This is a genomic window from Chromobacterium sp. Panama, assembly GCF_003052555.1.
Taxonomy (GTDB): Bacteria; Pseudomonadota; Gammaproteobacteria; order Burkholderiales; family Chromobacteriaceae; genus Chromobacterium.
This window is the reverse complement of record NZ_QARX01000001.1, coordinates 4,801-61,138: the sequence shown is the minus strand read 5'-3', so window position 1 is coordinate 61,138 and position 56,338 is coordinate 4,801. Positions and strand designations below refer to the sequence as shown.

Sequence of the window (56,338 nt, the reverse complement as noted above, 5' to 3'; positions counted from 1 at the left end):
CGAAGTTGAGCAGATTGGCGGTCAGCCCGGAACCGATTTGCTGGAAGATCATCACGAAGGGGCTGCCGCCGGACGCCACCTTGCTCCACGGGTACAGCGACAGCAGCACCACCAGCGAACCGATGTAGAAGATCAGGATGCGGTAAATCACCTGGTTCACAGCCTTGGGAATGGTGGTGCGCGGGTTATCCGCCTCGGCCGCGGTCAGGCCAATCAGTTCCAGGCCGCCGAAGGAGAACATGATCACCGCCATCATCATGAACAGGCCGCTGAAACCATGCGGGAAGAAGCCGCCATCGCTCCACAGATTGCTGAACGAGGCTTGCGGACCGCCGGTGCCGGTCAGCAGCAGGTAGCCGCCGAACAGAATCATGGCAATCACCGCCACCACCTTGATCAGCGCGAACCAGAACTCCGCCTCGCCGTAAACCTTGACGTTGGCCAGATTGATGCCGTTGATACAGACGAAGAACACCAGCGCCGACACCCAGGCGGGGACATGCGGCCACCAGTACTGGACATAGGCGCCGACGGCGGTGAGTTCCGCCATGCTGACCAGGATGTACAGCACCCAGTAGTTCCAGCCGGACAGGAAGCCGGCGAAATCGCCCCAGTAACGGTAGGCGAAGTGGCTGAACGAGCCGGCCACCGGCTCCTGGGCCACCATTTCGCCCAACTGGCGCATGATCATGAAGGCGATCAGGCCGGCGACGGCATAACCCAGAATCATGGACGGACCGGCGGCCTTCAGCACGCTGGCCGAGCCCAAGAACAGGCCGGTGCCGACCGCGCCGCCCAAGGCGATCAATTGGATGTGGCGGTTTTTCAAACCGCGCTTCAAACCGGCTTCGGTGGAGATATCAGTCAAGGCTGCCCCCTAAAATCATCATTTTCCAGCAACATTAATACCAACAGCATGACAATTCAGGCAAGCCGCTTCGTTTCTGTTGCAAACATCAACAAGCTGGACATTAAGCACTCATGCTCGCCTCGCGTCAAATGAATACATTGGATTTTTATGCCTTAATAGCGTCATATATTGGATACAATGAAATTAAATTCGATTATTTAAACAAAAACTTTGCTCTAATTGCTCAATTACCTGCAGACTACTGCAAATTTCTGCCACGCCCTCCATCGCGGGGTCTAACATGCCATTTTGCATATAAGCAAGCGTTCACTCGCTGATATATTGATTTAAATCAAATTGCTAGCGCCGCTGCAACACCGGAGCCGCCGCCGCAAACGCTAACGATTCGCCACTTTTAGTAACAAATGGAAAACATTTGATTTGCAACTGTCTGCCACCATGAAGTGTCTGAATTTCATCTCACTCATCATGATTACGGCCGCATAGACGGCCCGCTTTTGGAGACGAACCATGAAACAATCCTTGTTGATCGCCAGCGTGCTAGGCGGCGGCATCGCGCTCGGCGGCCTGGGCGTGGCCGGCTATCAAGCCGTGAAATCCAATCCTCAGACCGCGGCCGCGCCGCAACAAACCGCCAGCGCGCCGCCGGCCGCATCCGCCGCGATGGCGGTGCTGCCGCCCGCCGTGGCCTCCGCCCCGGCGGTCGTTGCCGCGGCCGCGCCCGTCGCAGCCGCCCAAGCGGCCAAGCCGGCGGAGAAAACCGCCGAACCCAGCGCGCCGGCCAAGCCGGCCGCTCCGGTCCACGCCACCCATGCCCGCATCCTGGCGGTGACGCCGATCAAGGAAACCGTCAACGCGCCCAAGCAGGTCTGCCATCAGGAGCAGGTCACCCATCAGGCGCCGGTCCAGGATCAAAACCGCATCGCCGGCTCGGTGATAGGCGGCGTGATCGGCGGCGTGCTGGGCAATCAGGTGGGCGGCGGCAACGGCAAGAAGGCCGCCACCGTGATCGGCGCCCTGGCGGGAGGCCTGGCCGGCAACAAGGTGCAGGAAGGCATGCAGCAACGCGATCAGGTCAACAGCACCCAGACCATTTGCAATGAAGTGAACGAAAGCAGCGAGAAGGTCGTCGGCTACGACGTCAAGTACTCGCTGGACGGCAAGACCGGCACCGTGCGCATGGATCGCAAGCCCAAGGGCAAGACCTTGCCGGCCAAGAACGGCAAGGTGCTGGTTTAGCATCCTGCTGTAGCGTTGCGCCGACTGGCTCAGCGCTGACGCTGATGCTTGCTAGCCACGCAGGCTGGCAAGACCATGCCACGCAAAAGCGGACCTCCCGGTCCGCTTTTTTCATGCCCTCAGCGCCAGCGCGCCGCGGCCGCCTCCGCCTCTTCCGGCGGGCCGAACAAGACCGTCCAGCGATCTTTCCAGTTGGGCGCGCGCCAGGCTTCCCGCAACATATCGCGCCATTCCACCACGCTGACCCATAGCGGATTGAAGCTGTTCACCGGCTTGACCGTACCGTAGTCGCAGGGATCGTCGGCGCTTTCCTCCACATAGGTGCCGAACAGGCGGTCCCAGACCACCAGCACGCCGGCGTAGTTGTGATCGATGTAGCGCGGATTCTTGGCATGGTGGCCGCGATGGATGGACGGGGTGTTGAGAACGTATTCCAGCCAACCCAGCTTGGGGCAGGCCTGGGTATGCACGAAGAACTGGAAGGCCAGGTTCAGCAACACCACGCCGACCACCTGCTCCGGCGGAAAGCCCAGCCAGGCCAGCGGCAGCCAGAACGCCCACATGCCGGCCAGCGGATACATCAGGCTCTGGCGGAAGGCGGTGGTGAAATTCATCCGGGTGGAGCTGTGGTGCACGCTGTGGGCGGCCCACAGCCAACGCACGCGGTGGCTGACGCGATGGAACCAGTAATAGAGAAAATCCTGGCCGATGAACAACAGCAGGAAGCTGAGCCAGGATTCGGAAAATTGAAACAGCCGGTGTTCTTGGAAAATCCACGCGTACAAGGGCAGCGCCAGCACCCAGGCCAGCTTGTCCGCCCCCTGGTGCAGCAAGCCCAGACAGGCGCTGCACACTGAATCGCGCCAATCGTACAGACTGAGCCGGCCCTGCCGGCGCAAATGCCACAACTCGCCGGCGACGAAGGCCAGGAACACCGGCGCCATCGCCAACAACAGCAGCTGAATATCGAACTTCATCACGGCCTCCCGCTTGGGCAAGGCGTTTGCGTCAGGGGCAAACACTTGATTGGAGTTTGAGCTCTATAATTACTCAAACGCCGAATGCCGGCAAGCGGGTCGGTCCTGTCCTGCGGTTTACCCTATTGCTGCTGACGCGCGCGGAACGCGGTCAAGGACGCCTCACGCTCGCTCCAGGTCCGGCTCACGCTCTTGCGGGCGGACAGGCGCTGCAGATAGGCGTCGCGATCGGGGAAGCCGGCGGTCAGGTCTTCGCCCAGCAAGGCCTTGCTCATCTGCTCCAGCGCCGGCAGGACGCAGGCGGCGCCGATGTCGGCGCTGCTGAAATCCTCGCCACAGGCCCAAGGGCCGTAATCCAGCAACTGGGCGCAGGCGGCCACGCCGCGGGCGATCTGCTGACGCGCGGCGTCGATCGCGCCCGCTTCCAGCGGGCTGCCGAACAGCCAATGGCGGTATAAGGGCAGCGCCGGCATCAACACGTACAAATCCAGCATCGCGCTCAGCTGGCGCGCGTGGGCGCGGCCGTTCGGCGTCGGCGGCAGCAAGGAGGCGGTGGGATAGGCGTCCTCCAGCCATTCCAGGATCACCGATGACTCCGCCATGGCGTGGCCGCCCACTTCGACAAAAGGAATCTTGCCCATCGGGCTCTTCGCCAGCAGTTCTTCCTGCTGCGAAGGGGCGGTGAGGATTTCTTGGAAGTTGACGCCCTTTTCCAGCAAGGCGATTTTGACCTTGTTGTAATAAGGGGACAGCGCAGCGCCGTAAAGCTTGATCATTCAGGTCTCCAGGCAGGCCGGGCCTGCGGTTGCTGATGGAAGGCGGCCGGCCATGCTGCAATGCAGGGCCAGCCCGGCAGCATTATGCCATTACTTATTCATGGCAACGGCTTTTTGCTGCAGCAATTGCCTGATCTGCGGCAGCGCCGCCTGCGCGGCGCGCTCTCCTTCCAGAATAGCCTGATGACGCGCGTCGAATTGAGCGGATCCGATATTCTGCACTTGCGGGCGGATCACCACGTCGGCCTGCTTCAGTTCTTGCGCCAGCGCCGGCCCGTTCATGATGTTCAGGCTCTGATCCAGCATGGACAAAAAGCCGGTGGCGGCGCCCTTGCGCGGCCGCGCCGAGATATCGACGGCGATGACGAAGTCCGCGCCCATCTCGCGCGCGGCGCTGACCGGCACCGGGCTGACCAGGCCGCCGTCCACATAGCTCTTGTTTCCTATCTTCACCGGCAGGAAGACGTTGGGAATGCTGGCCGAGGCGCGCACGGCCTGGCCGGTGTTGCCCAGGCGGAACACCACCTTGCGGCCGCTGTCCAGTTCGGTGGCCACCGCGCCGAACGGCCGCGGCAATTGCTCCATGGTCTTGTTGGCCACCTGAGCGTTGATCCAGTTCTGCAGCTTCTCGCCCTTGATCACGCCCTTGCTCGACAAGGTCCAATCGGTCAGATTGGATTCGTCCAGTTGAATCGCCCGGCTTTGCAGCTGCATGCCGCTGAGGCCGGAGGCGTACAGACTGCCGACCACGCTGCCGGCGCTGGTGCCGGTCACCAGATCAGGCGTGAGGCCGGCGGCTTCCAGCACCTTGATCACGCCGACGTGGGCAAAGCCCTTGGCCGCGCCGCCGCCCAGCGCCAAGCCGATCTTGGGCTTAAGCGCCGGCTTGGGCGGCTGCGCCGCGGGAGGGGAGGACAAGGTGGAACAAGCCGACAACAGCGCGGCCATGCCCGCCAACAGCCAGGGGCGGAGAGTGTGTTTGCTCATCATGATTTCATCGGGCTTTCAGGCATCGGCGGTGGTTGGAACCGCCCCAACGGGCGCGCAGTCCAGCATCACGTAATTCAGATGCCGCGCGCCCTCCAATTCGAAATGGCATTCGCCGTGGACGGTCATGCCCAGCCGGCGGTAGAAGGCGATCGCGCGCTCGTTGCGGTGCCACACCGTCAGCCACAAACGCGCGGGTTCGGGAAGGGCGAGCGCCCATTGCCGCGCCGCTTCCAGCAAACGCCGGCCCAGGCCCTCTCCGGTGCGGCTTTCCACCAGGTAGATCCTGCACACTTCCACGGTGAGGAAGTCGCAGCCTTGGCAGGGACTGTCCAGCTTCATCAGCGCGTAGCCGAGCAGAAAGCCGTCTTGCTCCATCGCCAGCAGATGATGCGAGGGGCTGGCGATCAGCGCCTCGAAATTGGCCGGCGTGAATTCGCTCAGCACATAGTCGGCCATGTCCCGGCGGACGCCGTCGGTGACGTAGGTGCTCAGCCACACTTGAATCGACAAGGCGGCCAGGCAGCCGGCATCCTTGGGCGCGGCCAGGCGGATGGTCGGCATCGCCTTAGTCCGGCCGCTTCTTGACGAACTCGATCACCTGGCGGCCGTCCTCGCTGAATTTGGCCAGCTTCTTGTCGCCACCCTTCCAGGCGTGGCCGTACACCACCTCGTAGGTGGCCGGCAGCTTGCCGTCGCGGCGCAGGCTCTCGTAGGCCGCCTCCACCCGCTGCCAGGCGTGCTTGCCCATCAGGCCGCGGCCGCGGCCGCTGGTGGCGTTGTGCGCGCCGATGGCTTTCAGGTCCGCCATCACCTCGCGGGCGCGGCCGTAGGTCAGCACGATTTTCTCCATGTCCATCACCGGCTCGGCGAAACCGGCCCGCATCAGCGCGTCGCCCAGATCATGCATGTCGATGAACTGGTTGACGTGGGTGGCGCGGTCCACGCCGGCGAAAGCGCCGCGCAGCTCATGCAGGGTGTCCGGGCCCAGGGTGGAAAACATCAGCATGCCCTCGGGCTTCAACACGCGGCGGAATTCGGCGAACACGCTGTCCGGCACATTGACCCACTGGATGGTGAGGCTGGACCAGATCATGTCCACGCTGGCGTCGGCCAGCGGCAGGCGCTCGACGTCGGCCACCACCTGCCACGGCAGGCTGGGGCGGAACAGTTTCTTCAACAGGCCGTCGCCGCTTTGCTGCTTGGCGCGCGAGGCCTGCAGCATCGCCTGCGCCAGATCCAGCTCCACCACGCGCGCGTCCGGGTAGCGGGCGCGCAGCTGGGCCGAGCCGTAGCCGGTGCCGGCGCCGGCGTCCAGCACCACTTGCGGCTGAAACTTGATGTAGTCCAGCCGCTCGGACATCCGGTCGGAGACTTCGCGCTGCAAGACCGCGGCGGAGTCGTAACTGGCGGCGGCCTTTTCGAACGAGGCGCGCACTCGCGCCTTGTCGGTGTAAAACGCTTCAGTCATGCATGGGCTTCCAAATGCTGGGCAAGCGCGGCGACGAATTCGGCTTCGTGCGACAGAAACGGCGCGTGCGACGCTTGCGGAAATTCATAAAGCCGGGCGTCGCCCAGCGCGTCGGCCAGCCAACGGCCGGCGCCTATCGGGGTGATGGCGTCGCGAGCGCCGTAGAACAGGCCCGCCGGGCAGTGAATGCGTCCGGCCAGCGCGCGCGCGTCCGCCGTCAGCAGCAGTTCCAGCGCCGGCAACAGGCCTTGCGGCCTGCCGTGGGCGAACAAGTCCGCGCGTAAGGCCTTCAGCGTGTCGCGCGCCGACGGCGCGCCCATCATCTGCAAGGCGAGAAAGCGCTCCAGCGTCTGTTCGAAGGCGCCGTCCAGGCTGGCGGCCACCGCTTCTATGGACTTGCGCTCCTGCGCGTGCGGCCAGCTGTCGTCGCGCACGAAGCGCGGGCTGGTCGCCACCAAGGCCAGGCTCTTGATCTTGTCCGGATGGCGAGCGGCCCAGTGCTGGGCGATCAAACCGCCCAGCGACCAGCCCACCAATTGCAGCGGCAATGGAAAGGCCTGGTCCAGCAGATCGGCCACCGCGTCGGCGTCGAAGGAGGCCAGCGGAGCGGAAGCGCCGTGACCGGGAAGGTCGACCAGATGCACGCAATGACTGGCGGCCAAGCGCGCCGCCACGCGGCTGAACACGCCGCCATGCAGGCCCCAGCCGTGCAACAGGACCACGTCCGGGCCTTGGCCCAGCGTTTCAACAAACAGACTCATGGACGACCAGATGGGGTGAAACCTTCATTTTCGCAAGATCGCGATGCGAAAGAAACCACCTAGTCCGGCATCTTCGTCATGAACCTTGCTCAAACGACAAGCCGCCAGGATATCTTCCAGCCGGCGGTTGATATCGGTGGCGATCGCCCGCGACAGCAGATTGCCGGCGCTGCGCAATAAGGACGGCCGCCGGCCGTCGGGCAGAAATTTGTCGAACACCGCCGCCCGGCCGCCGGGCTTGAGCACGCGCTCCACTTCGCGGATGCAGGCTTGCGGGTCCGGCACCACCGCCAGCGCCAGATGCAAGACCACCGCGTCGAAGCTGGCGTCGGGAAAATCCAGCGCCTGCGCGTCCATCACCCTGGCGTCCACCGCCATGCCCAGCGCCGCGGCATGAGCGCTCAGCCGCTCCAGCATGCCGTCCGAGATGTCGATGGCGGCCACATGTCGGCAACGCACCATGAAATCCAGATCCAGGCCGGTGCCGGCCGCCACCAGCAGGATGCGCTCCTCCGGCTGCGGGTTGAGCAGGGCGATGGAGCGGCGCCGGCGCGCGGCGAAGGCCTGCGCCACCCGGTCGTAGACCGGCGCGTACAGATTGTAGCGCCAGCGGTTGAACGCCAGCGGCCAACGCCGCCATCCGCTAGCGCTCACTCTGGAACTCCTGCCGGAAGCGGGCCAGCCGCTCCCAGTCCACGCCCTCCGCCGGCGCCGGGGCGGCGAAGTAGAAACCCTGCAGCTTGCCGCAGCCCATTTTTTTGAGCATGGCCAGCTGGGCGGCGGTTTCCACGCCCTCGGCCACCACCTCCAGATCCAGCGCCTTGGCCAACGCCAGGATGGCGCGCACAATGGCCGCCGACTCCTGGGTGCGGTCGAGATCGAAGACGAAGGACTGGTCTATCTTCAGCACGTCGAAACGATAGCGGTGCAGATAGGACAGCGCCGAATAGCCGGTGCCGAAGTCGTCCAGCGCCAGCCTCACGCCCAGTTCATGCAGCGCGTGCATCACGGTGGCGGCGATTTCCGGCTGATCGATCAGCGCGCTCTCGGTGATTTCCAGGTGCAGCGTCGCCGGCGGCAGCCGGTAATGCCGGATGCGCTCTCCTATCCAGGCCGCCAGTTCCGGATCGTGGAAATGGGCCGAGGACAGATTGATGTGCAAGGCCACCTCCGGCCCCACCCGGCCCTGAACGCGCCACGCGCTCAATTGGGCGCAGGCCGCGTTCAGCATATAGCGGTCCAGCCGGGTGATCAGCCCGCTTTCCTCGGCGATGGGTAAAAACAGGCCGGGCGAAATCAGGCCGCGCTGCGGGTGCTGCCAGCGGGCCAAGGCCTCGAAGCCCACCAGCTCGCCGCTGTCGCCGTCGATGAAGGGCTGGAAATACGGCTGCAGCTGCCCCTCCTCCTCCAGCGCGCGCCGCAGTTCGCTCTCCATCGCCAGCTGGTCCGCCTGATTGATGCGCAACTCGTGGTTGAACAGGGTATAGCCCTGCCGCCCTTGCTGTTTGGTGCAATACATCGCGTGGTCGGCGTCGCGCAGCAGATCGTCGGCCTTGTGGTAATGCTCATGGTCCGCCAGCACCACGCCGACGCTGGCGGTGGAGAACACCTCCCGCCCCGCCAGGATCACCGGCCGTTCGAACTCGCTGACGATGCGCTGGGCGATGCGCTCGCAGTCGCCGCCGCCGTCCATGCCGAACATCAGCACCGCGAATTCGTCGCCGCCCAGCCGCGCCAGGAAATCGTAATGACGCAGGCAGGAGCGGATGCGCGCGCCGGCCTCGAACAAGAGGTGGTCGCCGGCCAGATGGCCCAGGGTGTCGTTGACCAGCTTGAAGCGGTCCAGATCGATGAACAACACCGCGAAGCGTTCGCCGCCGCCATTCGCGTACGCCTCCCAGGCCCGGCGCAAAGCCTTGGAAAAATAGCTGCGGTTGGGCAGCTTGGTCAGCGGATCGTGCAGGCTGTCGAACTCCAGCTGGGCGTTGACCGCGTCCAGCTCGCTGGTGCGCTCGCGCACCCGCTGCTCCAGTTCCACGTAAGCGGTTTGCAGGCTCTCCAGCGCCTTGACCCGGGTCAGCGCCGCGCCGATGTGGTTGGCGACGAACTCCAGCACTTCTTGGTCGCGGAAGTTGTAGACCACGTCGTCTTCATAGCTTTGCACCGCCAGCACGCCCAGAAGATCGGTGCCGCAATACAGGGGCACGCCCAGCCAGCTCTTGGGCCGGGGCAGTTCTTCGTCGGCGTCCGGCTGGCGGTTCTGTTGCGAATAGGGGTCGATCAACAAGGGCCGGCCGCTGTGCAGCACCTGTTCGACGAAACCCTTGCCCGGCCGGTGCGGCTTGAGCGGCGGCGCGTATTCGTCTGCGCAATAGGGGAAGCTGATGCAATCCTCGGTCTGGTCGTACAAGGCCACCAGGCAATTGCGCGCCGGCACCATCTCGGCCAGCAAGCGGTGCAGGCCGCCGAGAAAGGCCTCCAGCGACAAGCTGGTATTGGACAGTTCCGCGATCCGGAACAAGGCGCCCTGGAAACGCTCGGCGCGCTTGCGCTCGGCCACCTCGGCGCGCAGCCTCGCGTTGGCGCCCTCCAGCTCGCTGGTGCGCAGCCAGACCTGACGCTCCAGCTGGCTGCGGTGCAAGACTCGCTCCAGCACGAAGCCGACATGGCGGGCGGCGAACAGGAACAACTGCTGCTCGGCCGAGGTCAGCGGCGTTTGATCCTCGTACAGCTGCAGCACCACCGCGCCGATGACATGGCCGCCGGCATTGGCCAGCGGCGCGCCCATCCAGCTGGCCGGCAACAGCCCTTGCCGGCTCAGGCCCTCCTGCTGACACACTTCCAACAGGCGCTCCCGGCTCAACACCACCGGCTTGCCGCCGCGAATCAACCAGGCGGTCAGGGACTGGGCGTGGCCGCTCAGAGGGAAAATGGCGTCGCTGGCGGGCGGCGCGGGATCGCGCTGGTCGATGTAGAAGGGAAAGTGAATGACCTGGGCTTCATCGTCGTACAGGGCGATGTAGAAGTTGCTGGCGTCCATCAGCCGCATCATCTGCCGGTGCAGGCCGGGCAATACCTGATCGATGGTGCCGCACTCTTCGGCCAGCTGAGAAATATCGAACAAGGCCTCGTTGGCCTCGCGCGAAGCCACCTGCTCCGCGCCCAGCCGCGCGCACAGCAGATGGGCGCACAGCAAGGCGGCGGACGGATTCAACGCCGGACCGGCGTCGCCGCGCCACACCAGCCAACCCAGCACTTGCTCGCCGGCGCGCAAGGGCATCGCCTCGCAGCCGGCGTCCAGCCTGTCCCCGCTCGCCAGCGCCTCCGCGCCGGGCAAGGCGTCGGCGTCGCCCAGCGCGGCCAAAAGCTGCCAAGCCGCCCCCAGCTGCCGCCAGACCGCGGCAACGCGCACCCCTCCCTGCTCTTGCAGCAGAGACAGCGCCATAGCGGCGGCCTGCTCTGGCGTCGCCAGATATTCAGCCATGCTCTTCATGTGATTATCGTAGTATGAGTTAGCTGGAAAATCCGGCCATGCCGGCGCGCCCCTCCCCATGGGCGCGTCGGCTCAGGACGCCGCGGCTTGCTGAATACAGGACAGCAGGCGCTGCAAGTGTTCCGGCTGGTGCATGGCCGACAAGGACAGACGCAAGCGCGCCGTCCCTGCGGCCACCGTGGGCGGGCGGATCGCCGGCACCCACAAACCCTGGTCGCGCAGACGGGCGGCCAAGGCCAACGCCTGTTCATCGCCGCCTATGATAAGTGGCTGAATCGGCGTTCGGGAAGCCCCTCCGGAGTATTTGGACTCGGATAGTCCGGATTTGATGATTGCTATCGATTCGCGCAAGCGCGCGCGCCGCTCGTCGGCCTCGGCGATCAGGCGCAGGCTGGCCAAGATCGCACAGGCCAGCGCCGGCGGCTGGGAAGTGGTGTAGATATAGCTGCGGGCCGCATTGATCAGCCATTCCACCAGATCAGCGCCGCCGGCGATGAAGGCGCCGGCCACACCGGCGGCTTTGCCCAAGGTCGCCATGTAAATCAGGCGCGGGCTGGACAGGCCGTGCTCGGCCAGCGCGCCGCGGCCCTCGCCCAGCACGCCGAAACCATGGGCGTCGTCCACGTACAGCCAGGCCTCGTAACGCTCGGCCAGCGCCAAGAGCGCGGGCAGCGGCGCTTCGTCGCCGTCCATGCTGTACACCGACTCCACCGCAATCAGCTTGGTTTTTGCGTCGGACTCGGCCAGCAAGCGCTCCAGCTGCGTCAAATCGTTGTGATGGAAGCGTTTGAACTCGGCGCGGCTCAGCCTACAGGCGTCGTTCAGCGAGGCGTGGTTCAGCCGGTCGGCGAACACCGCGTCGCCGCGATCCAGCAAGCTGCTGACAATCGCCAGATTGGCCGCGTAGCCGGAGCCGAACAATAATGCCGCCGGCTGGCCGACGAATTCCGCCAGCGCCTCCTCGGCTTCTTGCTGCACGCTGAAGTGGCCGGCCAGCAGATGCGATGAACCGCCGCCCACTCCCCAACGCTCGAGACCCTGCTGCGTGGCGCGCACCAGGGCCGGGTGATCGGCCAGCCCGAGGTAATCGTTGCTGGCGAAAGAAACATAGGAACGTCCGTCCACCACCACTTCAACCCCCTGCGGGCTGTCGACGACCGCGCGTTGGCGGCGGCGGTGGGTGGCGGAAAGATCCATCAGGGCGGCAGGCAAGTCTTGAAGGCGCATATCGGCTCGAAATATCCCGTGTAAAGGGCTTGGCGGAAACCGGCCTCGCCGTCCGCCCAAGCTATTCCTTATATATACATTTTTTACATCGCCCGCGAATCCGCCGCCCAAACCGCTCAAAGCGGCGTCAGATCAAGCTTTTCCAGCAAGAGCCGGTCGGCGTCCACCTCGGGGTTGCCGGTGGTCAACAGCTTGTCCCCGTAGAAGATGGAATTGGCCCCGGCCAGGAAGCACAAAGCCTGCGTGGACTCATCCATTTCACGGCGTCCGGCGGACAATCGCACATAGGTTTTGGGCATCACGATGCGGGCCACCGCGATGGTGCGCACAAACTCGGTCCAGTCCAGCGGCGCGGCGCCTTCCAGCGGCGTGCCCTCCACCTTGACCAGCTTGTTGATAGGCACCGATTCCGGTTGCGGCTCAAGATTCGCTAGCTGTGCAATCAGACCTGCGCGATCGTTGCGGGTTTCATTCATGCCAACAATACCACCGCAGCACACCGACAGACCGGCGCTGCGTACTTTTCCCAAAGTGTCGAGGCGGTCTTCGTAGTCGCGCGTGGCAATGATATCGGAATATTTGTCCGGCGAGGTGTCCAGATTGTGATTGTAATAATCCAGGCCCGCCGCCTTCAGTTTTTCCGCCTGGCCTCCCTTCAGCAAACCGAAAGTGGCGCAGGTTTCCAGGCCCAAGGCTTTGACTTCCTTGACCATTTCCAAAGTTTTCTCCAAGTCCGCGTCCTTGGGGCCGCGCCAGGCCGCGCCCATGCAAAAGCGGCTGGCGCCGTTGGCCTTGGCCGCGCGCGCGGCGCTCAAAACTTCATCAACCGTCAACATCGGCTGATTGGGCACCGGGGTGTCGTGATGCGCCGATTGCGGACAGTAGCCGCAGTCCTCCGGACAGCCGCCGGTCTTGATGGAAATCAGCGTGGACAGCTGCACTTTGGCGGGGTCGAAAAACTGACGATGAATCTCGGCCGCGCGAAACACCAGCTCCATGAAGGGCAGCGCCAGCAGGGTTTCGATTTCCGCCACAGTCCAGCTGGGAGACTCCGGGTGCGGGGTGGCGGAAGGCTTGAATTCGATAGCGGAAGAATGCATGGTCTATCCTGGCTGTGGTCGCTGTCCGGCGATGGAAGACCTTGATCAGGCAAGGATAATTCCGGCTTGCGCCGTCAGGACCGTCAGAGTGCCACGCCCGGCCGGGCGTGGGGCGAATCAGCGCATCTTGCTGGGGAGGGCGCCATGCTGTCAAACCTGACAAGCCTCATAATTGACAAGTGCACAATATTTAATCAACCCTGCTGGCTCTGCGGGGATTGGCGGGCAAGCCGGGGTTTCTGCGCCGACTGCCGCCGCCGGCTGCCGGCGCTGCCGTCCACGCAATGCGCGCGCTGCGCCGAACCCCTGCCGGTTTCCGGCCTGTGCGGCCAATGCCAACGCCGCCCGCCCGCCTTCGACGCGCTGTACGCGCCCTACTGCTTCGACTACCCGCTCGCCGCGCTGATCCACGCCTTCAAATACGGAAAACAGCTGCAGATGGGCGCGGCGCTTAGCGACCTGCTCGCCGATTTCGCCCGTCCGCGCCGCCAAGACTATCACCTTGTCATTCCCGTTCCACTGGCAAAAGAACGACTTGCCGAGCGCGGTTTCAATCAAAGTCATGAGTTGGCAAAAGCATTCGCTGCTACAATGGCGAGCCGTTTGAGCGCCGAGGTTTGTTGGCGAAAATACAACACTCCGTCCCAGGCCTCGCTCGGGCGCGCCGAACGCCGGAAAAACCTCCGCCATGCTTTCGGCGTAAATTGCCGCTGTGACGGGCTTTCCATCGCCATTGTCGATGACGTCGCCACCAGCGGCGCCACCCTGTCGGCGCTGGCCGAAATTTTGAAAAAACAGGGGGCAAAACGGGTCGATGGCTGGGTGCTCGCCAGGGCCTTTTCTCCTAAAACTTGACCAAGATTTTGATTCTTTGGAACAATCCAGGCTGCCAACGATGTTCACTGTAATTCTTTTTCAGCCGGAAATACCGCCCAACACGGGCAATGTGATTCGTTTATGTGCCAACACCGGCTGTGAACTGCATCTGGTCAAACCCATGGGCTTCCCTTTGGAGGACGCCAAGCTGCGACGCGCGGGACTCGATTACCACGAGTACGCTCGCGTAGTGGTTCATGAGGATTGGGCGGCTTGTCAAGAGACTTTGCGCGGACGGCGTATTTTCGCCGCCACCACCAAGGGCTCCGAGCGCCATGACCGGATATCCTATCAACCTGGGGACGTTTTTTTGTTCGGTCCCGAATCCCGCGGTCTGCCGCCTGAAGTGCTGGAGTCTTTGCCTCCGCAGCAGAGGATTCGTTTGCCGATGCGTCCAGAATCAAGAAGTCTCAATCTTTCGAACGCGGTCGCGGTGACGGTGTTCGAGGCTTGGCGACAGCTCGATTTCGCAGGGGGAAGCTGAAGCGGTTCGCAGATCGGCCCAACAAGGGACTCTGGAAAGCCTGGACTTGGCGCTTGCAAGCAAGCGCGAAGCGCCGACGTTGAAACGGCGCGCCAAGGTTTTGCAGTGGTTCCGACAGCATAAGGGAGATCTATGCAATCAGTACTCCGATGGCTGTGGCTTGTGTTCGTCAGTCTCGTACTCGTGGCCTGTTCCACCGTGAAGACGGCCAGCGCCACCAACCAGTCGGCGTCCTCGTCGACCGGCAACAAGAAAACCGTTGCCAAGAATGGAGCTTATTTCCAGAACGATGGTCCCGCGGACCATATCCCGGTCAACCTGAACCTGGTGCCGGACGCCGTGCCGCAGGAAGAGCCGCTGATCAAGTCGGCCAATCTGCCCTACACGGCGCTGGGGATGAGCTTCCGTCCCGACACGCGCGAAAAGCCCTATCAAGCCACGGGCCGCGCCTCCTGGTACGGCAAGCAGTTCCACGGCCGCAAGACGTCCTCCGGCGAGAAATACGATATGTTCGCCATGACCGCCGCCCATCCTACGCTGCCGATCCCGAGCTACGCCCGGGTCACCAATCTGAACAACGGCAAATCCGTGGTGGTGCGCGTCAATGACCGCGGCCCCTTCCACAAGAGCCGCCTGATGGACCTGTCCTACGCGGCGGCCTACCGCCTGGGCTTCATCAAGCAAGGCAGCGCCAAGATCGCCATCGAACGCGTATGGCCGGACGCCGGCGGCGAGAACATCGCCAGCACCCGTCCCGTCAACACCGCGCGACGCGTAGAAGACACGCCCAAGTATCTGCAACTGGGCAGCTTCTCCAAACTGTCCAACGCCGAGGCGATGGTGCAGAAAATGCTGGGCGAGATGGACGACAAGTACGAGTCCAAGCTTGGCATCGTGAATCAGGAAGGCGTCTACAAAGTGCGCCTGGGGCCTTTCCGCTCCAGCGACGCGGTGCGCAACGCCGCCGAGAACCTGCACGTAGAGACCGTAGTCACCAGCTTGTAAGAACCAACGATCTGCTGCGCGTCGGCGATACGGCGTTGAAACCGACTGCGAAATGCTCATGTACCCAATGTACATTCCGCTTTCTCAGCCGTTTTCGCCTTGTCTCGCTCTAGCTCGCGAGATCGTAAACAGGCTCTACAAGCGCTCGGTCAAAAACAAAGGCGAAGGAGAGATCTCCTTCGCCTTTTTCGTTTCCGCCGCCGATAAAAAACCCCGGCAAACTGCTGCCGGGGTAAGCCTGATCAATCCAGGCCCCGCTCAGGGAGGCAAGCGGGAGGTGTTGGCCACCTGCTTGTTTAGGTGCGGGCCTGTTCCTAAAGTTCCGGCGGCGCGGCCTCGTCCGCGGCCGGCTGTCCCATGTACTGCTCGAACCAGCCGTTCACCACCCGCTCCACGTCCTCTACCCCGCTTTTCTTCAGGCTGGAGAACATCTGCACGCTGACGTCCGGATAGTCTTTCAGCTCGCTCTTGACCAGGGCCAGCACCTTGGATTGCTCCTGGCGCGACAGTTTGTCGGCTTTGGACAACAGGATATGCACCGGTCGCCGGTTCACCCGGAAGAACTCCAGCATCTTGCGGTCCAGCTCTTTCAAAGGATGGCGCGCGTCCATGATCAACAGCAGACCGATCAGGCTCTGGCGCGACTGCAGATAGCGTCCCAGCAGTTCCACCCAGTGCGCGCGAACCGCTTCAGGCACCTCGGCATAGCCATAACCGGGCAAATCGACTAGAAAACATTCGTTACCCAGCTCAAAAAAATTGATGTGCTGGGTGCGGCCCGGCGTCTTGGACACCCGCGCCAGGCGGCCGTGATTGGCCAATGTGTTGATGGCGCTGGACTTGCCGGCATTGGAGCGCCCCACGAAAGCGACCTCCGCTCGGGTAGGCGGCAAGTCCTTCATGTGGTTGACGGTGGTATAAAATCGGGCGTTTTGAAAAGTCGACATAGTAGTAAGGGTGAAATCAGTTGGTATAGAATAGCAGGTTTGAAATTGCCACTTTTACAGATATTTAGGGATAGCCCCTAAAGGAGCGACCATGAAACGTATGATGCTGTTGGCGATGGCGGCTGCAACCCTGGCCGGAAACGCGTTGGCGGCTGCGCCGGTAGCCGTCAAGGCGGACCCGGTGAAGGCCAAACAGATCGTAGAAACGGTTTGCGCGGCTTGCCACGGCACTGACGGCAACAGCGTAGCCGCGGCCAACCCCACGCTGGCGGGTCAGAACGCGCACTATCTGTACACCCAGTTGAAGGCGTTCAAGGCCGGCGTGCGCAAGGACCCGACCATGCTGGGCATGGCCTCCATGTTGTCCGAGGACGATATGCGCAATGTCGCCGCCTACTACAGCGAGCAGAAGCCGAAGGACCGCGAAGCCTCCGACAAGGCGCAAATGCCGCTGGGCGCCAAGATTTACCGCGTCGGGAACGCCGGCACTCAGGTTCCCGCCTGTATGTCCTGCCACGGTCCCGCCGGCAAGGGCCTGCCCGACCAGTATCCGCGTCTGGGCAGCCAGCACGCCGGCTACATCGTCAAGCAGCTGAACGAATTCAAGGGCGGCGCGAACCGCAAGAACGGCCCGATGCAGGACATCGCCAATCGCATGAGCGACGCCGAAATGAAAGCGGTGGCCGAATACATTTCCGGCTTGCGCTAAGCGTTGAGCAGCCCGGCCGCACCGGCCGAGCCTGACGGCCCCTCAGGGGCCGCCCCTGCGGGGGCTCCGCCGCCCGCGCTCCGGGGCGCGCCGGCAACTTTGCCCGGCACGCCGGCTCAAAAGGGAAGACCCGTCCACGGGCTTTCCTTTTTGCACTTTACGCCACTATGAAAAAAACTAGCCGCAACAGCCTGGCTCACGCCTGGTATGAGTTGCTCAGTTCGATGCGATTCGCCATCGGCCTGCTGACCATCTTGGCCATCGCCTCGGTGATCGGGACGGTTCTGAAACAGAACGAACCCTATCCCAACTACGCTTTCGAGTTCGGGCAATTCTGGTTTCAAGCGTTTGAATGGCTAGGCTTGTACGACGTCTACCATTCGGCGTGGTTCCTCACCATCCTCACCTTCCTGGTGCTGTCCACCAGCTTGTGCATTCTGCGCAACGGTCCCGGCTTCATCAAGGACATGCGCGCCTACCGCGAAAAAGCCTCCGACAACTCCCTGGCGGCGATGAAGCACAGCGTCAGCTTCCAGGCCGAAGGCTTCGACGCCGACGCCGCGCGCGCCTATTTGCAGGCGCAAGGCTTCCGCCTCAAGGAGCAGCCTCGCGCCGACGGCGGCCTGGTGCTGGCGGCCAAGAAGGGCGCGGCCGGCAAGCTCGGTTATTTCTTCGCCCACATCGCGCTGGTGGTGATCTGCATCGGCGGCCTGCTGGACGGCAACCTGCCGCTGAAAATCGGCGAGCTCACCGGCCGCGTGGTGCCGGAGACCCGCGACGTGCCGCAAAACCAGATTCCGGCGGCCAGCCGGCTGGGCTCGAACAATCTGTCCTTCCGCGGCAACGTCACCATCGCGGAGAACAAGAGCGCCGACGTCACCTTCCTCAACGCCGGCAACGGCTATCTGGTGCAGGAACTGCCCTTCATCATCACCCTGAAGAAGTTCCACGTTGATTACTACAGCAACGGCATGCCCAAGCTGTTCGCCAGCGACATCGTGGTCACCGACAAGGCCAGCGGCAAAACCACCGAGGCCACGGTCAAGGTCAACCACCCGCTGATCGTCGACGGCATCGCCATCTACCAGTCCAGCTTCGGCGACGGCGCGTCCCCGCTCAAGTTCAAGGCCTGGAATCTGGCCGCGCCGCAAGCGCGTCCGACCGAGATTCCGGCGGTATCGATGTCCAGCCAGCCGCTGAAAGCCAACGGCAAGGACTACACGCTGGAAGTGGGCGAGCTGCGCGTCTTCAATATCGAAAACATCGGCAAGCCGCAGGAAGGCCAGCGCACGCTGTCTCAGCGCATGCACGACGCGCGCGAGGTCAAACAGGACAAGCAGCTGAAAAACCAGGGCCCGTCGATCAGCTTCAAGCTGCGCGACGCCCAGGGCCAGGCGGTGGAGTTCATGCATTATATGGCGCCCATCCAGCAGGACGGCGCCAGCTATATGATGGCCGGCGTGCGCAAGACCGTGGCCGAACCGTTCCAGTACGTGCGCATCCCCTTGGACGAGGAGATGAGCGTGGAGCGCTTCATGCGCCTGCGCGCCGCCTTGCTGGACCCGGCGCGTTACGATGAGATCGCCCGCCGCGCCGCGCACAAGGCGCTGAAAGGCGACGCCATCAGCCCGGCGATGCAGCAGCAGTTCACCGACAGCGTCAAATGGGTGCTGGCGCGCTTTGGCGACAGCGGCTTCGTCGGCCTGGAGAAATTCCTGGACGACCGCGTGCCGCAGGACAAGCGCCAGGCGGTGGCGCAAACCTATATCAAGATCCTGCAAGGCGCGGTGGTGGACGTGATGTCGGTGGCCGACGAAAAAGCCGGCCTGCCGCCGATGAAGCTGGACAGCGAGCATTACCGCTTCTTGCTGGACAGCCTGGTGGCGGCCAGCTCGCTGCACGACTACGGCGCGCCGGTCTTCCTGCAGCTGGAAGGCTTCGAGCAGGTGCAGGCCTCCGGACTGCAACTGACCCGCTCGCCCGGCAAGACCTTGGTCTATCTGGGCTCGGTGCTGCTGGTTTTCGGCATCATCCTGATGTTCTATGTGCGCGAGCTGCGCCTGTGGGTGCGCGTCAACGGTTCCAAAGTACGGGTCGCGATGACGTCAAACCGGCATAATCGCGATCTGGACGGCGACTTTGCGCGCCATACTCAACTTATCAAACAGCTGGTACGAGGTGCATGATGGAACTGGCCCACGCTTCTTTCTCGCGGCAGCCGCTACTGAAACGGCTGACCCCGGCCGACTGGCTCTACGCGCTGCTGGTGCTGGCCGCCGCCGGCTACAGCTACGCGCTGTACAACCATTACATGGACGGCTACGAACAGGCCATCCTGGCCGGCTCCGCGCTGGGACTGATCGGCCTGGGCTGGTTCTGGAAAGCCTGGCGCTGGTTCTTCCCGCTGGCCGGCTGTATCTCGCTGCTGGCGATCCAGGTGTATCAGCACGAGCTGGCGCGCGGCCAGACCGCCTTCCTGCTCAAATACATGCTGTCCAGCCAATCCTCCATCATGTGGATGTGCACGCTGTTCTTCCTGGCCGCCTTCTCGTATTGGGCCGGCTTGCTGACCCGCTCCGACACGCTGAACCGCATGGGCAGCGGCCTGACCTGGGCCGCGTCGGTCATGGGTCTCGCCGGCCTGTTCACCCGCTGGTACGAAAGCTATCTGATCAGCCCGGACATCGGCCACATCCCGGTCTCCAACCTCTACGAAGTCTTCGTGCTGTTCACGCTGATCACCGCGCTGATGTATCTGTACTACGAGGCCAAGTACGCGGCGCGCCAGATGGGCGCCTTCGTGCTGCTGGTGATCTGCGCCTCGGTCGGCTTCATCCTGTGGTACACCTTCGACCGCCAGGCCCATGAGATCCAGCCGCTGATCCCGGCGCTGCAATCCTGGTGGATGAAGATACACGTGCCGGCCAACTTCGTCGGCTACGGCGCCTTCGCCATCGCCGCCATGCTCGGCATCGCCGAACTGCTGGCGTTGAAGGGCTGGCTCAAGGACAAGCTGCCGCCGGCCGAAGTGCTGGACGAGGTGATGTACAAGGCCATCGCCGTCGGCTTCCTGTTCTTCACCATCGCCACCATTCTGGGCGCGATGTGGGCCGCCGACGCCTGGGGCGGTTACTGGAGCTGGGACCCGAAGGAAACCTGGGCCTTGATCGTGTGGCTGAACTACGCCGCCTGGCTGCACATCCGCCTGGTCAAGGGCTGGCGCGGCGCGCCGCTGGCATGGTGGGCGGTGGTGGGCTTGTTCGTCACCAGCTTCGCCTTCCTCGGCGTCAATATGTTCCTGGCCGGCCTGCATTCCTACGGCGGCTTGTAAACCGCCTCCCGAGCCACCCCGCCTCGGCGGGGTTTTTTCTTGCCGCCGCGGCCGGGCGCAATGGATTTTTGTTAATCGCGCCCCGACTGTGCTATTTTTACCCCGTTTTTATCTATAAGGAATCTTCGTTTTCATCATGGACGTTTCGTGGCTGTCTGACCCTTCCGCCTGGCTTGGCCTCCTCACGCTGATCATCCTGGAGGTGGTGCTGGGCGTTGACAACCTGATCTTCGTCGCCATCCTGGCGGAAAAGCTCCCCCCGCACCAACGCGACCGCGCCCGCATCACCGGCCTGTCGCTCGCCCTGATTATGCGTCTCGTGCTACTGGCCAGCATCTCCTGGCTGGTGACGCTGACCTCGCCGCTGTTCCACGTGCTCAGCCAGCCCTTCTCCGGGCGCGACCTCATCATGCTGGGCGGCGGTGTATTCCTGTTGTTCAAAGCCACCACGGAACTGCACGAACGCCTGGAAGGCGTGGATGAAGTGAAGAGCAACGGCCAGAAGGCTTACGCCGCCTTCGGCACCGTCGTCGCCCAGATTCTGGTGCTGGACGCGGTATTCTCCATCGACTCGGTGGTCACCGCCATCGGCATGGCCGAACACCTGCCGGTGATGATGCTGGCCGTCATCGTCGCCATGCTGATGATGATCGCCGCCAGCAAACCGCTGACCGCCTTCGTCAACGCCCACCCCACCGTGGTGATGCTGTGTCTGGGCTTCCTGCTGATGATCGGCTTCAGCCTGGTGGCGGAAGGCTTCGGCTTCCATATTCCCAAGGGCTATCTGTACGCGGCCATCGGCTTCTCGGTGCTGATTGAAGCCTTCAACCAGGTGTCGCAGGCCAATCGCATCCGCTACCTGAACCGCAACCAGTCCTTGCGTGAACGCACCGCCAACGCGGTGCTCAGCCTGATGGGCAGCAAGCTGACCAGCCCCAGCGCCGACGAAGGCAAGGTGGAGGACAGCAAGGACGCCGAGCCGCAGGAAGCTTTCGCCCAGAACGAACGCGCGATGATACACAGCGTGCTGACCCTGGCCGAGCGGCCGATCCGCGTGATCGCCACGCCGCGCGCCGACGTGCACCGCCTGGACCTGAGCCAGAGCCAGGACGCGCAGCGCAAAGTGCTGCGCGACAGTCCTTACTCTCGACTGGTGGTGATCAAGGACGGCAGCATCGACGAGCCTCAAGGCATCGTCGCGCGCAAGGACTTGCTGACCCAGTTGCTGGACGGCGGCGACATGAATATCGACGCCGCGCTGCGCCAGCCGCTGGTGCTGCCGGAAACCGTCACCGTGCTCAAGGCGCTGGAGAGCTTCCGCCAGCACTCGGCGGACATGGCCTTCGTGGTCAACGAGTTCGGCAGCCTGGAAGGCATCGTCACCCAGAAGGACTTGATGGAGGCGATCGCCGGCGAGTTTCCGGAGGAACACGAGCGTCACGAACTGCCGGCCATCGTGCCGCAGGCCGACGGCAGCTTCGACGTGGAAGGCAGCCTGGAACTGGTGACGCTGGAGCAGCACATCGTGCTGGGCGACTTCGAAGACGAAGACTTCCACACCGTGGCCGGCCTGCTGATGGACTGCCTGGAGCGCATTCCGCGCGAAGGCGATGAAATCACCGTCGGCGAATGGAAGCTGCGCGTCACCGTGCAAAAGGGCAACCGCACCGAACGGGTGCTGATCAGCCCGCTGGCCAATCTGGATGCCAGCATCTAAATCCGCCGACGCGCGGGACACGCAGGGCCGGGCTTCCCCCCGGCCCTGGTTTTTATATGTGCTGCGCTGCCGCGACGGCGCGCTCTACACCGGCGTCACCACCGATGTGGCGCGCCGCTACGCCCAGCACGCCGCCGGCAAGGGCGCGCGCTACACCCGGCTCAACCCGCCGCAGGCGCTGGCCCTGGTGCTGGTCTGCGCAGGCCACTCCGAGGCGCTGAAGGCCGAATACGCGTTCAAGCGGCTGGACCGCGCCGCCAAACTGGATTTTCTGAACCGCCATGCGCCCGCGGACGGAGATTTCTTAGTTTTCATGTCTAAGCCCGCCGCGGGCAACACAGATTAAACAGCCTTAACAAACACTTGCCCTGCCCCCTTCTAGGATGACATCTGGCAATCATTGCCATCCCAGGAGATCAAGATGAAAACGAACGCTCGCCCCCTGCTGCTGACCGGCCTGCTCGCCGCCAGCCTATTGCTCGCCGCCCAGGCCCGGGCCGAATCCGAATGGCAGAAGGAGCATCCTCGCCGCGAGGAAGTCAATCAGCGCCTGCATCATCAGGACCGCCGCATTCACCGCGAACTGAAGGAAGGCAAGATCAGCCGCGACGAAGCGCGCAAGCTGCACGGCGAAGACCGCGACATCCGCCAGCAGGAGCAGGACATGGCCAAGCTCGATCACGGCCACATCACCAAGCAGGAGCAAAAAACGCTGAATCAGGAAGAGAACCAGGTCAGCCAACAGATCAAGAACGGCAACTGATCGCGCCGTCCAAACGAAAAGCCCGCCAAACGGCGGGCTTTTACTTTGACCAGAACCTGGCTTAGAACCTGTTTACGATCTGCTGCGCGTCGGCGATACGGCGTTGAAACCAAGCTCAAAATGCTCATGTACCCGTGTACATTCCGCTTTTTCTCTCGTTTTCGCCTTGTCTCGCCTTAGCTCGCGGGATCGTGAATAGGTTCTTAGTGCTGCAAGATCTTGGACAGGAAGTGACGGGCGCGCTCGGAACGGCCGTCCAGATTGCCGAAGAACTCGTCCTTGTCGCAATCCTCCACGATATGGCCCTGGTCCATGAAGATCACGCGATTGGCCACGCGGCGGGCAAAGCCCATCTCGTGAGTCACGCACATCATGGTCATGCCCTCGTGCGCCAGTTCGGTCATCACGTCCAGCACCTCGTTGATCATCTCCGGGTCCAGCGCGCTGGTGGGCTCGTCGAACAGCATCGCGATCGGATCCATCGCCAGCGCGCGCGCAATCGCCACCCGCTGCTGCTGGCCGCCGGACAGCTGGCTGGGAAACTTGTCGGCATGCGCCTTCAGTCCCACCCGGTCCAGCAATTTCAAGCCCTTGTCGCGCGCCTCGTCCTGGCTGCGGCCCAGCACCTTGACCTGGGCGATGGCCAGATTCTCGGTAATGGACAAATGCGGGAACAGTTCGAAGTGCTGGAACACCATGCCCACGCGGCTGCGCAGCTTGGGCAGATCGGTCTTGGGCGCCCCCACCGAAATGCCGTCGACGATGATCTCGCCCTTCTGGAACGGCTCCAGCGCGTTCACGCACTTGATCAGGGTGGATTTGCCGGAGCCGGACGGCCCGCACACCACCACCACCTCGCCCTTGGCGACCTGGGTGGTGCAATCGGTCAGGACCTGGAACTGGCCATACCATTTGCTGACTTGCTTCAGGGAAATCATTGCGCTCATACAGCCAACCTCTTTTGCATACGCTTCACCAGCCGCGAAGCGCCGAAACTGATCACGAAATAGACTGCGCCGGCAAACAGCAGGAACTCATGCGGCAAGCCGACGACGTCGCCCTTGGAGCGGGCGGTGTTGAGAAAATCCATCAAGCCGACAGCGTACACCAGCGAAGTATCCTGGAACAGGATGATGGACTGTTGCAGCAAGAGCGGCGTCATCTTGCGAAAGGCCTGCGGCAGGATCACCAGACGCATCACCTGGCCGTAATTCATGCCCAGCGCGTAGGCGGCGCCGGCCTGCCCCTTGGGAATGGCCTGGATGCCAGCGCGGACGATCTCGGAGAAATACGCCGCCTCGAACATCACGAAGGCCACCAGGCAGGAAGTGAACGCCCCCACCGGCTCGAAATTGCCGGTGATCCAGTTCAGCAACAGCGGCACCACCAGGTAAAACCAGGAGATCACCAGCAATAGCGGAATCGAACGGAAGTAATTGACGTAGAACTTGGCCAACGGCGCCAGCACCCGGTTGTCGGACAGCCTGGCCAGCGCCAGCAGAGTGCCCAGCACCACACCGCCCACCACCGCCATCACCAGCAGCTTCAGCGTCAGCTGCATGCCCTGCCACAGTCCCGGCAAGGCCGGGCCGATCTGGCTGAAATCGAAATCCATCATTTGCCCCCCATCATGCCGGGAATGCGCACCCGCTGTTCAATCCAAGCCATCAGCGTCATCAGGCTCATATTGAGCACAAAATAGATGATGGTGGCCAAGGTAAAGGCCTCGAAGATGTTGGCGGAGAACTCCGCGGTCTGCTTGGTCTGCGCCAGCAGTTCCATCAGGCCGATCAGCGAGGCCACCGAGGAGTTCTTGAAAATATTCAGAAACTCGCTGGTCAGCGGCGGAATGATGATGCGGAAAGCCTGCGGCAGCAACACGTGGCGATAGGTTTGCGCCAGGGAGAAACCCATGGCCAGCGAAGCGTTGCGCTGCCCCAGCGGCAAAGCTTCGATGCCGGTGCGCACCTGTTCGCACACCCGCGCCGCGGTGAACAGGCCCAGACACACCACCACCGACAAGAAGGCGGATGTGGCCGGCGCCAGGTCCTGCTTGAACCAGGTCTGCGCGCTCTCGGGCAGCAGATCCGGGATCAGGAAGTACCAGACGAATAATTGCACCAGTAAGGGCACATTGCGGAACAACTCGACATAGGCGGCGGCGATGCCGGCCACCCAGCGATTCGGCACCGTGCGCATCACGCCCAGCACCGAGCCCAAGGCCAGGGCGATCGCCCAGCCGGCCAGCGCCACGGCGATGGTCCAGCCCAGGCCGGTGACGAACCAGTTCAGATAGATCTCGCTACCCACCCCGGTGGACTTGAAAAACACCATCCAGTCCCAGTGGTAATTCATGCTTCACTCCCACAACGCCAGCCCGCCGGGCGCGCTCATGCGCAGGCGGGCCGCGGCCGGCGCAAACGCCCGGCCACACACAAAGAAAGCGGGTACGGCCACGCGCCCCGGGCTCCGCGCCAGACAGCGGGGAGGACGGGGCGGCGGCGCGCCAACCGCGACTTACATCTGCTCGGCAGACTTGTCGGTCGGCTTGGCGATCAGCTCCTTGAATTCATCGGACATCGGGAAGTTCAGGTTCAGGCCCTTGGGCGGCACCGGGCTGGTGAACCACTTGGCGTAGATCTTGTTGACCTCGCCGGACTTGAAGGTGTTGCTCAGCGCGGCGTCCACCACCTTCTTGAAGGCGGGGTCTTCCTTGCGCATCATGCAGCCGTAGATCTCGTAGGACTGGGCCTTGCCGGTCACCACCCAGTTGGCCGGGCTCTTGGCCTTGGCCATCTCGCCGTAGAGCAGCGCGTCGTCCATCATGAACGCCGCGACGCGGCCGGACTCCAGCATCAGGAAGGATTCGCCGTGATCCTTGGCCGAGATGATGTTCATGCCCAGCTTCTTGTCGGCGTTCATCGCCTTGATCAGGCGCTCGGAGGTGGTGCCGGCGGTGGTCACCACGTTCTTGCCCTTCAGATCCGGAAAGTCCTTGATGCCCGAGGTCTTGGCGGTCAGCAAACGGGTGCCGATCTCGAAGATGCCCACCGAGAACGCCACTTGCTTCTGACGCTCCACGTTATTGGTGGTGGAGCCGCACTCCAGGTCCACGGTGCCGTTCTGCACCAGCGGGATGCGGGTCTGCGAGGTCACCAGATTGTACTTGACCTGCAGGTTCGGCATTTTCAGCTCTTTTTTCACCTGCTCGACCACTTTGTTGGCCAAGTCCACCGAGTAGCCCACCGGCTTCTGGTTGTTGTCGTAGTAGGAAAACGGAATGGACGCGTCGCGGTTGCCCAGGACGATCACGCCGGAATCCTTGATCTTCTTCAGGGTGCCGGTCAGTTCGGCTGCCATGGCCGGAGCGGCGCAGAAGGCGCCCAGAGTGGCGGCACAGATCAGGGTGGAGCGAATACGCATGAAGTTTCTCCTTTTTCACTTCCTGTGATAGACAGCCCCCGCCGACAAGGACGGGGACGGACGACTCTTTGTAGTGCGGCGGGCGCTGAACGCCCGCTCGTATTTTTTTACGTTGCCAAAGCCCCGTTACTGACGTTTGGCCTTGTGGCCTTTCGCGCTCAGATAATTGGCCAGGCGGACGTAATCCTCCACCGGCAGATTCTCCGGCCGCAATCCGGGGTCCATTTCCAGCGCGGCGAAACCCTCCGCGTCCAGCAGGCCCTTCAGATTGTTCTTCAGCGTCTTGCGCCGCTGCGAAAACGCCGTGGTCACCACCTGCTCCAGCAGAAGCTCGTCGCTGGCCACGCCGCAGCGGCCCGGCGCCGGAATCATCCGCACCACGGCGGAATCCACCTTCGGCGGCGGCCAGAACGCTTCCGGCGGCACGTGCAGGATATTCTCCATTTCAAAACGGTACTGCAACATCACCGTCAGCCGGCCGTAATCGGCGGTGGACGGCTCCGCCACCATGCGTTCAATCACCTCTTTTTGCAACATGAAATGCATGTCGGTGACTTTCTGGCCGTAAGTGGCCAGATGGAACAGCAAGGGCGTGGAAATATTGTAGGGCAGATTGCCGACGATCTTCAGCTTGCCCTCCGCCACGGAGGCGAAGTCGAAGGCCAGCGCGTCGCCGGCGTGGATGCTCAGGCGCTCGGCCGGAAACTCCTTTTGCAGGCGGCTGATGATGTCGCGATCGATCTCCACCACGTGCAAGTGCTTGAGCGCCGCCAGCAGCGGCTTGGTGATCGCGCCCAGGCCGGGACCGATTTCGATGACGACGTCGTCCGGCTGCGGGTTCACCGCATGCACAATGTTGGCGATGACGCTGGCGTCTTGCAGGAAATTCTGGCCGAAACGCTTGCGCGGAATATGTTTGTTCATGAAATCTGCTAATCAGTGCAAAGAACGGAGAAGCGCCGGGTGATTTGCCGCCGCGCCTCATTGTCGAAGTCAACTCTCAAATTTGGGCCAATTGTCTGCCGATTGTAGGCTGCCCGACAAGAGCTAAAGCCGGACCCGCGCCACAAATCTCACAATACATGCCAAACGCTTGAAAATCAGTGAGGATTTTCCCGAATCGCCGCCGCGGGCCGGGTCAGCCAGCGGCACAGGCCGGCCAGCAGCAGGACCGTCGCGCCCAGCGCCCATTCGCCCGGCAAGGGCAGCGCCGCGAGCCCCGCCGACACGCCGGCGGCGAACAGCATCTGACCGCAGCCCAGCAAGGCGGCGGCGCGGCCGGCGCCCTGGGAAAACGGCGCCATGGCCATGCCGCTGGCCGGCCCCAGCGTCCAGGCGAAGCCCACGCTCAGCACGCCGATCGGCAACATATAATGCCAAGCGCCCGGCTGGCCGGACAGCGCCAGCAGCAATACGCCGGCCAGCAACATGATGTTGAGGCCGTAACGCAACATCGCCTTCTGGCCGAAGCGGCCGATCAGCTTCAGCCCCAGGAAGCTGGCCGCCATCACCAAGAGAGCGTTGCCGCCGAACAGCAGGCCGAAGGTGGTGCTGTCCACTCCGCCGCGCGCGATCAGCACCGCCGGCGCCAGCGTCACATAGCTGACGATCAAGGCCAGCGCCGCGCAGCAGCAAGCGCCGTAACGGCGCAGCGCCGGCGTCGCCAGCACCTGGCGCATGCCCATCGCCGGGCCGGCGGCGCTGGAAGCCGCGGGCCGGGTTTCCGGCATTTTCCAGGCCAGCCACGCCGCCGCCAGCACCGCGCTGCCGGCCAGCGCCAGAAAGCAGGACTGCCAGCCCCAGCGCGCGGTCAGCCAGCCGCCCAGCAAGGGCGCCATCGCCGGCACCACGTTCAGCGCGGCGTTGAGCAGGCTGTAGCGCTGGGCCGCCGCATTGCCGGAGAAGCAATCGCGTACCAGGGTGAACGCGCACACCGAGCTGGCACTGGCGCCCAGGCCTTGCAGCGCGCGCAGACCCAGGAAACCGCCCAGGCTGTCGCTGCGGCTGGCCAGATAGGCCGCCGCCGCATACAGCAGCAGGCCGCCCAGCGCCACCGGCTTGCGGCCGATCCGGTCCGCCAGCGGGCCGAACAGCAACTGCCCCAGCCCCAGGCTGAAGATGAACACGCTGAGGCTGATCGCGACGTCGGCCTGGAAATGCCGCTGCATCGCCGGCATCGCCGACAGGTAAAGATCGATGCCCAAGGGATTGAACAGGATCAACAGAATGGCCGCCAAAGTGGCGGCGCGGGCAAACGGGGAAACGCTGGACTTGGGCATCGGGGTATGACGACAGGAGATGGGGAAGCAAGCCGCCATGATACCGGGCAGCGCGCTCCGCCGCAGCAGGCCGCCGGAAAAAAACCCGTCCGCGCGCCGCTTCCACGCCTTTAAAAACAGGAAATTGACGCCATTTGAATGGGAGCTTGCCGGCCTGAAAACGCCCGGCGTCTGATGGATTCGATGGTTGCGGCATCACGCGTCTGGTAACCTAGACGACGACCGAAAGAACAAATGAGCAGACTATCATGACCGCAAATGACACCCGGATTTACCTGTCTTCCGGCAGCCCGCGCCGCCGCGAAATTCTGGAACAGTTGGGCATGCACCTGGAGCGCATCCACGCCGACATCGACGAATCGGTGCGGCCCGGCGAGTCCGCCGTCGCCTATACCGAACGGCTGGCGCTGTCCAAGGCCGAGGCCGGCTGGCAGGTGGTGGAGTCTTGCGGACTGCCGTCCCGGCCCTTGCTGGCCGCCGACACCACGGTGGCGATGGACGGCGAAATCTTCGGCAAGCCGGAAAACGCCGACGACGCCCGCCGCATGCTGCGCGCCTTCTCCGGCCGCGGCCATCAGGCCATCACCAGCGTGGCGGTGCGCGAAGGCGAACAAGTCAGACTCAAGACCTCGGTGACCGAGGTGTTCTTCCGTCCGCTCAGCGAGCAGGACATCGAGCGCTATCTGGACAGCGGCGAGCCTTTCGACAAGGCCGGCGCTTACGGCATCCAGGGCAAGGCCGGCGTCTTCGTCGAGCGCATCCACGGCAGCCACAGCGGCGTGATGGGCCTGCCTATCTTCGAAACCGCGGCGCTGCTGAGCGAATTCGGCTTTCAGTTTCCATGAGCGCGCGGGGAACCACCATGCTGCATCAATCGATACCCCTGCCGCGCGATCTGCCGCGCCCCAAAGAACAAATCCTGGTCAACATCACCCCGCAGGAAACCCGGGTCGCGGTGTTGGAAGACGCCGTCGTCCAGGAACTGCACGTGGAGCGCGCCGCCAGCCGCGGCATCGTCGGCAACATCTACCTGGGCCAGGTCAAGCGCGTGCTGCCCGGCATGCAGAGCGCCTTCATTGAAATCGGCCTGGAGCGCGCGGCCTTCCTGCACATCGCCGACGTGCTGGAACAACGCCAGCACCCGACCGAGCCGCAACGCATCGAAAAAATGCTGTTCGAAGGCCAGACCGTGCTGGTGCAGGTGATCAAGGACCCGATCGGCACCAAGGGCGCGCGCCTGTCCACTCAGATCTCTCTGGCCGGTCGCTTCCTGGTGCACCTGCCTCAGGAAGAGCACATCGGCGTCTCGCAGAAGATAGACAGCGAAAGCGAGCGCCACAATCTGAAGTCCCGGCTGGAAAAGCTGTTGCCGGCCAATAGCCCGCGCGGCTACATCATCCGCACCAGCGCCGAGACCGCGCGCGACGACGAGCTGGCCGCCGACATCGACTACCTGTCCAAGCTGTGGTCCGACATCCGCCACAAGTCCCAGCACCTGCCGGCGCAAAGCCTGCTCTACGAGGACCTGCCGCTGGCGGTGCGCGTGCTGCGCGACATGGTCAGCGACTTCACCGACAAGGTGGTGGTGGATTCCACCGAGAACTACAGCCGCATGGTGGAGTTCGCCGAGCAATACGTGCAGATCGCCGTGGACAAGATCGAGCGCTACAGCGGCGAACGCCCGCTGTTCGAGCTGCACGGCATCGAAGCCGAGATCGACAAGGCGCTGGCGCGCCGCGTCAACCTCAAGTTCGGCGGCTACCTGATCATCGACCAGACCGAAGCGATGACCACGATAGACGTCAACACCGGCGGCTTCGTCGGCAACCGCAATTTCGACGAAACCATCTTCAAGACCAATCTGGAGGCCACCCAGACCATCGCCCGGCAACTGCGGCTGCGCAATCTGGGCGGCATCATCATCGTCGACTTCATCGACATGGACAACGACGAGCACCAGTCCGCGGTGCTGGCGGAGCTGGCCAAGGCGATGGCGCGCGACCGCACCCGCGTCACCCTCAATGGCTTCACCAGCCTGGGCCTGGTGGAAATCACCCGCAAGCGCACCCGCGAAAGCCTGGCCCACGTGCTGTGCGAACCCTGCCCCACCTGCCAGGGCCGCGGCGAGATCAAGACCGCGCAAACCGTGTGCTACGAGATCCAGCGCGAAATCGTGCGCGAGGCGCGCCAGTTCGACGCCAAGGGCTACCGCATCCTGGCCGCGCAATCGGTGATCGACATGTTCATAGACGAGGAATCGCAAAGCCTGGCGATGCTGATCGACTTCATCGGCAAGCCGATCTCGCTGTCGGTGGAAGCCACTTACACCCAGGAACAATTCGACGTCGTCCTGTTGTAAGCCGCGCATGCCATCCCGCCCGCCCCGTCCGGCGGCCCGGCTGCCGCGCCTGTTGTCCCGCGCGGCGCTGGGCCTGCTGGCTCTGATCGCCCTCTATCTGCTCGCCGCGCTGACCCTGGGCCTGTTGCCGGTCAACCGGGACTGGCGGCCGGCCGAGTCCGGCATACCGGTCTACCTGGACAGCAACGGCGTGCACGCCGGCCTGCTGCTGCCCCGCCGCGCCCCGGGCATGGACTGGGACGAGACCTTTTCCCCGCGCCATCCGCGGACCGGGGCCAATCTGGACAAACTGCCCTATGTGGGCATAGGCTGGGGCAGCCGCAGCTTTTACCTGGAAACGCGGAACTGGTCCGACCTCACCCCAGGCAAGGCGCTCTACGCGCTGTCCGGGCTGGACGGCGCCGTGCTGCACGTGGAATACCTGCCGACGCCGCGCGAAGGCGCCGCCACCCGGCGCCTGCTGCTCGCGCCGGAACAATACCGGCGGCTGACCGACTTCATCCAGGCCGCCGTCGCCCGCGACGCGGCCGGCCAGGCCCTGTGGATGCCGGGCTATCATTATCATGATCAGGACGCGTTTTACCTGGCCAACGGCCGTTACAGCCCGTTGACCACCTGCAACCAGTGGGTACGCGACGCGCTGGCCGCCAGCGGCGCGCGCACCGCCTGGTGGTCCCCGTTCGACCGCGCACTATTCTGGCAATTGAAAGACCGCTGAGGCGCGCCGCCCCAGCGCAAGGGAGTTTAGCAAAATGAACGAAGCAAACGGCGACCCGCTCTGGTCCGCCATCCGGCGGGAAGCCGAACAAGCCGCGCAAGACGAGCCCATGCTGGCCAGTTTCCTGCACATGACCGTGCTGCGCCACACCACCCTGGAAGACGTGCTGGCCTTCCACCTGTCCAGCAAGCTCGCCAGCCCGGTGATGGACGCCCGCGCGCTGATGGAATTGTTCCGCGAGGCGCTGGACGCCGATCCGGCCATCAGCGCCGCCGCCCGCGCCGACATCAGCGCCTGTTTCGACCGCGACCCGGCCTGCGACAACTACTCCACCCCGCTGCTTTACTTCAAGGGATTCCACGCCATCCAGTGCCAGCGCATCACCCACTGGCTGTGGCGGGAGGAGCGCAAAACCCTGGCGCTCTTTCTGCAGAACCGCATCTCCGAAGTCACCGGCGCCGACATCCACCCGGCCGCGCGCATCGGCCAGGGCGTGATGCTGGACCACGGCACCGGCGTGGTAGTGGGCGAAACCGCCGTCATCGGCGACAACGTCTCGCTGCTGCAGGGCGTGACCCTGGGCGGCACCGGCAAGGAACACGGCGACCGCCATCCCAAGATCGCCGACGGCGTGCTGATCGGCGCCAACACCTCCATTCTCGGCAACATCCTGGTGGGCGCCTGCGCCAAGATAGGCGCCGGCAGCGTGGTGCTGGAAGACGTGCCGGCCCACACCACCGTGGTCGGCGTGCCCGCCCGCGTGGTGGCCCGCGCCGAAGGCACCCCAGCGCTGGACATGGACCAGCGCGTATGAGCGCGGAGCGGGTTCACCTCGCCGTCGGCGACTCCGCCGCCGGCATGCTGAACGCGCTGCGGCGCGACGGCCTGCTGGACGGCGAGGTCCTGCCCTTCATCGAAGACCTGAGCGCCGGGCCGCTGCTGGACGCCGACGCCATCGATCAAGGCCTGCGCCTGGCCTGGCATCAACAACTGCTGCAGGCCCAGCCCTGGCTGCCGGAATACGAGGACGATTGGCTGCGCCGGCATCAAGCCGGCCGCAAAGCGCTGCTGCGGCTGCTGGAGCGGCCGCGGCCGCTCACCGTCTGGCAAGGCCGCAACGCCGGCGACCGCCTGGCGCTGGCGCTGCTGGCCGAGCAACTGCCGGCGGACTGTCCCTTGACCGTCTGCGCCGCGCCGGAGCCCGTCTGGCAGGCCGGCGACGAGATGGCGGAATGGAGCATGGCCATGCTGCCGCTGGAACGGCTGGCGGATTACCGGCGGCGGGAGCGCCCGCTGGCTGCCGGCGAACGCCAGACGCTGGCCTCGCAATGGCGCCGCTGGCGCGAACACGGCCAAGGCCTGCGCCACCTGCAAGACGATGACGTCGTCGAAGCGCCGCTGGACCGCTACGACGCGCTGTTGCTGGAGCTGAGCGGCGAGCAGCCGCGCGCGGTGTCCCGCCTGGTCGGCGACGCCCTCGTCCACATCCGGGAAGCGCTGCTGTCCTCCGACATCCTGTTCTGGCGCGTCCAGCAGTTGCTGCGCGCGGGCCGGCTCCGCGCCGAAACCATGGCCGGCGGCGGCTCCTCGCCCTTCATCCGCGTCGGCGGCTGAACCGACGTTGCCGCGACGCGACACCCCCGCGGCCCGCGCTTGGTGATGCCGGGAGCCGCGGGTAAAATCCCAGCCCTCGGCGCCTGCCCCGCCATTGAATGGCAGCGTCCTGCAATCCTCAGGAACCCCACCCCATGAATGTCAGAGTTGTCGACTACCACGCGCCGGACGCGGCGGAACAATTCACCCGCTCCCTGCACGAAACCGGCTTCGGCGTGCTGGTCAACCATCCGATCCCGCAAAGCCTGGTGGAAAAGATCTACGCCGACTGGCTGGCCTTCTTCAACAGCCAGACCAAATACGACTACGCCTTTTCCATGGAACGTCAGGACGGCTGGTTCTCCCCGGAGGTATCGGAAACCGCCAAGGGCGCAAGCCTGAAAGACATCAAGGAATACTTCCACATCTACCCCTGGGGCCGCGTGCCGCCGGAACTCAAGGCCGACGCCGACCACTACTACGCCGTCGCCAACCAGCTGGCGCAGGAGCTGCTGTCCTGGGTGCAGCAATACACACCGGCCCATATCGCCGCCAGCTACACCGAGCCGCTGTCCCACATGATCGCCGACAGCCAGAAAACCCTGCTGCGCGTGCTGCGCTATCCGCCGCTCACCGGCCAAGAGCCGGCCGGCTCGCTGCGCGCCGCCGCCCACGGCGACATCAATCTGCTGACCATCCTGCCCGCCGCCAACGAGCCCGGCCTGCAAGTGCAGGACAAGCAAGGCGAATGGCTGGACGTGCCCTGTGATTTCGGCACCCTGGTGGTCAATATCGGCGACATGCTGCAAGAGGCCTCCGGCGGCTACTATCCGTCCACCCAACACCGCGTGGTCAACCCCAGCGGCGAAGGCGCGACCAAGAGCCGCATCTCGCTGCCGCTCTTCCTGCACCCGCGTCCGGAAGTGGTGCTGTCCGAACGCTATACCGCGGACAGCTATCTGAACGAGCGCCTGCGCGAACTGGGCGTCAAGATGTAAGAACCGCCGCGCGTCGCGCGGCGTAACCCGGTGGGTGCGGCTTCGCAGCCTCATCCATCGTCCCCTTGCCGCAACGCCTTGTCTCGCCTGCGCTCGCGCGATCGTGAACAGACGGCAAACCCCTCGCAGCGGCGGCTTCCCACCGCCGCTGGCGGCCCTCCGCAATCAAATCCAAAAATTCATTAGTAAAATGCTATCGCTCTGAGCAAAATATTCAACTGGCCCACTCAAATGATAATGACTATCATTCAATGAGTACTCAACGTGGAGCCCTGCCATGCTCAAGACCATTACTTTCGCCATCTGCCACTTCACCGTCGCCTTCAGCGTGGCTTATCTGCTGACCGGCAATATCGGCGTCTCCAGCCTGCTGGCCCTGGTGGAACCGCTGGTCAACACCGTGGCCTATTACTTCCACGAGAAGGTGTGGGACCGCATCCGCGGCCGCAAGGCCCAAGCCGCCGAAACCGGCGCCGCCGGACACAACGCCCTGTTCCATCAGCACTGACGCCAACGGCGCCGCGCCCCTGTCCGGGCGCGGCCTTGCTTTCGCGGCGCTTCGTCCCGCTCCATGTCAATGAATTTCTGTATTGACAGAAATTTCGGAAACAACTATCGTAAGCACCATGGAACTGACACCCGTATCCCAACGCTTCGTGCTGCACTGGGGCGAAATGGGCACCCGCTGGGGCGTGAACCGCACCGTCGCTCAAATACACGCGCTGCTCTTCATCACCGGCCGCCCGCTGAACGCCGAAGAACTGGCCGACACCCTCAACGTGGCCCGCTCCAACATCAGCAACAGCCTGAAAGAGCTGCAGAACTGGCAGCTGATCCGCATCGTGCACGTGCTGGGCGACCGCCGCGACCACTTTGAAACTTCGGGCGACGTTTGGGAACTGTTCCGCATCATCGTGGCGGAGCGGCAGCGCCGTGAAATCGAGCCCACCCTGCTGGTGCTGAAGGAATGCATGGACAGCCCTGACTTCCAGCAGGAGAGCCCGCTGGCGCAGGAACGCATCCGCAACACCTGGCAGTTCATGGACACTCTCACCTCCTGGACTCGGGAAATGCTGCGCCTGTCCACCGCCACGCTGAGCCGGGTGCTGAAGATGGGCGCCAGCATTCAGAAACTGCTGGGACGGGATAAATAAGTTCGCCGCGCACGCGGGCGGCGCCGGGCGGCCTTGCGCCGCCGGAAACCCCGCGCATTTTTTTTGCCATCACATTTCTGTTTTGACAGAAATTTCAGAAACAAAGGAGAACACCATGAGCGGATTCATCACCAGCATGATCATCGTCCCCCTGCTGTGCTGGTGGCTGCTGGCCGGCCCCTTGCGGCAAGTGACCCAGGCCCTGTGCGAGCACGGCGCGGGCGGCCCGTTCTGGCAGCGCGCCTTCTTGATCCTGATCCTGGCTGGACCGCTGCTGGCCGTGCTGCTGTTCGCGCCGGACGCCCCTTCCGCCTCTCTATGGCTGGACATCCGTGCCATCCTGATGTGGGCGCTGCTGGGCGTGGTGGCCCAGTTGCTGGTGCTGCTGCGCCTGGTCTGGCGGCAGGTGGCGCCCCGCCCCGTCGCGCGGCAGGCCCAGCCCCTGCCCGCCGCGCCTCAGGAGACCGCGCAATGAAGATACTGCTCTTGGGCGGCGGCGGCTTCATCGGACGGCCGCTGCGCCAGCGGCTGGAACGGGACGGGCACCAAGTCAGCGCGCCCTCGCGCCGGCAGCTGGACCTGCGCCAGCCGCGCGCCGACTGGCGTCAATGGCTGGAAGGCGTCGACACGGTGGTCAACGCCGCCGGCCAGTTGCTGGACCGCCCAGCCGGCGCGCTGGAAGCCGTTCATCACTTGGGACCGCTGCAGTTGGCCAGCATGGCCTATCAAGCCGATGTGCGCCGCTGGGTGCAACTGTCGGCCTTGGGCGCGGACCCGCAGGCCGCCACCCCGTTCCTGGCCGGCAAGGGCCGCGGCGACGCCGCCCTGCTGGCCAGCGGCCTGGAAGCCCGCATCGCGCGGCCCTCGCTGATCTACGGCCCGCAAGGCGCCAGCAGCCGGCTATTGCTGCAACTGGCGCGGCTGCCCCTGTGGCTGCTGCCCGACGGCGGCAATCAGCGCATCCAGCCGCTGGCGCTGGACGACGCGGTGGAGGGGCTGGCGCGGCTGGCCTTGGCCGACGACGCGCCGGAAGGCGTCATCGAGTTCGTCGGCGCCGAGGCGCTGACCCTGGCCGACTACCTGCGCCAGTTGCGTCGATTGCAAGGACTGAACGCCCCGGCCTACATCCTCAACCTGCCGCCCCAGGCCAGCCGGACACTGGCGGCTTTGGCCGAACGCTGGCCGTCCAGCCTGATCAGCCGCGACACCCTGGAGATGCTGAACCACGGCAGCTGCGGCGACCCGTCCACCCTCGGCGCGCTGCTGCAACGCGCGCCGCTGGCCAGCGGCCAATTCCGGGAAGCGCCATGACGCCCTCCACGCGCAACATCGAATACGCGTTGGCGGCGCTGTGGCTGTGGAGCGGCCTGCAGCCGCCGCTCAGCGCCTGGGACGCGTCCGTCGCCATGCTGCAGCGGCTGCCCTTGCCCGCCGCCTGGGCCGCGCCGCTCTTCCTCGCCGCCTGCGGCCTGGACCTCGTCTTCGGCCTGCTGACGCTGGGACGCCCCTGCCGCGCCTTATGGCGGACCCAGGCCGCCGTCGTCGCCGGCTACAGCCTGACGTTGGCGCTCTGGCTGCCGGAAAACTGGCTGCATCCGTTCGCCCCCTTAGTGAAAAACCTGCCCATCCTGGCCATGCTGCTGTGGCTGGGCGCCCGCCGGGAGACTTCCGCATGAACGCCTATCTCGTGGTCAAAACCCTGCACATCCTGTCCGCCACCCTGATGGTGGGCACCGGCTTCGGCTCCGCCTTCTACCTGTTCTTCGCCAACCGCGGCCGCCAGACCGCGGCCCAGGCCGAAGTGGCGCGGCTGGTGGTGCGCGCCGACTGGTGGTTCACCACGCCGGCGGTGATCTTCCAACCGCTGTCCGGCCTGTGGCTGGCGCGGCAGGCCGGCTGGCCGCTCTCCAGCGACTGGCTGCTCGCCTCCATCGGCCTGTTCCTGTTCGCCGGCCTGTGCTGGCTGCCGGTGCTGCGGCTGCAAACCCGCATGGCGGCGATGGCGCACGCCGCCGTCGCCGCCGGCCAGCCGCTGCCCGTGCGCTACTGGCGCTACGCCCGCTATTGGGAATGCCTGGGCTATCCGGCCTTCCTGGCCATGCTTACGACATACTTTCTAATGGTGATAAAACCGGGAGCTTGAGTAGGAATAAGGATAGAATGTTTGGTTTTTTATTATTCAAGCCAGAATCATGGCTTGAGCCTTCCGCACTATGTCGCTCACTCCCCACTCCTGTATCGACGCCAAAGCTTATCGGCCGGACATCGACGGCCTGCGCGCGCTGGCCGTGCTCAGCGTGGTCGCTTTCCACATCGGCCTGCCCGGATTCGGCGGCGGCTTTGTCGGCGTAGATATATTCTTCGTCATTTCCGGCTTCCTGATCAGCGGCCTGCTGCGGCAGGAATTGCTTGCGCAAGGCCGCATCGACTTCAAGGCTTTCTACGCTCGCCGCATCCGCAGGCTTGCGCCCGCGCTGGCGCTGGTGCTGGCCGTCAGCCTGGCGCTGGCCTACTTCGTGATGCTGCCGGACGACCAGATCAAGCTGGGACGGGAAGTCCGCGCGGTCGCCACGCTGTCCGCCAACCATCACTTTCTCAAGCACGCTTTTGATTATTTCGACTCCGACGCCGACCTCAAAGTCTTGCTGCACACTTGGTCGCTGGCGGTGGAGGAGCAATATTATCTGGTCTGGCCCTTGCTGCTATGGGGCGTCTTCCGCCTGAGCAAGGGGGATCGCCATGTCACCGACCTGCGCATGCGTCTGGCCCTGGGCACGGTCTTGCTCGGATCGCTGGGCTTGAGCTTATGGCTAAGCTATCGCGATACGCCGCAAGCCTTTTACCTGATGCCCGCCCGCGCCTGGGAATTCGCCGCCGGCGCCCTGCTGGCCTTGCTGCCGCCCCCGCGCGGAGGCCGGCGCCTGGCCTTGCCCATCGCCGCGCTGGGCCTGGCGCTGCTGCTGGCGTCCATCGCGCTGCTGAATGAACGCATGGTCTTTCCCGGCGTCATCGTGTTGCTGCCGGTCATCGGCAGCGTGCTGTTCATTCTGGCCGGCATGCTGGACCCGTCCAATCCGATAAGCCGCTGCATCGGCTCCCGTCCCTGGACCAGCATCGGCCTTCTGTCCTACGGCTTTTATCTGTGGCACTGGCCCTTGCTGGCGCTGGGCCGCTATTGGGGCCTGGGCGAACGCGATCTGACACGCGACCTGTTCTTGGGCGGCGTCCTGGCACTGGCGCTGGCCTGGCTGAGTTACCGCTATGTGGAACAACCGCTGCGCCGGGGACAATGGCGGAAGCTGCGCGATACCCGATCCACGCTGCGAACCGGCCTCGGCATCACCCTCGGCCTATGGCTGCTGGGCACGGTCGCCATGTATTTGCCCAAGCACTTTCCTTGGCCGGGACAGCAAAGCATTCTGCAGGCCAAGCGCGACGCTTTCCATTTTGTCGGCGATTGCGGCATGCCGGCCGCCGGCGTCCCCTTGTCCCCGCGCGCCCAATGCCTGATCGGCGCGCCCAGCGCGCCGCTTAAACTGCTGGCCTGGGGCGACTCCCACACCGACCATCTGATGCCGCTGTACGACGCGCTGGCCAAGGAGCGCGGCATCGCCATCCTGCGCCGGGTCTACCACGGTTGCCCGCCGCTGGCCGACGCCATGCCGGTGGGCGAAGGCAAGAAACGCAGTTGGTGCCCCAGCTTCGCGCGGGCCGTGCGCGCGGAATTGCCGCAGCTGGCGGCCCAAGGCGTCACCGGCGTGCTGCTCAACGCGCGCTGGAACAGCTATACCGCCCAAGATCTGCCGGGCAGACCGGCCATGACCGGTCTGGTGGCCGCCGGTCTCGAAGGCGTCCCCAGCGTATCCGGCGGCATGAAGGCCGGCGTCGCTCCGCTGGACCGCCCCTCCTCGCTGCAGGTCCTGGAGCAATCGCTGGACCGCAGCGCGCAAGACATGGCCGGCCTGGGACTGAAAATCGTCCTGGTGCTGCCGGAGGCGGAGATGAGCAAGTCGCCGCCGGAATGCGTGGCCCGCTTGGGCGCGGCGGCCTGCAACGCGCCGCGCGCGGACGTTGAGCGACATCGCCTGCAGATTGTTCAGCTGCTGCAACGCGTCGCCGCCCGTCACCCCAACATCCGCTTGTGGGACCCCCTGGATCCGTTCTGCGACGCCAAGACCTGCTTCGCCAGCCGCGACGGCAAAGTGCGCTACCAGGACAAGGACCATATCACCGCCAGCATGGCGCTGACCTTGACGGATAGTTTCCGCCCCAGCTTCGACTGGGCGAGAAGCGCCGAACGCTGAACCCGCCCTCCTCGAAATGGCAGCCTCCCGGCTGCCATTTTCGCTTTTACCCACGCAATGCCGACGATGCCGACGCCTGGTGTAAAATGGCGCTTTGCCTGAACCAGATAGACACCTCGCCATGACAGATCTCCTCGCCGGCCTCAATCCAGAACAACTGCGCGCCGTCACCTGGCCCGACAAGAGCGCGCTGGTGCTGGCCGGCGCGGGCAGCGGCAAGACCCGGGTGCTGACCACCCGCATCGCCTGGCTGTTGTCCACCGGACAAACCAGTCCCAGCGGCGTTCTGGCGGTAACCTTCACCAACAAGGCCGCGCGCGAGATGCAGACCCGGCTGGCGACCATGGTGCCGGTCAACGTGCGCACCATGTGGATAGGCACTTTCCACGGCCTGTGCAACCGCTTCCTGCGCTCCCACTACCGCGACGCCGGCCTGCCGCAGACCTTCCAGATTCTGGACTCCGCCGACCAACAGGCGGCGATCAAGCGCCTGCTGAAAAGCCTGGAACTGTCCGACGAGAAATTCCCGCCGCGCGCGGTGCAAAGCTTCATCAACGGCAGCAAGGAAGCCGGCCTGCGCGCCGACAAGCTGCCGCCGGCGCTCAATCCCTACGAAGCCAAGCTGGTGGAGCTGTACGCCACCTACGACGCCCAATGCCGCCGCGAAGGCGTGGTGGACTTCGCCGAACTGCTGTTGCGCAGCTACGAACTGCTGAGCGCCAACCAGGCGCTGCGCCAACATTATTGCAGCCGCTTCCGCCACATCCTGGTGGACGAGTTCCAGGACACCAACCGCCTGCAGTACGCCTGGCTCAAGCTCTTGGCCGGCGACGGCGGCTCCTTGTTCGCCGTCGGCGACGACGACCAGAGCATCTACGCCTTCCGCGGCGCGGAAGTGGGCAATATGCGCTCCCTGCTCAACGACTTCTCGGTCAGCGAACCGGTGCGGTTGGAACAGAACTATCGTTCGATGGGCAATATCCTCAATGCCGCCAACGCGCTGATCGAGCAGAACGACGGCCGGCTGGGCAAGAATCTGTGGACCGACGCCGGCGAGGGCGAAAAGATCCGCCTGTTCGAAGCCTACTCCGACGGCGAGGAAGCCGAGTTCATCAGCGACGAGGTGCGCAGCCTCAAGCGGGACGGCTTCAATCTGTCCGACATGGCCATTCTCTACCGTTCCAACGCCCAGTCGCGCTTGCTGGAACACGTGCTGGTCAACGCCCAGATTCCCTACCGCATTTACGGCGGCCTGCGCTTCTTCGAACGCCAGGAAGTCAAACACGCGCTGGCTTATCTGCGCCTGATCGCCAACCCGGAAGACGACAACGCGCTGCTGCGCGTGATCAATGTGCCGGCGCGCGGCATCGGCGCGCGCACGGTGGAAGGCCTGCAAGCGGTCAGCCGCGAGCAGGGCGTCACCCTGTGGCAGGCCGCCTGCGCCTCCGGCGGCGGCCGCACCGCGGCCAAACTGGGCGAGTTCGTGCTGCTGGTGGAACGCATGCGCGAACGGGGCCGCGAGCTGCCGCTGGCCGAAGCCGTCAGCCTGGCCATAGACGACTCCGGCCTGCGCGCGATGTACGAGCAAGACAAGAAAGAAGGCGAAGAGCGGCTGGCCAACCTGGACGAATTGATCAACGCCGCCGCCGGCTTCATGCCGGACGAGCCGGCGCAAGCGCTGACCGAATTCCTCAGCGCCGCCAGCCTGGAAGCCGGCGAACACCAGGCCGAAGCCGGCAGCGATGCGCTGCAACTGATGACGGTGCACGCCGCCAAGGGCCTGGAATTCGACGCCGTCTTCGTCTCCGGCCTGGAAGAAGGCCTGTTCCCACATGAAAACAGCATGAACGATGGCAAGGGCCTGCAAGAAGAACGCCGGCTGATGTACGTGGCCATCACCCGCGCGCGTCAGCGCCTCTATCTGTCCAACGCGCAAAGCCGCATGCTGCACGGCCAGAGCCGCTACCCCATCCGCTCGCGCTTCGTCGACGAAATCCCGGCGGAGCTCACCCACGACCTATCTGCTAAAGTGAAAGCGACGGCCAAGACAAATGCATCGACAAATGCATCCTGGCGCGCGGTTCCGAAGGTGGGCCGCGTGGCCGCCGACAACAGCCAGGGCTTCCGCATCGGCCAATCGGTGGAACACGCCAAGTTCGGCAGCGGCGTGGTGATCAACGCCGAAGGCGGCGGCGAGGATGTGCGCCTGCAAATCAACTTCGCCGAGCACGGCGTGAAGTGGCTGGATCTGCGCTACGCCAAGCTGAGCGCCGGCTAAGCCTCTCGCCGCGGCGGCGGCCGCTTGAGCGATTTTTGTAAGTCGCACTGATGACAGTTTGCGGAGAATCGTCAAAGATAGCGAGATGAGCACAGCCAACACCAACTCGACCACCTTCCAGAGCGTCGCCGCCGCCAGCAAGACCGGCGCCGCGCCGCGGAAAAGCTACGACGATCCGTACAGCAAGCGTCTGTTCCTGATCATAGACAGCCTGCCGGAAATGCAGCGCGCGCTGGCGATGACCCTTTCCTCCTTCGGCGCCGACAAGGTGGAGTACGCCAGCAAGGCCGGCGACGCGCTGGCCAAGATGGGCAAGTACGAGTTCGACGTGGTGCTGTGCGACTACGATCTGGGCAACGGCTACGACGGCCTCTACCTGTTCGAAGAGGTCAAGGAACGCAATCTGATCAAGCAGTCCTGCGTGTTCATGATCGTCACCGGCGAGCGCCGCTCCCAGCGCGTGATCTCCGCCGCGGAACTGGGGCCGGACGACTACCTGCTCAAACCCTTCACCGGCGAAGTGCTGCGCGAGCGGCTGGAAAAAGCGATGCGCCGCCGCGAAGCCTTCCGTCTGGTGGACGAGGCCATCATGCGCCACGAATACCTGAGCGCCATCGAAGTCTGCACGCGCCTGATCGGCGAGCGAGGCGAATTCACGCTGGACTTCATGAAGCTCAAGGGCTCGCTGGCGCTGAAGATAGGCGACTTCGACAGCGCGCGTTCCCTGTACATGGACGTGCTGCGCATCAAGCCGGTGCCCTGGGCCAAGATGGGCCTGGCCAAATCGCTGACCGGGCTGAAAGCCTACGACGAAGCGCGGCTGCTGTTCGAAGAGGTGCTCACCGACAACGACCGGGTGATGGAAGCCTACGATTGGCTGGCCAAGCTCTACCGTAGCAACCACAATCTGGACGAAGCCCAGGCCACCTTGAAACAGGCCACCGACATCTCGCCGGTGGTGTTCCGCCGCCAGCAGCAGCTGGCGGAAGTGGCCCTGCTCAATAATCAGCTGGAAGTGGCGGAAGGCGCCTGCCAGACCACGCTGGACATCGCCAAATACACCTGGCACCGCAGCCCCACCCACTACGCCGCGCTGGCGCGGGTGCAACTGGCGCGCGGCGACACCGCCAACGTCGGCCGCACCCTGTCCAATCTGCGCCGCGACTACCGCTACAACGAAGAAGGCGAATGGATGGCCGGCGTGGTGGACAGCCAGCTGCAAAACAAAAAGGGCAACCGCGACAAGGCGCGTCAGTTGTTTAGCGACGCCGAGACCAAATTCCGCCAGCTGGCGCCCAAACTCAGCAGCGACGCGCAGATGGAGTTCGCCCGCGCCTGCTACGCCCAGGGCCACAAGGACGCCGGCAACAGCGTGATGCGCGATCTGGTGCGCAACCATCACGACGACGAGGAACTGCTGGCGCGCTTCGGCGACATGTTCGAAGAAGTGGGCCTGGGCGAGGACGGCCGCCAGCTGATCGCCGACAATGTGCAATCGGTGCTGGAACTCAACAACCAGGCGGTGCGCGAAGCCCAGGCCGGGCAATTCGACTCCGCCATCGAGCGCTTCGTCAAAGCCCACGAGGAAATGCCGCAAAACATCCAGGTCATGCTCAACCTGATCAACGCCACCATGGCCTACGTCCACCGCCAGGGCTGGCACGAAAGCCATATGCGCCGCGCCCACGACATGCTGAGCAAGGTGCGCGACCTCGCCCCCACCAACAACAAGTTCCAGAAAATCCTGCAAGCCTGGCGCATGCTGGTGGAAAAGCTGGGCAAGCCGCAATGGGTGCTGTAAGCCCCTGGCAAGATTGGCGCGCGCTGGTGGTGGACGACGAACCGCTGGCCTGCGAGCGCCTGCGCCAACTGCTGCGCGAGCAAGGCCTGCAGCATGTTTACTGCCTGACCGACAGCCGCCAGGCCATGAGCTGGCTGGCGCAAAACCCGGCCGACATCGTGCTGGCCGACATCTCCATGCCCGGCGTTTCCGGCCTGGAACTGGCTCAGCAACTGCGGCGCCAGCCGCTGGCGCCGCAGCTGATCTTCACCACCGCCCATGAACAGTACGCGGTCAGCGCCTTCGAACTGGAGGCCATAGACTACCTGCTCAAGCCGGTGCGGCGCGAACGCCTGCGTCAGGCGCTGGAGCGCGCCGGCCGCCAGCGCGGCGATGCGCCGCAGCCGGAGGCCAGCTTCACCGTGCGCCAGCGCGACCGCCTGCTGCCCATCCCCTTCTCCCAGGCCCGCTACCTCAAGGCCGAACTCAAATACGTCACCCTGGTGACCCCGGACGCGGAATACCTGCTGGACGAAACCCTGATCGCGCTGGAACAGCGGCTGGGCGACGCCGCCGTGCGCATCCACCGCAATTGCTTGGTGATGCGCCACGCGCTGCGCGAGCTGTTCCGCGCCAGCGCGGACGGCGAGGAACAATGGCAGGTGCGCCTGGCCGATATCGGCCAGCCTCTGCCGGTCAGCCGGCGGCAGCTGGCCGGCATCAAGCAATGCCTGCACCAGCAGGACTAGGCGCGCCCTTCCCTCCCCGCGCGCCGTCGCCATATATACAGATCACAAAACCAAAGCATCTGTAATCATTGATGGCAGAAAGCTGCGTTCTGATTTTCAATCGCATCAAGCTTGACTTTAGTCATTTGTCATTATCAGAACTAAAACTATCATCCTTGCCCATGCGCACGGTTCGCGCGGCAGCGTCCCGCCGCCGGCCATACATTCATTTTTGGGCAAGGAGCGGTCATGCGGTCATTGAAAATCATCTTGTTGTCGTCGGCGTTCAACGGACTCACCCAGCGCGCCTGGCTGGAATTGCGCCAGTCCGGCCACCAAGTCAGCGTGCAGCTGTTCACCAATGAACAGGAAGTCAGCGCCAACATCCAGCAATCCGGCGCCGATCTCGTCATCTGCCCCTTCCTCAAGGACCGGGTGCCGGAAACCCTGTGGCGCGACGCCAGCCGGCCGGTGGTCATCATCCACCCCGGCATCATCGGCGACCGCGGCGCCTCGGCGCTGGACTGGGCCATCACGCTGCGGGAAAAACGCTGGGGCGTCACCGCGCTGCAGGCGGTGGAGGAAATGGACGCCGGCCCGATCTGGTCCAGCTGCGAATTCGACATGCCGCCGGACGTGCGCAAATCCGAGCTCTACAACGGCCCGGTCAGCGACGCCGCCCTGTATTGCATCCGCGACGTGGTGGAGAAGTTCGGCACCGGCTTCGCGCCCGCGCCGCTGGACTACGGCCAAGCGCATGTGCGCGGCCGGCTGCAAGCCAATATGCGGCAAAGCGACCGCGCCTTCCTGTGGCAACAGCCCGCCGCCGAGATCAAGCGCCGCATCGACGCCGCCGACGGTCAGCCCGGCGTGCTGACGCAACTGGCCGGCGGCGACTACTACGTCTACGACGCCCATCTGGACTACCGCGCCGGCCAGCCTGGCCAACTGCTGGCGGTGCACGACGACGCCGTGCTGGTGGGCGCCGGCGAGCACAGCCTGTGGCTGGGCGCGCTGCGCCGCAAGCCGGAGGCCGGCGAAGAAACCTTCAAACGCCCGGCGCGCCATGTGCTGGCCGGCTTGCTGGACGACGTGCCGCGGCTGGACTGGAGCCTCGCCACCCATCCTCACTGCGAGGAAAGCTATCAGCCCATCCGCTACCGCGAATACGGCCGCGTCGGCGAGCTGACCTTCGAGTTCTACAACGGCGCGATGAGCACCGAGCAATGCCGGCGGCTGAGCGAGGCCCTGCGCTGGGCCAAGGCCCAGGACACCAGCGTGCTGCTGGTGCGCGGCGGCCGCGGCAGCTTCAGCAACGGCGTCCACCTCAACGTGATCCAGGCCGCGCTGGAACCGGGGCTGGAAGCCTGGGCCAATATCCAGGCCATAGACGACGTCTGCCAGGAAATGCTGACTGCGCGGCAGCTGGTGGTGTCCGGCCTGACCGGCAACGCCGGCGCCGGCGGCGTGATGCTGGCCCTGGCCGCCGATCTGGTGTTCGCCCGCGGCGGCGTGGTGCTCAACCCGCACTACAAGACCATGGGCCTGTACGGCTCGGAATACTGGACCTACAGCCTGCCGCGCGCGGTGGGCGAGGAACAGGCCCGGCAACTGACCGAAGCCTGCCTGCCGCTGAGCGCGCGCGAAGCCTGGCGTCTGGGCATGGTCCACGACATCGGCCCGCACGACCCGCACGACTTCGGCGTCTGGCTGCGGCAGGCCGCCGGACTGGCGCTGAGCGACGACCGCTTCCGCCCGCAGCGCGCGCGCAAGGCCGAGCTGGATCTGGAGCGCATGGAGCGCTGCCGCCAGACCGAGCTGCTGGAGATGCGCCAGGACATGGTGGAAAACCGCGGCCAGTTCCTGGAAAAATGCCGCAACTTCGTGCTCAAGCGCAAAGCCTGCGGCACGCCGCAACGCCTGATCGCCGACTGGGCGCAGGCGCGCTGAGCAACGGCGAGACGGCGTTTAATACAGCCTTCAAAGAGCAAAGGCCCGTCTCTTCAACGCCCAAACGGCCCGCCCTGGCGGGCCGTTTGATTTCAATCTCATCCCGAAAAACCACAGTATTGTTTTACGTACAACTACTTAAAACCCGCTTTTTCATCAGTCAAAGCTAAAAAATAGCCGCTCCTTCTTATAAAATCTGTCATCCCCTCTTTCCCCCTTCCTACGGTTGCTACATGCGGACACGGCTGGTTTATGCAGGATGCATCGCGATATGGCTGGTGCTGAGTGCGCTAGTGGCCCTGTCGGTCGCCAGTCACGCGCTGCTGGGCGCGGAGCAGCAATTCAACCGCGACGCCCTGCTGCTGTCCGAACAGCTCAATCAAAAACTGCAAAGCCATGAAACCGTGCTGGACAGCTACGCCACCTTCAGCACGCTGGACCGCAGCTGGAGCCTGCCGTCCGAGAAAAGGCTGGCCCGGCAACTGCTGCGCCGTTATCCACAGATCCAGTGGCTGGGGCATATCGAACGCATCAGTCCCGGCCAATTGCCGATGTTCAGACAACGCTTGAAGCAGCTGTACGGCCAGGCGCTGCCCCTGCCCGCCGCCAGCGGCGACGGCTGGGAAGGCCGCTTCGGCCTGTTCCCGCTCGCCTTCATCGAACCCATGCCCCAGCCCGGCCTGCTGGCCGCGGACCTGGGCCGGCTGCAAGCCGCGCGCCAAGCCCTTCAGAACGCGCTGGAAAGCGGACGGATGGAAATCTCCAGTCAGATCAAGTTGCCCGGCCTGCCGGCCGGCTATCTGCTGATCCGCGCCATGGACGATATGCTGAGCAAACCGCTGGCCGCCCCGCTGGCGCCGGCCCACTTCGCCGCCATGGCGATACGCGCCGACAGCCTGCTGCCCAGCCCGCTGGCACTGCGCGAGGGCGTGGAAGTGCGCCTGTTCCACCGCAACGACCCGCCGCCCGGCCCGCCCACCCTGCTGCGCGACGCGGCACGCGCCAGCGCCCTGGAAACCCTGCTCTTCCCCCGGCTGGAAGCCCGCCATCCGCTGGGCGGCGCCAGCCAGCCGCTCTTGCTCACCATCAGCCAGCAACTGGGCTGGCGGCAGATAGGCGCGTTTGAATGGGGCATGCTGCTATTCCTGTCGCTGGCCTTGCTGGCCGGCTTGCTGCTGGTATCGCACCACTATCTGCAACTGGCGCACGGACGTCGCCAGCGCGAAAACCAACTGTTCTACCTGGCCAATCACGACCGTCTGACCGGCCTGGCCAACCGCAATCTGTTCTACGACCGGCTGCAACACGCCATCTCGCGGGTGGACCGCAGCGGCAAGCGGCTGGCCTTGCTGTTCCTGGATCTGGATCGCTTCAAACCGGTGAACGACACCTACGGCCACATCACCGGCGACCGCATCCTGCAACTGATCGCCGCCCGCATCAAGGAAGAGCTGCGCGGCGAAGACACGGTGGCGCGGCTGGGCGGCGACGAGTTCGTGGTGCTGATGGAAGACATAGAATCCAACCGCGAGGCGGACAAAATCGTCAATCGCCTGAAACAGGTGATTCATCAGCCCTACGAGGTCAACGATAACCTGATCACGGTGGGCGTCAGCATCGGCATCGCCTATTACCCGGAGGACGGCCTGTTGATCGACGAACTGCTGACGGTGGCGGACCGCAAAATGTACGGCGACAAGCGCGAGATCGCGGCGGCGGGCGCCGAGACGGCCTGATCCCAGGCCGCCGCAACCCCGCCCCCGCTAATGCGCGGCCTCCCCAAGCGCGACGCCTGACGACGCCGTCTCCCGCGGCCGCGCCAGGCCGTTGAACCAGACATTCAGCGCCACCGCGCTGACCGTGGCCAACAGGATGCCGCTGTGCAGCAGCGGCGCCAGCACCTCCGGCAGTTGCCGGAAAAAACCGGGCGACACCGTGGGAATCATGCCCAGGCCCAGGCTGATGGCCACCACCAGCAGATTATGCCGCTGCGTCTGATAGTCCACCTTGCCCAGAATCTTGATGCCGGTGGCCAGCACCATGCCGAACATCACCAGGCCGGCCCCGCCCAGCACAAAGGGCGGAATCGAGGCCACGATCAGCGACATCTTGGGCACCAGGCCAAACACCACCAGGATGCCGCCGGCCATCACGCACACCCAGCGGCTGCTGACCCCGGTGACGCCCACCAGGCCGACGTTCTGGGAAAACGAGGTATGCGGGAAGGAATTGAACAGACCGCCGATCACCGTGCCCAGCGCGTCCACCCGCAGACCGCGCACCAAGGCCGCCCTGTCCACCGGACGCTCCACGATCTCCCCCAGCGCCAGAAACATGCCCATGGACTCCACGAAGATGATCAGCATCACCACGGTCAGCGTCAGGATGGACCACAGCTCAAAGCGCGGCATGCCGAAACGGAAGGGCGCGATGGGCGCGAACCAGGCCGCCTCGCCCAGGCCGCCCAAATTGACCTTGCCCAGCAGCAAGGCCAGGACAAAGCCGAACAGCAAACCCAGCAACACCGCGATATTGCAGAAAAAGCCTTTCAGATAGCGGGTGATCAATAGGATGAACACCAGCACCGCCACCGACACCCCCAGATAAAGCGGATGGCCGTAATCCGGATTGCCCCTGCCGCCGGCGGCCCAGTCTATGCCGACGCGGATGATGGACAGGCCGATGGAGGTGATCACCACCCCAGTGACCAGCGGCGGAAACAGGCCGATCAAGCGCCCCATCAGCGGCACCAGCAACAGGCTGAGCACCCCGGCGCCGATGGTGGCCCCGAAGATGCCGGGCAGGCCCAGCGCCGGGTTGCCGCCAATGGCCACCATCGGGCCCACGGCGGCGAAAGTCACCGCCATGATCACCGGCAGCCGGATACCCAGACCGCGGAAGCCCACGCACTGCAATAGCGTCACCAGCCCGCAACAGAATAAATCGGCGCTGATCAAGAACGCGATCTGCTCCTTGGGCAAGCCCAAGGAACCGCCGATGATCAGCGGCACCGCCACCGCGCCGGCGTACATCACCAACACATGCTGCAGGCCCAGGGTGAACAGCTTGCCCGCCGGCAGGGGCTGATCCACCGGGTGCACCGTCTGCTTGCCATCCATGCTCGTCTCCTTGGTAGATGCCGGGCCGCTTTTTCAAACACGCGGTCCTGGCGACTTGCGGGTATTACACAATCGACTCCTTGACAGCAAAAAGGGAAGGCGGCGCAGGCTCAGCCCGCGCCGCCCGGTTTGATCAGGCAGGGGCGCGACAAGACGGCCTCGTCGCAGTTGTCGCCGGCGCCGATGCGGTCCAGCAGAATGAAATCGCCCACCTGCTCCAGACAAGTCAGCGGGTGGTGCCAGGTGCCGCGGTGGTAGTTGACGCCCTGATCCCCGCGCGCCAGGAAGGCGCGGATCCGGTCTTCGTCCGGGCGGTCGCCCATGCCTGCCGGCGCCACCACCACCACGCAGGCGGCGCCGCTGCAGGGAATGAAGGCCTGGCTGCCCAGCGGATGCCGTTCCAGCATGCGGATCTCCAACGGCAGGCCATGCGCGTCGCCGCGCGCCATGCTGATGCCGGGCTGGCCGCCGCCGGCCTCCACCAGACCCAGCCGGTGATAGCGGCGAGTGCTGCCCTGATTGATGGGAAACCAATCGCTGCCGTCGATTTCGATCACATCGCCAAACGGGGCGAACGCCTGTTTGGTCAACGGTTCCAAGCTTAGAATCCTCATGCCTCGCTCCTCAACAGAACGCCGTCGGCAAGGGCGAGCGGCTCAATCCGCCAGCCGTCCCCAAATCCGCAGCCGGCTGACCCCGCCGTCCGGGAAGATGTTCAGCCGCACATGGGTGACCGCGCCCAGATCGCGCAGCATGGTCTTGTCGTAAAAATGCTGCCGGTCCATCTCGGTTTTCTGCTCCGGCAACAAGTGCTCCCAAAACATGGCTTGGGTCACGATGGATTGATCGGTGCCTTGACGAACGTAAGCCGCCTGCACCGAGACCCGATCCGGGTAATTGCCCTTGAAATGCGCGGTGTCGACTTCGATGCTGTCCACCAGCGCCGCATGTCCCAGCTCGACGATGCACCAGTCGTTGCCCGGCTCTCGGCGGCGGCGGGTTTCCCAGCCGTCGCCCATATTCACACCGCGCCCCGGCATGATCAGCCGGAAGGGCACGCCGAAATGGGCGTCGTTATAGGCGACGATGCGGCCGCCCTTTTCCAGCGCCGACACCTCATGCAGCGCGGCCGGGTCCTGCCGCGCCCAGTCGCAGGCGGGCTGGCCGTAGACGCGGAAACGCGCCACGCCGCCGTCCGGGTAAATATTCAAACGCAGATGGGTCCAATCGCGCGCATCGTCGATGGCGATGAAATGATGGGCGCTGGCGCCCAAGGAAGTGGCCGGCAGGATTTCCACCCACTCGCTGCCTTCGTCCGGATCGCCGGCCGAACGGCAGGCGTCCACCGAGGCCGCCGGCGGGTAGTTGCCGCTGAAGTGGCTGGTATCGATGTCCAGTCCCTTGATCACCCCGGGCAGGCCCAGCTTGATCACCGCGTGGTCGTAGCCGCCGTTGCGGCGGCGGCGGGTTTCCCAGCCGTCCATCCACTTGCCGTGATCGTCGAACTCGCCGACGATGAACACCGGCTCGGACGCTTGCAGCATCCGCTCCGCCGTGGCGAACCATTGATCGGAACAGGCCAGGACCCTGGCGCCGAAATCCGCCGCGGCCAGATTGGCGTAACGCCGGGCGAACTCCGGCACCTCGACCGCCGGGGCGTGCAGCGCCGTTCCCGCCGGGTGATTGACAAGCGCCATCAGACTTTCTCCTTATCAATGACGTCGGCGCGCGCGCCGTACGCCGTTCATGCCGCCAGCCGGCCCCAAATCAGAGCCAGCCCCAAGACGAGAAAAAACAAGGCCGAAACCTTGAGGAAGACGAGCCGCAGCACCACCAGACGCTGGAAGAACAGCTCCGCCAACAGGCCGTACGCGGTCTTGCACGATAAATCGATCGCCACCCAGCCGGCCGCCATCCAGCCCAGTTGCGGCGCCAGCGGCGCTTGGGCGTTGATGAACTGCGGCAGCAGCGCCACGAAAAAAGCGATGTCCTTGGGATTGCTGATGCCCAGCAGAAAAGCATGGGAAAACCATTGCGCCGGCGCCGCCTTTCGGCTGCCCTGAGCCGCCGCGGCCCGGCCGGCGCCGCGCCAGGTCTTGAAACCCAGCCACAGCAGATAGCCGGCCCCCAGCGTCTGCAGGACGGAGAACAGACCGGGAGAGGCCAGGATCAGCGCGCCCACGCCCAAGGCGGACAAAAGCAGCAGCGACAAAGACGCCAGCACGCCGCCGGCAAACGCCGGCCAGGCGCGCAACAGGCCATGCTCGGCGCTGGTGGCGACCATGAACAGCGACAGGGGGCCGGGCACGGCGATCACTACCAGGATGGACAACAAGTACATGACGAGAATCTGGCTGGACATGGCGGCTCCGGTCTAGGCGCGGGATCAGGAAGAAATCAGTTCGGCCAAGCGCAGGCCGGCGATCCGATAGATTTGCTGCAAACAGGCCAGCCGTTCCGCCTCCGGCTCGGCAGCCAGCCGCCGCTGGAACTCGGCGATGACGCCGGCGCGCCCATAGCCGCGCACCGCCAGGATGAAGGGAAAACCGAAACGGGCCCGATAGTCGACGTTCAGCCGCCGCAACAACTCCAGTTCCTGCGGCGAACACTGATCCAGGCCGGCGCCGCCTTGCTCGGCGGCGGATTCGGCGGTCAACTCCCCGCGCAGCGCGGCCTTGCCGGCCAGCTCCGGGTGGGCGCGGATCAGTTTCAATTGCGCCTCCGCGCCCGCCTCCTCCACCTGCCGCCGCATGCAGCCGTGCAGGTCAGCCACGCTGGCGAACGGCCTCAGGCCGGCCGCCTGCGCCGCCACCCACGGCGAGTGCTCGAAAACACCGCCCAGCGCGGCGACGAACTGCTCCGTCGGCAGGGCGTTGATGCGTTCCAGCGTCAAGGACATGGCCGCTCTCCGGTGAAAGGATGCGTCTCCCGCCAATGCCGGGCGATGTCCAGCCGCCGGCAGATCCATACCCGCGGATGACGCTCCAGATAATCGAGAAAACGACACAGGCCGGCAAAGCGGCCGGGCCGGCCGATCAAGCGGCAATGCAGGCCCACCGACAACATGCGCGGCTTGTCCGCCCCTTCGGCGTACAGCACGTCGAACGCGTCTTTCAGATAGCTGAAAAAATGCTCGCCGGTATTGAAGCCCTGCGCGGTGGCGAAGCGCATATCGTTGGTGTCCAGCGCGTAAGGCACGATCAGATGCGGCTGCTCGCCGCCGTCGCTGCGCCGCACCAGGGTCCAGAACGGCAAATCGTCGCCGTAGTAATCGGAGTCGTAGAGAAAGCCGCCGTCGTCCGCCACCAGCCGGCGCGTATTGGGGCTGTCGCGGCCGGTGTACCAGCCGGACGGACGCTGGCCGGTCAAACGACGGATCGCCTCCACGCAGCGCCGCATGTGCTCGCGCTCCACCGCTTCGTCCACCTGCTGATAATGCAGCCAGCGATAGCCGTGGCCGGCGATCTCGTGGCCCAGCTCCGCCATCGCGCCGGCCAGTTCCGGATGCCGCTCCAAAGCCATGCCGACGCCGAACACCGTCAAGGGCAGGCCGCGCCGCTCAAACTCGCGCAGAATGCGCCACACCCCGGCGCGCGAGCCGTACTCGTAAATCGACTCCATCGACAGATGCCGCGCCGGGTAGGCCTCCGCGCCGATGATTTCCGACAAGAACTGCTCGGAGCCGGCGTCGCCGTGCAACACGCAACTCTCGCCGCCTTCCTCGTAATTGAGCACGAACTGCACGGCGATGCGCGCCGCGCCCGGCCAGTTGGCCTCCGGCAGATCGCGGCCGTAGCCGATCAAATCGCGTGGGTAATCCGCCTGCATGGCCATCCTTCCCGCTGTCAGCGCTTAAGGTTGAACACCGTCCACGGGTCCAAATGGGTGTGGGTTTCCACCTTCATCCGCCGCTCGCAATCCTCCAGATGATGGTGCATCGCCGCCGCCGCGCCGGCGCGGTCCCCCGCCTCCAGCCGCGTCAGAATCGCCTCATGCTCGTCGAAGGAACAAGCGCTGCGGCCGGGCACATCGTATAAGGCGATGATCAGCGAAGTGCGCGAACACAGGCCGTGCATCAACTCGGTCAACACCTCGTTGTCGGCCAGCCGCGCCAATTGCACATGGAAGGCGTTGGACAGACGGATCCAACTGACCCGGTCTCCGCGCTCGAAGGCGGCGCGCTCGTCGGCCACCATGCGCCGCATCGGCGGCAGGCGCTCGGCCAGATCGGGCAAGGCCAGCAGCTTGTCCAGAATCGCCGCCTCCACCATGCGCCGCGCCTCGAACACATCGCGGGTTTCCTTCTCGTCCGGCTTGGCGACGAAAGCGCCGCGGTTGGGCAGGATGTCGACGATCTTGTCGTGCGCCAGCTGGGCCAGCGCGCTGCGGGCGCTGCTGCGCGAGCATTGAAAGGCATCACACAGCACCGCCTCGGTCAGCTTGACCCCCGGCAATAAGCGCTGGTCTATCACCGCGTCGAAGATTTCCCAGTACAAGCGATCGGCGTCATTGCCCGGCGCGCCGTCGCCCACCAAGGTGGACGCCCTGGGCGCTGCGGCCTGCGTTCCGTTAGCGGAATGCAACATGTCCTCTCCCGGTATTTCCATATCCCGCTCTATGCCTTCAGAATTTTGTTGACAATTATTGTCGTTGGCAAACACTATCGTCAACACAAATTGTCGACAATTTTAAATCGCCATCGCGAACAACAAGATCGACAACAGGTCCGCCAGATCGGGCCGCACAACAAAGGAGAAACAACCGTGGGCAAATTGACCACCCATGTGCTGGACACCATGCACGGCAAGCCGGCGGCGGGCGTGCGCTGCCAGTTGTACCGGCTGGACGGAGAACAAAGGCTGTTGCTGGCCGAGGCGACGACCAACAGCGACGGCCGCTGCGAACGGCCGCTGCTGGAAGGCGAGCAACTGCGCGCCGGCGTGTACGAACTGCTGTTCCATGCCGGCGATTATTTCGCCGCCCAAGGCGTGAAGCTGCCGGAACCGCGCTTTCTAGATCAGGTGCTGCTGCGCTTCGGCGTCGCCAAGGCGGACGAAAACTTCCATGTGCCGCTGGTCCTGACGCCGTGGAGCTACTCCACCTACCGCGGCAGTTGACGCTGTTCCCGTCCCCCACCCGGAAACCTCGCCATGGAAAACTACCTGCTGGAGCTGGGCAACCTGCTGCTGCGCTGGTTGCACGTGATCGCCGCCATCGCCTGGATAGGCGAATCGATTTACTTCGTCATGTTGGACAACAGCCTGTCGCCGCCCGCCGCCGCCGATGCCCGGCGCGGCCTGCACGGCGAGATGTTCGCCGTACACGGCGGCGGCTTTTACCATAACCAGAAATACCTGGGCCAACCGCCCTTCCCGCTGGACGACAAGCTGCACTGGTCATTCTGGAAATCCTACGCCACCTGGCTGTCCGGCTTTGGCCTGTTCTCCCTGCTCTACCTGCTCAATCCCACCTTCTACCTGGTCAACCCCGCCAGCCCCTGGGCCTGGGCGGCGGCCTTGTCCGGCGGCGCGGCCGCCTTAATCGCCGTCGCCTTCCTCTTGGGCGGCTGGCTGGCCTACGATCAGCTCTGCCGCCGCATCAGCCCGGACATGAACCGCGACGGCGCGCTCAGCCTGGCCGTGGCGCTGCTGATGGCGCTGGCGGCCTACGCCAGCAGCCACATCTTCCAGGGCCGCGCCGCCTTCCTGATCACCGGCGCGGTCATGGCCACCTGCATGTCGGCCAATGTCCTGTTCTGGATCATCCCCGGCCAGCGCCGCATGGTGCGCGCCATCCAGGCCGGCGACAAACCCAATCCGCTGGATGGGCTGCGCGGCAAGCAGCGCTCGGTGCACAACACCTATTTCACGCTGCCGGTGGTGTTCCTGATGATCAGCAACCACTACGCCTTCACCTTCGGCAGCCGCCACGCCTGGCTGATCATGGTGCTGTTCATCCTGTCCGGCGCGCTGATCCGCCAATACTTCGTGCTGCGCCACTCCGGCCGCCAGCGGCCGCTGCTGCCGGCGCTGGGCGGCCTGCTGCTGGTCGGCGTGGCGCTATTGGCCGCGCCGCCCCCGCCCAATACCGCGCCCGCGGCGCCGCAAGCCGCGGCGGACGCCCCTGAACCGGCGGCGGCGCAAACGGCGGCCGATGTCCGTCTGCGGCAGATTCACGCCATCATTCAAAACCGCTGCCTCTCCTGTCACTCGGCCACGCCCAGTCAGGCCGGCTTCGTGGCGCCGCCGGCCGGCCTGAAGTTTGACGATGCGCAGGAGATCCTCATCAACGCGCACCGAATCAAGCAGGCGGTGGCGTCCAAATACATGCCGCTGGCCAATTTGACCCAGATGACCCAGGAAGAGCGCGAGACTCTGGCGAAATGGGGGCCGGCGCCCGGCCGCTAACGCAACGCCGACCCGTTTGAAAATGGCGAGCGGCTTAGCCATATGGGTTGACTGGGGATAACTTTCCCATTCCGCCCCATCTGTGGATATCTTGAAACGATCAAGAAGAAGCCGCCTCGCCTTGACCCCCGCCCGCCGCTCGGCAACAATCCTCACGTTGCCGCCAAAACAAGCGGCACACGGGATTGGCGTCCCGTCCTCTACTTACCAACTTCTGCTTACGCGGCATGCCGCGTGAGCAGCTTTACTATGGCCGTGCCATTTGGCAGGCGCATGGTGGGGGAGTGCCATGCACTCACTGGTTTGGTAAGTAGACCAGTACGCCAATCCTGCCACGCGCCTGCCTCACCTCAGCTTCCCCGGCAGGTGGTTTATCTTGTGTCACAGCAGGAGAAACACCATGCAACAGCCTCAAAACTTTCCCCCGCGCCGTCGCTACAAATTGAACGCTCTGGAGCAACAGAGCGCACTGCTGCCCTTCGTCCGCTTCTGTCCCGGCCGCACCTACCCGCAT

The 56,338-nt window shown here is 64.5% G+C and carries 56 protein-coding genes (1 of these 56 cut by a window edge); 31 read left to right on the top strand and 25 right to left on the bottom strand.

Features of this window, described 5'->3' with window-relative positions; translation table 11 throughout:
* Positions 1-868, bottom strand: the 5' portion of a protein-coding gene (locus tag DB032_RS00295) for an amino acid permease (protein ID WP_107797796.1). The gene continues 515 nt to the left of window position 1, outside the view; the window shows 868 of its 1,383 coding nt (coding positions 1-868); the start codon lies at positions 866-868; its stop codon lies off the left edge, out of view.
* Between the two features lie 513 nt (positions 869-1,381).
* On the opposite strand from DB032_RS00295, the gene DB032_RS00290 reads away from it, so the two are divergent.
* Positions 1,382-2,110 (top strand): glycine zipper 2TM domain-containing protein, encoded by a 729-nt coding sequence (locus DB032_RS00290; RefSeq protein ID WP_199225782.1) that lies wholly within the window; start codon positions 1,382-1,384, stop codon positions 2,108-2,110.
* A gap of 119 nt (positions 2,111-2,229) precedes the next feature.
* Here DB032_RS00290 and DB032_RS00285 read toward each other — a convergent pair whose 3' ends face one another.
* From DB032_RS00285 to bioB, 10 genes are all read right to left on the bottom strand, one after another.
* A complete protein-coding gene (locus DB032_RS00285) occupies positions 2,230-3,087 on the bottom strand; it encodes a sterol desaturase family protein (protein ID WP_107801575.1) in 858 nt (285 codons plus the stop codon).
* 122 nt (positions 3,088-3,209) lie between these two features.
* Positions 3,210-3,863: a glutathione S-transferase family protein gene (locus DB032_RS00280; RefSeq protein ID WP_107797795.1), complete on the bottom strand. Its 654-nt coding sequence runs from the start codon at positions 3,861-3,863 to the stop codon at positions 3,210-3,212.
* A 90-nt stretch (positions 3,864-3,953) separates the two neighbouring features.
* Positions 3,954-4,853: a patatin-like phospholipase family protein gene (locus tag DB032_RS00275; protein ID WP_107797794.1), complete on the bottom strand. Its 900-nt coding sequence runs from the start codon at positions 4,851-4,853 to the stop codon at positions 3,954-3,956.
* A gap of 15 nt (positions 4,854-4,868) precedes the next feature.
* The gene (locus DB032_RS00270; protein WP_107797793.1) at positions 4,869-5,414 is read right to left on the bottom strand and encodes a GNAT family N-acetyltransferase; all 546 of its coding nucleotides are present in this window, start codon (positions 5,412-5,414) and stop codon (positions 4,869-4,871) included.
* Between the two features lie 4 nt (positions 5,415-5,418).
* Positions 5,419-6,321: a malonyl-ACP O-methyltransferase BioC gene (bioC, locus tag DB032_RS00265; RefSeq protein WP_107797792.1), complete on the bottom strand. Its 903-nt coding sequence runs from the start codon at positions 6,319-6,321 to the stop codon at positions 5,419-5,421.
* Positions 6,318-7,082 carry a pimeloyl-ACP methyl ester esterase BioH gene (gene bioH / locus DB032_RS00260; RefSeq protein ID WP_107797791.1) on the bottom strand — a complete coding sequence of 255 codons (765 nt, stop codon included), beginning with the start codon at positions 7,080-7,082 and terminating at the stop codon, positions 6,318-6,320. Before bioH ends, bioC begins: the two co-directional genes overlap by 4 nt.
* 24 nt (positions 7,083-7,106) lie before the next feature.
* The gene (locus DB032_RS00255; RefSeq protein ID WP_107797790.1) at positions 7,107-7,736 is read right to left on the bottom strand and encodes a class I SAM-dependent methyltransferase; all 630 of its coding nucleotides are present in this window, start codon (positions 7,734-7,736) and stop codon (positions 7,107-7,109) included.
* Positions 7,726-10,575, bottom strand: a complete 2,850-nt coding sequence (locus DB032_RS00250) for an EAL domain-containing protein (protein ID WP_107797789.1) — start codon at positions 10,573-10,575, stop codon at positions 7,726-7,728. The genes DB032_RS00255 and DB032_RS00250 overlap by 11 nt, the downstream gene beginning before the upstream one ends.
* 72 nt (positions 10,576-10,647) lie before the next feature.
* Positions 10,648-11,802 (bottom strand): 8-amino-7-oxononanoate synthase, encoded by a 1,155-nt coding sequence (bioF, locus tag DB032_RS00245; RefSeq protein WP_107797788.1) that lies wholly within the window; start codon positions 11,800-11,802, stop codon positions 10,648-10,650.
* Between the two features lie 116 nt (positions 11,803-11,918).
* A complete protein-coding gene (gene bioB, locus DB032_RS00240) occupies positions 11,919-12,902 on the bottom strand; it encodes a biotin synthase BioB (protein WP_107797787.1) in 984 nt (327 codons plus the stop codon).
* 144 nt (positions 12,903-13,046) lie between these two features.
* Between bioB and DB032_RS00235 the strand changes: the two genes are divergently transcribed.
* The 3 genes from DB032_RS00235 to DB032_RS00225 all read left to right on the top strand — a co-directional run bounded on the left by DB032_RS00235 (position 13,047) and on the right by DB032_RS00225 (position 15,267).
* On the top strand, positions 13,047-13,757 hold the full coding sequence (locus DB032_RS00235) for a ComF family protein (protein ID WP_199225781.1): 711 nt from the start codon (positions 13,047-13,049) through the stop codon (positions 13,755-13,757).
* Positions 13,758-13,797: 40 nt separating this feature from the next.
* Entirely contained in the window at positions 13,798-14,262 is a 465-nt protein-coding gene (locus tag DB032_RS00230) for a tRNA (cytidine(34)-2'-O)-methyltransferase (RefSeq protein ID WP_081555202.1), read from the top strand.
* 132 nt (positions 14,263-14,394) lie between these two features.
* Entirely contained in the window at positions 14,395-15,267 is an 873-nt protein-coding gene (locus DB032_RS00225) for a septal ring lytic transglycosylase RlpA family protein (RefSeq protein ID WP_107797786.1), read from the top strand.
* Positions 15,268-15,581: 314 nt separating this feature from the next.
* Here DB032_RS00225 and yihA read toward each other — a convergent pair whose 3' ends face one another.
* Entirely contained in the window at positions 15,582-16,214 is a 633-nt protein-coding gene (yihA, locus tag DB032_RS00220) for a ribosome biogenesis GTP-binding protein YihA/YsxC (RefSeq protein ID WP_107797785.1), read from the bottom strand.
* A gap of 91 nt (positions 16,215-16,305) precedes the next feature.
* On the opposite strand from yihA, the gene DB032_RS00215 reads away from it, so the two are divergent.
* From DB032_RS00215 to DB032_RS00190, 6 genes are all read left to right on the top strand, one after another.
* A complete protein-coding gene (locus DB032_RS00215; protein WP_107797784.1) occupies positions 16,306-16,923 on the top strand; it encodes a cytochrome c in 618 nt (205 codons plus the stop codon).
* A 167-nt stretch (positions 16,924-17,090) separates the two neighbouring features.
* The gene (locus DB032_RS00210; protein WP_107797783.1) at positions 17,091-19,109 is read left to right on the top strand and encodes a cytochrome c biogenesis protein ResB; all 2,019 of its coding nucleotides are present in this window, start codon (positions 17,091-17,093) and stop codon (positions 19,107-19,109) included.
* Positions 19,109-20,254, top strand: coding sequence for a c-type cytochrome biogenesis protein CcsB (gene ccsB / locus DB032_RS00205; RefSeq protein ID WP_107801571.1), 1,146 nt, complete (start codon positions 19,109-19,111; stop codon positions 20,252-20,254). Before DB032_RS00210 ends, ccsB begins: the two co-directional genes overlap by 1 nt.
* Positions 20,255-20,390: 136 nt before the next feature.
* Positions 20,391-21,971 carry a TerC family protein gene (locus DB032_RS00200; RefSeq protein WP_107797782.1) on the top strand — a complete coding sequence of 527 codons (1,581 nt, stop codon included), beginning with the start codon at positions 20,391-20,393 and terminating at the stop codon, positions 21,969-21,971.
* The gene (locus DB032_RS00195) at positions 21,958-22,317 is read left to right on the top strand and encodes a GIY-YIG nuclease family protein (RefSeq protein ID WP_107797781.1); all 360 of its coding nucleotides are present in this window, start codon (positions 21,958-21,960) and stop codon (positions 22,315-22,317) included. Before DB032_RS00200 ends, DB032_RS00195 begins: the two co-directional genes overlap by 14 nt.
* Positions 22,318-22,392: 75 nt before the next feature.
* A complete protein-coding gene (locus DB032_RS00190; protein ID WP_199225780.1) occupies positions 22,393-22,734 on the top strand; it encodes a hypothetical protein in 342 nt (113 codons plus the stop codon).
* A 203-nt stretch (positions 22,735-22,937) separates the two neighbouring features.
* Here the strand turns inward: DB032_RS00190 and DB032_RS00185 are convergent, their stop codons facing one another.
* The 6 genes from DB032_RS00185 to DB032_RS00160 form a co-directional block, all read right to left on the bottom strand.
* Positions 22,938-23,672 (bottom strand): amino acid ABC transporter ATP-binding protein, encoded by a 735-nt coding sequence (locus DB032_RS00185; protein ID WP_107797780.1) that lies wholly within the window; start codon positions 23,670-23,672, stop codon positions 22,938-22,940.
* A gap of 5 nt (positions 23,673-23,677) precedes the next feature.
* Entirely contained in the window at positions 23,678-24,352 is a 675-nt protein-coding gene (locus DB032_RS00180; RefSeq protein WP_107797779.1) for an amino acid ABC transporter permease, read from the bottom strand.
* The gene (locus DB032_RS00175; RefSeq protein ID WP_107797778.1) at positions 24,349-25,089 is read right to left on the bottom strand and encodes an amino acid ABC transporter permease; all 741 of its coding nucleotides are present in this window, start codon (positions 25,087-25,089) and stop codon (positions 24,349-24,351) included. Before DB032_RS00175 ends, DB032_RS00180 begins: the two co-directional genes overlap by 4 nt.
* A 162-nt stretch (positions 25,090-25,251) precedes the next feature.
* Positions 25,252-26,157 (bottom strand): glutamate/aspartate ABC transporter substrate-binding protein, encoded by a 906-nt coding sequence (locus DB032_RS00170; protein ID WP_107797777.1) that lies wholly within the window; start codon positions 26,155-26,157, stop codon positions 25,252-25,254.
* A 126-nt stretch (positions 26,158-26,283) separates the two neighbouring features.
* On the bottom strand, positions 26,284-27,081 hold the full coding sequence (gene rsmA, locus DB032_RS00165; RefSeq protein ID WP_107797776.1) for a 16S rRNA (adenine(1518)-N(6)/adenine(1519)-N(6))-dimethyltransferase RsmA: 798 nt from the start codon (positions 27,079-27,081) through the stop codon (positions 26,284-26,286).
* 176 nt (positions 27,082-27,257) lie between these two features.
* Positions 27,258-28,436 carry a Bcr/CflA family efflux MFS transporter gene (locus DB032_RS00160; protein ID WP_158274201.1) on the bottom strand — a complete coding sequence of 393 codons (1,179 nt, stop codon included), beginning with the start codon at positions 28,434-28,436 and terminating at the stop codon, positions 27,258-27,260.
* 19 nt (positions 28,437-28,455) lie between these two features.
* Between DB032_RS00160 and DB032_RS24025 the strand changes: the two genes are divergently transcribed.
* From DB032_RS24025 to DB032_RS00070, 19 genes are all read left to right on the top strand, one after another.
* Positions 28,456-28,611 (top strand): hypothetical protein, encoded by a 156-nt coding sequence (locus tag DB032_RS24025; protein ID WP_158274200.1) that lies wholly within the window; start codon positions 28,456-28,458, stop codon positions 28,609-28,611.
* A gap of 73 nt (positions 28,612-28,684) precedes the next feature.
* On the top strand, positions 28,685-29,281 hold the full coding sequence (locus DB032_RS00155) for a nucleoside triphosphate pyrophosphatase (RefSeq protein WP_107797774.1): 597 nt from the start codon (positions 28,685-28,687) through the stop codon (positions 29,279-29,281).
* A gap of 17 nt (positions 29,282-29,298) precedes the next feature.
* Positions 29,299-30,795, top strand: coding sequence for a ribonuclease G (gene rng, locus DB032_RS00150; protein WP_048413615.1), 1,497 nt, complete (start codon positions 29,299-29,301; stop codon positions 30,793-30,795).
* Between the two features lie 7 nt (positions 30,796-30,802).
* On the top strand, positions 30,803-31,513 hold the full coding sequence (locus DB032_RS00145; RefSeq protein ID WP_107797773.1) for a TIGR02117 family protein: 711 nt from the start codon (positions 30,803-30,805) through the stop codon (positions 31,511-31,513).
* Between the two features lie 34 nt (positions 31,514-31,547).
* Positions 31,548-32,327 carry a serine O-acetyltransferase gene (gene cysE / locus DB032_RS00140; RefSeq protein ID WP_107797772.1) on the top strand — a complete coding sequence of 260 codons (780 nt, stop codon included), beginning with the start codon at positions 31,548-31,550 and terminating at the stop codon, positions 32,325-32,327.
* Positions 32,324-33,127, top strand: coding sequence for a DUF3658 domain-containing protein (locus DB032_RS00135; protein WP_107797771.1), 804 nt, complete (start codon positions 32,324-32,326; stop codon positions 33,125-33,127). Before cysE ends, DB032_RS00135 begins: the two co-directional genes overlap by 4 nt.
* A gap of 134 nt (positions 33,128-33,261) precedes the next feature.
* Positions 33,262-34,104, top strand: coding sequence for an isopenicillin N synthase family oxygenase (locus DB032_RS00130; protein WP_107797770.1), 843 nt, complete (start codon positions 33,262-33,264; stop codon positions 34,102-34,104).
* A 277-nt stretch (positions 34,105-34,381) separates the two neighbouring features.
* The gene (locus tag DB032_RS00125; RefSeq protein WP_019102374.1) at positions 34,382-34,612 is read left to right on the top strand and encodes a DUF2061 domain-containing protein; all 231 of its coding nucleotides are present in this window, start codon (positions 34,382-34,384) and stop codon (positions 34,610-34,612) included.
* Between the two features lie 118 nt (positions 34,613-34,730).
* Positions 34,731-35,258, top strand: a complete 528-nt coding sequence (locus DB032_RS00120; RefSeq protein ID WP_107797769.1) for a GbsR/MarR family transcriptional regulator — start codon at positions 34,731-34,733, stop codon at positions 35,256-35,258.
* Positions 35,259-35,373: 115 nt separating this feature from the next.
* A complete protein-coding gene (locus tag DB032_RS24020) occupies positions 35,374-35,733 on the top strand; it encodes a hypothetical protein (protein ID WP_107797768.1) in 360 nt (119 codons plus the stop codon).
* On the top strand, positions 35,730-36,569 hold the full coding sequence (locus tag DB032_RS00110; protein WP_107797767.1) for an NAD-dependent epimerase/dehydratase family protein: 840 nt from the start codon (positions 35,730-35,732) through the stop codon (positions 36,567-36,569). Before DB032_RS24020 ends, DB032_RS00110 begins: the two co-directional genes overlap by 4 nt.
* Entirely contained in the window at positions 36,566-36,934 is a 369-nt protein-coding gene (locus DB032_RS00105; RefSeq protein ID WP_107797766.1) for a DoxX-like family protein, read from the top strand. Before DB032_RS00110 ends, DB032_RS00105 begins: the two co-directional genes overlap by 4 nt.
* Positions 36,931-37,401 carry a DUF2269 domain-containing protein gene (locus DB032_RS00100; RefSeq protein ID WP_107797765.1) on the top strand — a complete coding sequence of 157 codons (471 nt, stop codon included), beginning with the start codon at positions 36,931-36,933 and terminating at the stop codon, positions 37,399-37,401. Before DB032_RS00105 ends, DB032_RS00100 begins: the two co-directional genes overlap by 4 nt.
* Before the next feature lie 70 nt (positions 37,402-37,471).
* Entirely contained in the window at positions 37,472-39,562 is a 2,091-nt protein-coding gene (locus DB032_RS00095) for an acyltransferase family protein (protein ID WP_107797764.1), read from the top strand.
* Positions 39,563-39,683: 121 nt separating this feature from the next.
* Entirely contained in the window at positions 39,684-41,840 is a 2,157-nt protein-coding gene (locus tag DB032_RS00090; protein ID WP_107797763.1) for a UvrD-helicase domain-containing protein, read from the top strand.
* A gap of 85 nt (positions 41,841-41,925) precedes the next feature.
* Positions 41,926-43,641, top strand: a complete 1,716-nt coding sequence (locus tag DB032_RS00085) for a tetratricopeptide repeat-containing response regulator (RefSeq protein WP_107797762.1) — start codon at positions 41,926-41,928, stop codon at positions 43,639-43,641.
* Positions 43,629-44,369 (top strand): LytTR family DNA-binding domain-containing protein, encoded by a 741-nt coding sequence (locus DB032_RS00080; RefSeq protein ID WP_107797761.1) that lies wholly within the window; start codon positions 43,629-43,631, stop codon positions 44,367-44,369. The genes DB032_RS00085 and DB032_RS00080 overlap by 13 nt, the downstream gene beginning before the upstream one ends.
* Before the next feature lie 228 nt (positions 44,370-44,597).
* A complete protein-coding gene (locus DB032_RS00075) occupies positions 44,598-46,298 on the top strand; it encodes a hydrogenase maturation protein (RefSeq protein WP_107797760.1) in 1,701 nt (566 codons plus the stop codon).
* Positions 46,299-46,576: 278 nt separating this feature from the next.
* Positions 46,577-48,034: a sensor domain-containing diguanylate cyclase gene (locus DB032_RS00070; RefSeq protein ID WP_158274199.1), complete on the top strand. Its 1,458-nt coding sequence runs from the start codon at positions 46,577-46,579 to the stop codon at positions 48,032-48,034.
* 27 nt (positions 48,035-48,061) lie between these two features.
* Here DB032_RS00070 and DB032_RS00065 read toward each other — a convergent pair whose 3' ends face one another.
* The 7 genes from DB032_RS00065 to DB032_RS00035 all read right to left on the bottom strand — a co-directional run bounded on the left by DB032_RS00065 (position 48,062) and on the right by DB032_RS00035 (position 54,003).
* Positions 48,062-49,417 carry a nucleobase:cation symporter-2 family protein gene (locus DB032_RS00065; protein ID WP_107797758.1) on the bottom strand — a complete coding sequence of 452 codons (1,356 nt, stop codon included), beginning with the start codon at positions 49,415-49,417 and terminating at the stop codon, positions 48,062-48,064.
* Between the two features lie 110 nt (positions 49,418-49,527).
* The gene (locus DB032_RS00060) at positions 49,528-50,031 is read right to left on the bottom strand and encodes an ureidoglycolate lyase (RefSeq protein WP_107797757.1); all 504 of its coding nucleotides are present in this window, start codon (positions 50,029-50,031) and stop codon (positions 49,528-49,530) included.
* A gap of 42 nt (positions 50,032-50,073) precedes the next feature.
* Positions 50,074-51,114: an allantoicase gene (gene alc / locus DB032_RS00055; RefSeq protein WP_107797756.1), complete on the bottom strand. Its 1,041-nt coding sequence runs from the start codon at positions 51,112-51,114 to the stop codon at positions 50,074-50,076.
* Positions 51,115-51,161: 47 nt separating this feature from the next.
* Entirely contained in the window at positions 51,162-51,779 is a 618-nt protein-coding gene (locus DB032_RS00050) for a LysE family translocator (RefSeq protein WP_107797755.1), read from the bottom strand.
* 24 nt (positions 51,780-51,803) lie between these two features.
* Positions 51,804-52,316 carry a 2-oxo-4-hydroxy-4-carboxy-5-ureidoimidazoline decarboxylase gene (uraD, locus tag DB032_RS00045; RefSeq protein ID WP_107797754.1) on the bottom strand — a complete coding sequence of 171 codons (513 nt, stop codon included), beginning with the start codon at positions 52,314-52,316 and terminating at the stop codon, positions 51,804-51,806.
* Positions 52,307-53,245, bottom strand: coding sequence for an allantoinase PuuE (gene puuE, locus DB032_RS00040; RefSeq protein WP_199225779.1), 939 nt, complete (start codon positions 53,243-53,245; stop codon positions 52,307-52,309). Before puuE ends, uraD begins: the two co-directional genes overlap by 10 nt.
* 17 nt (positions 53,246-53,262) lie before the next feature.
* Positions 53,263-54,003 (bottom strand): GntR family transcriptional regulator, encoded by a 741-nt coding sequence (locus DB032_RS00035; RefSeq protein WP_107797752.1) that lies wholly within the window; start codon positions 54,001-54,003, stop codon positions 53,263-53,265.
* Between the two features lie 177 nt (positions 54,004-54,180).
* On the opposite strand from DB032_RS00035, the gene uraH reads away from it, so the two are divergent.
* Together uraH and DB032_RS00025 are read left to right on the top strand one after the other, a co-directional pair.
* Positions 54,181-54,534: a hydroxyisourate hydrolase gene (gene uraH / locus DB032_RS00030; RefSeq protein ID WP_107797751.1), complete on the top strand. Its 354-nt coding sequence runs from the start codon at positions 54,181-54,183 to the stop codon at positions 54,532-54,534.
* A 33-nt stretch (positions 54,535-54,567) separates the two neighbouring features.
* Positions 54,568-55,824: a urate hydroxylase PuuD gene (locus DB032_RS00025; protein ID WP_107797750.1), complete on the top strand. Its 1,257-nt coding sequence runs from the start codon at positions 54,568-54,570 to the stop codon at positions 55,822-55,824.
* Positions 55,825-56,338 lie beyond the last annotated feature (514 nt).

Coding starts and splice junctions, on each gene's coding strand:
- DB032_RS00290 (WP_199225782.1), top strand. CDS start 1,382: ATGAAACAATCCTTGTTGATCGCCAGCGTGCTAGGCGGCGGCATCGCG.
- DB032_RS00285 (WP_107801575.1), bottom strand. CDS start 3,087: ATGAAGTTCGATATTCAGCTGCTGTTGTTGGCGATGGCGCCGGTGTTC.
- DB032_RS00280 (WP_107797795.1), bottom strand. CDS start 3,863: ATGATCAAGCTTTACGGCGCTGCGCTGTCCCCTTATTACAACAAGGTC.
- DB032_RS00275 (WP_107797794.1), bottom strand. CDS start 4,853: ATGATGAGCAAACACACTCTCCGCCCCTGGCTGTTGGCGGGCATGGCC.
- DB032_RS00270 (WP_107797793.1), bottom strand. CDS start 5,414: ATGCCGACCATCCGCCTGGCCGCGCCCAAGGATGCCGGCTGCCTGGCC.
- bioC (WP_107797792.1), bottom strand. CDS start 6,321: ATGACTGAAGCGTTTTACACCGACAAGGCGCGAGTGCGCGCCTCGTTC.
- bioH (WP_107797791.1), bottom strand. CDS start 7,082: ATGAGTCTGTTTGTTGAAACGCTGGGCCAAGGCCCGGACGTGGTCCTG.
- DB032_RS00250 (WP_107797789.1), bottom strand. CDS start 10,575: ATGAAGAGCATGGCTGAATATCTGGCGACGCCAGAGCAGGCCGCCGCT.
- bioF (WP_107797788.1), bottom strand. CDS start 11,802: ATGCGCCTTCAAGACTTGCCTGCCGCCCTGATGGATCTTTCCGCCACC.
- bioB (WP_107797787.1), bottom strand. CDS start 12,902: ATGCATTCTTCCGCTATCGAATTCAAGCCTTCCGCCACCCCGCACCCG.
- DB032_RS00235 (WP_199225781.1), top strand. CDS start 13,047: ATGCTGTCAAACCTGACAAGCCTCATAATTGACAAGTGCACAATATTT.
- DB032_RS00230 (WP_081555202.1), top strand. CDS start 13,798: ATGTTCACTGTAATTCTTTTTCAGCCGGAAATACCGCCCAACACGGGC.
- DB032_RS00225 (WP_107797786.1), top strand. CDS start 14,395: ATGCAATCAGTACTCCGATGGCTGTGGCTTGTGTTCGTCAGTCTCGTA.
- yihA (WP_107797785.1), bottom strand. CDS start 16,214: ATGTCGACTTTTCAAAACGCCCGATTTTATACCACCGTCAACCACATG.
- DB032_RS00215 (WP_107797784.1), top strand. CDS start 16,306: ATGAAACGTATGATGCTGTTGGCGATGGCGGCTGCAACCCTGGCCGGA.
- DB032_RS00210 (WP_107797783.1), top strand. CDS start 17,091: ATGAAAAAAACTAGCCGCAACAGCCTGGCTCACGCCTGGTATGAGTTG.
- ccsB (WP_107801571.1), top strand. CDS start 19,109: ATGGAACTGGCCCACGCTTCTTTCTCGCGGCAGCCGCTACTGAAACGG.
- DB032_RS00200 (WP_107797782.1), top strand. CDS start 20,391: ATGGACGTTTCGTGGCTGTCTGACCCTTCCGCCTGGCTTGGCCTCCTC.
- DB032_RS00195 (WP_107797781.1), top strand. CDS start 21,958: ATGCCAGCATCTAAATCCGCCGACGCGCGGGACACGCAGGGCCGGGCT.
- DB032_RS00190 (WP_199225780.1), top strand. CDS start 22,393: ATGAAAACGAACGCTCGCCCCCTGCTGCTGACCGGCCTGCTCGCCGCC.
- DB032_RS00185 (WP_107797780.1), bottom strand. CDS start 23,672: ATGATTTCCCTGAAGCAAGTCAGCAAATGGTATGGCCAGTTCCAGGTC.
- DB032_RS00180 (WP_107797779.1), bottom strand. CDS start 24,352: ATGATGGATTTCGATTTCAGCCAGATCGGCCCGGCCTTGCCGGGACTG.
- DB032_RS00175 (WP_107797778.1), bottom strand. CDS start 25,089: ATGAATTACCACTGGGACTGGATGGTGTTTTTCAAGTCCACCGGGGTG.
- DB032_RS00170 (WP_107797777.1), bottom strand. CDS start 26,157: ATGCGTATTCGCTCCACCCTGATCTGTGCCGCCACTCTGGGCGCCTTC.
- rsmA (WP_107797776.1), bottom strand. CDS start 27,081: ATGAACAAACATATTCCGCGCAAGCGTTTCGGCCAGAATTTCCTGCAA.
- DB032_RS00160 (WP_158274201.1), bottom strand. CDS start 28,436: ATGCCCAAGTCCAGCGTTTCCCCGTTTGCCCGCGCCGCCACTTTGGCG.
- DB032_RS24025 (WP_158274200.1), top strand. CDS start 28,456: ATGGGGAAGCAAGCCGCCATGATACCGGGCAGCGCGCTCCGCCGCAGC.
- DB032_RS00155 (WP_107797774.1), top strand. CDS start 28,685: ATGACCGCAAATGACACCCGGATTTACCTGTCTTCCGGCAGCCCGCGC.
- rng (WP_048413615.1), top strand. CDS start 29,299: ATGCTGCATCAATCGATACCCCTGCCGCGCGATCTGCCGCGCCCCAAA.
- DB032_RS00145 (WP_107797773.1), top strand. CDS start 30,803: ATGCCATCCCGCCCGCCCCGTCCGGCGGCCCGGCTGCCGCGCCTGTTG.
- cysE (WP_107797772.1), top strand. CDS start 31,548: ATGAACGAAGCAAACGGCGACCCGCTCTGGTCCGCCATCCGGCGGGAA.
- DB032_RS00135 (WP_107797771.1), top strand. CDS start 32,324: ATGAGCGCGGAGCGGGTTCACCTCGCCGTCGGCGACTCCGCCGCCGGC.
- DB032_RS00130 (WP_107797770.1), top strand. CDS start 33,262: ATGAATGTCAGAGTTGTCGACTACCACGCGCCGGACGCGGCGGAACAA.
- DB032_RS00125 (WP_019102374.1), top strand. CDS start 34,382: ATGCTCAAGACCATTACTTTCGCCATCTGCCACTTCACCGTCGCCTTC.
- DB032_RS00120 (WP_107797769.1), top strand. CDS start 34,731: ATGGAACTGACACCCGTATCCCAACGCTTCGTGCTGCACTGGGGCGAA.
- DB032_RS24020 (WP_107797768.1), top strand. CDS start 35,374: ATGAGCGGATTCATCACCAGCATGATCATCGTCCCCCTGCTGTGCTGG.
- DB032_RS00110 (WP_107797767.1), top strand. CDS start 35,730: ATGAAGATACTGCTCTTGGGCGGCGGCGGCTTCATCGGACGGCCGCTG.
- DB032_RS00105 (WP_107797766.1), top strand. CDS start 36,566: ATGACGCCCTCCACGCGCAACATCGAATACGCGTTGGCGGCGCTGTGG.
- DB032_RS00100 (WP_107797765.1), top strand. CDS start 36,931: ATGAACGCCTATCTCGTGGTCAAAACCCTGCACATCCTGTCCGCCACC.
- DB032_RS00095 (WP_107797764.1), top strand. CDS start 37,472: ATGTCGCTCACTCCCCACTCCTGTATCGACGCCAAAGCTTATCGGCCG.
- DB032_RS00090 (WP_107797763.1), top strand. CDS start 39,684: ATGACAGATCTCCTCGCCGGCCTCAATCCAGAACAACTGCGCGCCGTC.
- DB032_RS00085 (WP_107797762.1), top strand. CDS start 41,926: ATGAGCACAGCCAACACCAACTCGACCACCTTCCAGAGCGTCGCCGCC.
- DB032_RS00080 (WP_107797761.1), top strand. CDS start 43,629: ATGGGTGCTGTAAGCCCCTGGCAAGATTGGCGCGCGCTGGTGGTGGAC.
- DB032_RS00075 (WP_107797760.1), top strand. CDS start 44,598: ATGCGGTCATTGAAAATCATCTTGTTGTCGTCGGCGTTCAACGGACTC.
- DB032_RS00065 (WP_107797758.1), bottom strand. CDS start 49,417: ATGGATGGCAAGCAGACGGTGCACCCGGTGGATCAGCCCCTGCCGGCG.
- DB032_RS00060 (WP_107797757.1), bottom strand. CDS start 50,031: ATGAGGATTCTAAGCTTGGAACCGTTGACCAAACAGGCGTTCGCCCCG.
- alc (WP_107797756.1), bottom strand. CDS start 51,114: ATGGCGCTTGTCAATCACCCGGCGGGAACGGCGCTGCACGCCCCGGCG.
- DB032_RS00050 (WP_107797755.1), bottom strand. CDS start 51,779: ATGTCCAGCCAGATTCTCGTCATGTACTTGTTGTCCATCCTGGTAGTG.
- uraD (WP_107797754.1), bottom strand. CDS start 52,316: ATGTCCTTGACGCTGGAACGCATCAACGCCCTGCCGACGGAGCAGTTC.
- puuE (WP_199225779.1), bottom strand. CDS start 53,245: ATGCAGGCGGATTACCCACGCGATTTGATCGGCTACGGCCGCGATCTG.
- DB032_RS00035 (WP_107797752.1), bottom strand. CDS start 54,003: ATGTTGCATTCCGCTAACGGAACGCAGGCCGCAGCGCCCAGGGCGTCC.
- DB032_RS00025 (WP_107797750.1), top strand. CDS start 54,568: ATGGAAAACTACCTGCTGGAGCTGGGCAACCTGCTGCTGCGCTGGTTG.